This is a genomic window from Streptomyces tyrfis (assembly GCF_037034285.1).
Classification (GTDB): domain Bacteria; phylum Actinomycetota; class Actinomycetes; order Streptomycetales; family Streptomycetaceae; genus Streptomyces.
The window spans coordinates 170752-227530 of sequence record NZ_JBAGJZ010000006.1; the positions used below are offsets into that span (position 1 = coordinate 170752).

Sequence of the window (56779 nt, forward strand, 5' to 3'; positions counted from 1 at the left end):
GGTGGGCGACCGGATCCTGCCGAAGGGCGAGGCGCTGATCGTCTCCTTCGGCGCGCTCGGCCGCGACGAGGGACAGCACGGCCCGACGGCCGGCGAGTTCGACGTCACCCGCACCCCCAACCGCCACATCGCGTTCGGCCACGGCCCGCACGTCTGCCCGGGCGCGGCGCTCTCCCGGCTGGAGGCGGGGGTGGCGCTGCCCGCCCTGTACGAGCGGTTCCCGGACCTGGAACTGGCCGTCCCGGCGTCCGAGCTGCGCAACAAGCCGGTCGTCACCCAGAACGACCTGTACGAGCTCCCGGTGCGACTGGGCTGACGCCCGCACGGGCAGGCCCGGAGTGACACAGATCCCGCGCCCCCCTCCCCGTACCCGCCGCCCCGGGCCGCGCCGCGCGCGGCCCCCGCACACGGCAGCCGTACCCGGCGGCCCGTACCCGCGGAATCCGCGCGCCCGGGGCCCGCGCGGCGATGGTCCACTCACCGGAGCGGATGTCTCATCCGACGGACACGGCCCTCGGCGCCGTCCCCGAGGCACTACGCTCCGGTTCGTGGCCGATATCCAGATTCCCGCTGACATCAAGCCCGCCGACGGACGCTTCGGCGCCGGTCCCTCCAAGGTGCGGACGGAGGCGCTCGACGCCCTGGCCGCCACCGGCACGTCCCTGCTCGGCACGTCCCACCGCCAGGCCCCGGTCAAGAACCTGGTCGGCTCGGTCCGGCAGGGCGTGCGCGACCTCTTCTCGCTCCCCGAGGGCTACGAGGTGATCCTGGGCAACGGCGGCTCCACCGCCTTCTGGGACATCGCGACGCACGGGCTGATCGAGAACAAGTCCCAGCACCTGACCTTCGGCGAGTTCTCCTCGAAGTTCGCGAAGGCCGCCGAGCTCGCCCCGTGGCTGGCCGAGCCGTCCGTGATCTCCTCCGACCCGGGCACCCACCCGGAGCCGCGGGCCGAGGAGGGCGTGGACGTGTACGCGTTCACCCACAACGAGACGTCGACCGGTGTCGCCGCGCCGGTCCGGCGGGTCGCGGGCGCCGACGAGGGCTCCCTGGTCCTGGTGGACGCCACCTCCGGCGCGGGCGGCCTGCCCGTCGACATCACCCAGTCGGACGTCTACTACTTCGCCCCGCAGAAGTCCTTCGCCTCCGACGGCGGCCTCTGGATCGGCGTCTTCTCCCCGGCCGCCCTGGAGCGCGCCGCGCGCGTCCACGCCTCGGGCCGCCACATCCCGGAGTTCTTCTCGCTCCCCACGGCGATCGACAACTCCCTCAAGAACCAGACGTACAACACCCCCGCCCTGGCGACCCTCTTCCTCCTGAACGAGCAGCTGGAGTGGCTGAACGGCCAGGGCGGCCTGGACTTCGCGACCGGCCGCACCGCCGCCTCGTCCCAGCACCTGTACGGCTGGGCCGAGGAGTCCAAGCACGCCACCCCGTTCGTCTCCGACCCGGCGAAGCGCTCCCAGGTCATCGGCACGATCGACTTCTCGGACGAGATCGACGCGCCGGCCGTCGCCAAGGCCCTGCGCGCCAACGGGATCGTCGACACCGAGCCGTACCGCAAGCTGGGCCGCAACCAGCTGCGCGTGGCGATGTTCCCGGCGATCGACCCGGCGGACGTCCAGGCCCTGACGGCCTGCGTCGACTACGTGATCGAGAAGCTCTGACGAACCCCGGCCCGCGCCCGTAGCCCCGACGCCCGCGAAGGTCCCCGCGCACCCGACGCGCGCGGGGACCTTCGCCGTTCACCCGACCGGGTGGCACGCCGCCTTCCGGGCCCGGGCGGCAGGATCGTCCTACGATGATGACCTCGACATCATCCCTTCAGGAGGCCCGCAATGTCTGCAGCAGCAGTCGAGCACCCCTGTGACGGTGAACCCGAATCCCTGCTGGACACGGCCAACAGCCTCACGGAGCAGCTTCCGGGGTACCGAGTCGAGATCATCGGAGGCGTCATCACCGTGGCCCCACCCCCGGACGGACCGCACGCGAACGCACTGACCACGCTGATGGTTCCCTTCCTGGCCGCAGGTCTCCACGGCGAGGAAAGCAGAGTGCTCCAGGGCATCGGCCTGTGGCTCCCCAGCGGTCCCATGGACTACGCCATCCCCGACCTGGCCCTCGTCGACGCCGATTTCGACGAGCACCTGGTCGAGAACAACTGCTACGACCCGGCCGTCTTCCGCCTGGTGCTGGAGGTCACCTCCGGCAATTACAACAACGACCTGCGCAACAAGGTCGCCGCGTACGCCGAGGCCAAGATCCCGGTGTACGTGATCGTCGACCGCAAGCACGGGCGGGTGCACGTCCTGACGGACCCCATGGGGGGCGGTTACGACAGCCACCAGGTGTACGCCCCCGGGCAGTCCGCGTCGCTGCCCGACTCCATCGGCGCCCCGGTGGCCCTCGACGTGGACGATCTCATCCGGGCCGGCCGGACCCGCGCCTGACGGCCGGGGCGGGCCCCGGGGGCGCTCAGGACGCGGCTGCGAGCAGCACGTCGCGGAGCCGGGTGATGCCCGTCGTCCACTTCTCGTTGTCCTCCCACAGCTCGCGCAGCTCCGAGTTGTCGCCGAGCACCGCGTCGAGGGCCTTCGCCGCGAGCGGGCGCAGGTCCGCCGGGAGGGCGGGCAGTTGCTCGTCCGGGCCGTAGGCGGTGGTCACCGGCTCCCCGCCCGGGCACTGAGCGCCGATCAGCGCCGCCGCCGCGACCGCCTCCGACCCCTCGTCGCTGTCCAGGTAGTCCGCCGCGATCGCGATCTCAAGGGCCGTGCGGATCAGCGCGGGCCGCTCGGCTTCGGGCGCGTCGTCCAGACGCCCCGAGAAGTCCGCGGCGGAGTCGTTGTCGAAGTGGCCGAAGTCCCAGGTGCCCATGGGTGTCCCCTCAGTGTGAAACAGCGTCGGCCGGCGAGTTCCACCGGCGTGCGCCATCCTCACACCCGCCACTGACAACGCCCGACGACGGCCCCTCGGCGCGCGTGCCGGTTCCGTTCCCAGCGACGCTCGCCGTCGTGCCACCTCTCCGTGGGCGTCAGCCCGGCCGCCGCGGCCACGGCGGCGGACGCGGCGTGGTCGGGGTGGACGTGGGCGACGACGGCGCGCACCGCCGTCTCCCGTACCAGGCGGTCCACCAGACCCGCCGCGGCCTCCTTGGCGTATCCCCGGCCCTGCCACCGCGTCCCGACCACCCAGGCGATCTCCGCCTCCGCCGTCCGGGTGTCCACCGTCGCCTGGACGTATCCGGCCAGCCGGTCCTCGTCCCGTGCCCGCAGCACCCAGTTCCACCACCGCACCCCGGGGTCGGGCGAACCGGCGGTCTGACGTTCGTAGCGGGCCCGCAGCCCGTCGGCGGACTCCGGGACGCCCCCGGTGAAGGCGTACAGGGCCGGGTCGGCCAGCACCGCCGCCATCTCGTCCGCGTGCGCGACCCGCAGCGGCAGGGCGTCGAGCCGGAGGGTGGAGAAGGGGTCGGGCTCCTGGTTCGTCACGGCGCCCGAGCCTACGCGCGTGACGCGCCCGCCGGTCCGGGCGCCCCGGACCGGGACGCCCGGAGAACCGGACGCCCGGTCGCCCCCGCCCGACGGCGGCGGCGCTCAGCGGCTCAGCCGCTGGAAGCGTCGTACGGCCAGGGGCAGGAACACCGCGGTCAGCGCCAGCGGCCACACCACCGCCATCAGCAAGGCGTGTTCCTCGACCCAGGTGCCGCCGCTCGCCACCGGGTTGCCGAAGAGCGCGCGCGTCGCCGTGACCGTGGACGAGATCGGGTTCCAGGCGGCGACGGCGCCCAGCCAGCCCGGCATCAGGGACGGCGCGACCAGGGCGCTGGAGATCATCGTGGCCGGGAACGCGATCGCGTACAGCCCGCCGGCCGACTCCGGGCCCGGGACCAGCAGCCCGAGCCAGACACCGACCCATATCAGGCTGAACCTGAGCAGCAGGAGCAGTCCGAACGCCCCGACGGCGGCGGCCGGTCCGTCGCCCGCGCGCCAGCCGATCGCCAGCGCGGTCGCCCCCAGGATCGTCAGTTCGGCGGCGGCGACCAGCAGATCGGCGAGACCGCGTCCGGCGCAGACCGCGACCGGCGCCATCGGCATGGAGCGGAACCGGTCCACCACTCCCTTCCCGACGTCCGTCACCATGGCCACGGCGGTGTTCATGAAGCCGAGGGCCATGGTGGTGGCGAACATGCCCGGCATCAGGAACTCCCGGTAGTCGCCCCCGCCGGGAACCTTCATGGCGCTGCCGAAGACGTACCCGTACAGCAGCACGGAGAGGATCGGGAAGCCCAGCTGCCAGACGATGGCGAGCGGCTGTCGCCGGTAGTGGGTGAGGGTGCGGCGGGCCACGTTCCAGCTGTCGGCCAGCGCCCAGTGGAGCCGGCCGCGTGCGGGCCCCCACGCCCGCGGTTCGACGACGGTCACGCCGTCACCTCCGCTTCCCCGGTCGCGCCGTCCGTGCGGTTCCCGGCCGGGCCGCCCGTCGGCGGGCTTCCGGTCAGAGCGAGGAAGACGTCGTCGAGGGTCGGCCGGCGCAGCCCGATGTCCTCGACGGCGATCCCCCGGTCCTGAAGGGTCCTGACGACCTCGGTGAGCGCGGCGACCCGGTCCGGGACCCGGGTGTGCACACGGCGGGCCGCGTCGTCGAGGGCGACGGGGCCGGTACCGGCGACCCGTTCCACGATCCCGGCGACCGCGGGCAGGTCCGCCGCGTCACCCGCGACGACCTCGATCCGGTCGCCGCCCACCCGGTTCTTCAGCCCGTCCGGGGTGTCGTCGGCGACGGCCCGGCCCCGGTCGACGACGGTGACGCGCGAGGCGAGCCGGTCGGCCTCCTCCAGATACTGGGTGGTGAGCAGCACCGTCGTGCCACCCGCCACCAGAGCCCTTACGCTGTCCCACACCTCGCCCCTGCCGCGCGGATCGAGCCCCGTCGTCGGCTCGTCCAGAAACAGCACCTGGGGGGCGAGGATCATCGACGCCGCGAGATCGAGGCGGCGTCGCATGCCGCCACTGTACTCCCCGGCCCCCAGGTCCGCGGCCCCGACCAGACCGAACTGGTCCAGCAGTTCCGCGGCGCGCCGCCGGGCCCGGTCACCCCCCAGGTGGAAGAGGCGTCCGAACATCTCCAGGTTCTGCCGGCCGGTCAGGACCTCGTCGACGGCGGCGTACTGCCCGGCGAGACCGATCCTCGCGCGGACGCGACGGGGTTCGCGCGCCACGTCCAGCCCGGCGACCTCGGCGCGCCCGCCGTCGAACCGCAGCAGCGTCGACAGGACGCGCACGGCGGTGGTCTTGCCCGCCCCGTTCGGTCCGAGCAGCCCGTGCACGACGCCGCGCCCCACCGTCAGGTCGAACCCGTCGAGCGCCCTCGTCTCTCCCTCGCCGCGTCCGTCCCCGCGCTGCCGCCGGTACCGCTTGACGACTCCCTCGGCACGTACGGCACATCCGTTCGCACCCATCGCATGACCCCCTTCGTCCACCGAATCGCGCGACCGCGCCGAGGGCTCGTCCTCACGTCGCCTCCGGCCGAACACCGCGAGTGCGAGGAGGAAGCCCGAGCGGCCGCCGAACCGGCGCCCCGGAGGGACGCCGACCCTTTGCGTACACCGTACCCACATGAGAGTACATCGTACGCAGTTTTGGTCCGGCGACTCGCCCCCGGCGGCTTACGCTGAAGCCATGGCTCAGAGGGACGCAGCGGGTGCGACGGACGGAACGACGGCCGGCAGCGGCGATGTCGCGCGCAGCCTGGAGCTTCTCTGGGGCGTCGGCAACCGGCCCGCCCGCGGCCCCCGGCCGGCCCTCACCCTCGACCGGATCATCGCCGCCGCCGTGGGGATCGCCGACGCGGAGGGCCTGACCGCCTTGTCGATGCGACGGCTCGCCACCGACCTGGGCACCGGCACGATGTCGCTCTACCGCTACGTCCCCGGCAAGGCCGAGCTGCTCGACCTGATGCTCGACCACGTCCTGGGCGAGCCGTCGGCCGTCCACGACGGCACGACGGACGGCGGGCCCGAGGACTGGCGCGCCGCCCTGAGCGCCATGGCCCACGCCCACCTGGAGCAACTGCACCGCCACCCCTGGCTGCTCAAGGTCAATCAGGCGCGCACGGTCCTCGGCCCCAACGCCCTGCGCGGCCTGGAGAGATCCCTGGCCGGCATCAGGGGGATGGGCCTGCCCGACACCGAGCTGATCTCCACGATCATCACGGTCAACAGCTTCGTGGAGGGCATCGCCCGCGCCCGGTTCCACACCTCGGAGGCCGCGCGGGAGACCGGGGTGAGCGACGGCGACTTCTGGGAGCACCAGCGCCCCTACCTGGAACGGGCCATGCTGAGCGGCGACTATCCGCTGATGGCGGCCCTCTCCGAGGACGCGTTCGGCCAGGGGACCGACCACTTCGCGTTCGGTCTGCAACGGCTGATCGACGGTTTCGAGGCGCTCGTCCGCCGGCGGGCCGGGGGATGAGCCGCACCGCCCGCCCCGCGGGGACGGGTCTCGCCGGGACGCCGGCCGCGGCGGCAGGCGGCAGGCGGCCGCCGGTCAGCTCCGGCGCCGTCGCATGAGGAGGACGGCGCCCGCGGCGACGAGCACCAGCACCCCGGTCAGGCTCATGCCCTTGGCGCCGACCCCGTCCCCGGCGTCCCCGGCGGACGAGGGCGAGCCCCCGGCGGACGCGTTCCCGCCCCGCCCGGCGTCCTTCTCCAGGTCGACCCGGACCACGTCGCTGCGCGTCCCCTCGGAGCCGAACATCAGCGCCGAGCCGTCCGCCGTGTACGTCACGGACTCGGCCTGCCGCTGGAGCGGCGCCCGGACGGCGTGGTCGGCGCCGAGCCGGCCGTCGGCGAAGGCGTAGGCCCGGGCGCTGAAGTACGAGCGCAGCACCAGCTCCTTGCCGTCCGGTGAGAACGCCCCGTCCGTCACCCACGGCACCTCCCCGACCCGCCGGAACACGTTCACGGAGCCGGTGGTGAGCCGGGCCGGGCCCTCGTACAGCCCGCCGCCGCCCTCCTTCTTCGACGCGATGTAGACCCGGCCGGTCACCGGATGCACCATCAGCGCCTCGGCGTTGCGCGGGCCGTCCGCGTACTTCACGTCGAACTGGGTGGCGCGGACCGTGGCGTCCTTCAGCTCCTTCGGCTCCGGGAAGCGGTAGATCCAGACGTGGTCCCAGCTGCCGTCGAGGTTGTCGCCGATGTCCCCCACGTACAGGTCGCCGTCGGGGCCCAGCGAGATGGCCTCCACGTCGCGCGGCCGCCCCACCCCGGTCATGGTGATCGTCGCGACGGTCTTCCCGGTGCGGGAGTCGACGGCGTAGACGTACGGGCCGTCGTCGCTGTCGTTGTGCGTCCAGTAGACGCCCGGGTGGGCCCGGCTGGCGGCGAGGCCGCTGGACTCGGTGATCCGGGGGTCCTCGATGGTGAAGCTCCGGTCGGCCCCGTCGCCGGACTCGGCGGCGGCAGCCCCGGCGGAGAGCGCCCCGGCGAGCAGGAGCAGGGCGGCGGTTCCGGACGCAGTCAGGTACGAACGCATGCCGCAAGTGTCCATCGTCACGCCGGCGCCGGGGGATCATTCCCGGGTGATCCGCGATGATGGCGTCCATGCGTTTCACGTTTGTCGGCGACAGCATGACGATCGGCCGCGCCGGCGACGTCACCTGGCGGTACCGGATGTGGCGGCATCTCTCGGCCGTCCTCGACGCCCCGTTCGCGATCGTCGGCCCGCGCAGCGCGCTGTACGACGCGGAGGCGGACGCCGCCGTCAGTCACGCGTACGGCGCGCCGGACTTCCCCGTCGAGGCGCGCGCCCATCTGGCCGGCTGGGGCGAGGGCTGGCTGCACATGGCCCCGGTGATCGCCGACGTCGTCGCCGGGCACCGCACCGATGTGCTGCTCGTCTCGCTGGGCCTGATCGACCTGGGGTTCTACACCGACAGCGACCGGACCGCCCGGAACGCACGGGCGTTCGTCGCCGCCGCCCGCACCGCCAACCCGCGCGTGCGGATGGTGCTGCTGCCCGTGATACCGAACATACGGGCCGAGTCCGACGCCCCGTTCGCCGCCGAGTGCGACCGCTTCAACGAACTCCTGGCGAAGGCCGTGGCCGACCTCGACGACCCGATGTCCCCGCTCCTGCTGGCCTCCCGCCCGCCCGGGTACGACATCCACCGGGACACCTACGACGGCACGCATCCCGGCCCCACCGGCGAGCATCTGCTGGCCGGCGCGTTCGCCGACGCGATGCACCAGGCGTGGGGCCTGGGCGGCCCGTACGCGGCCCGCCCGTAGGACCCCGCCCCCGCGCGCCCCCGCTCGTAGGCACGTACGGGGCCGTCCAGGACGGCCGGACCCGCCGCGTCCCCGCCGGTCGGGAAGCCCCGCCGGTCAGGCGTCCCGCCGGGTCGCGGGCCGGGCCTTGATGTGCATCCGCTCGCCCTGCGGGCCGAACAGGCTGAGGAATTCGACCGGTTCGGGCCCGGCGCTGGCCCACGCGTGCGGGGTGCGCGTGTCGAACTCGGCGGCCTCGCCCGCCGTCAGCACCAGATCGTGCTCGCCCAGCACCAGCCGCAGCCGCCCCGCCAGCACGTACACCCACTCGTACCCCTCGTGGACCCGCTGCTCCAGCGGCCCCGTCGCGCCCCGGCCGCCGGGCAGGATCTGCTTGTACGCGTGCAGCCCGCCGAAGTGCCGGGTCAGCGGCACGAAGGTCATCCCGTCCCGAGTGAGGGGCCGGAAGTGCACGCGGGGGTCACCGGTGGGCGGGGCGCCGACGAGTTCGTCGAGCGCGACCCCGTACGCCTTGGCCAGCGGCAGCAGCAGTTCGAGGGTGGGCCTGCGCCCGCCGGACTCCAGCCGCGAGAGCGTGCTGAGGGAGATGCCGGTGGTCTCGCTGAGCCGGGCGAGGGTCGTACCCCGCTCCCGGCGCAGGGCGCGCAACCGGGGGCCGACGCCCGTCAGCACGGCCGAGATCTCGTCGTCCGCGCGCGGACCGTGATCCGCCCGCCGGTCGCCGCCCTCCCGGGGGACGCCGGGGCCCTCCCGGTGATCGCCGGGCCTGTGCCGCGCACCGCGCGTCCGGTGCTCCGAGCCTTCCGCCATGCGCCCATTATCGGCCGGGGTCAGGACGGCAGGATCATCGCCAGCGAAAGCCGGGTGAGTTCGTCGGTCAGCCATTCGGCGTCGACCTGGCGGGGACGCCGGCCGTGATGCGCCATGAGCTCGTCCACGGCGTGGTTCAGCACCGTGACGGTCACGGTGTGGTCGCTCGGCACCGCCTCGCCCCGGCGCACGGCGCGTTCCGCCTCGGAGGTCAGGAACTCGATCCACATGGTCCGCCAGGTGGCGAGGTGGTTGTCCACCTCCCGGCTCACCCCGAGCGCCTCGACGAACGCCACCCTGGCCGCGCACGGGTCCTCGGTGACCGCCTTCACATAGGCCTCGAAGAGCAGCCGGACGCGTTCCCGGGTCGGACAGTCCTCCATCCCCTCGGCCATCAACGCGTTCTCGGCGGCGCGCAGTCCGTAGGTGGCGACCTCGTCGTAGATCGCCATCAGCAGCACCTCGCGCGAGACGAACTCCTGCTGGAAGACGTGGACGGGCACCCTCGCCTGCTCGCACAGGTCCTCGACGCTCGTGTTCGCGTACCCGTACGCGGCGAACAACTGACGTCCGGCACGCAGGAGCCGGTCCCGTGCCTCCTGGCTCTCCGCCGTCTGCCCGGCCGCCCCGTTCCGCTGGTTCGCCACGGCACCCACCATCGGTCCTCCTTCGTCGTCCGTACCGCCGGTCCCCACTCTTCCTGCTCGGCCCGGTCGGTGGGGTCTCCGCCACGCAGTGGGACACGCGGGGCGGCACCTTCTTCACGTCCGTTCGTCCGGCTAAACGGTGCCGCCGCGCATCGGTTCCGGGTCACGGGGAGTTCGCTCACCGGCGCCGCCGCCCGAGCCGGGCGCGACGGGGCCGGCGGCGCCCGACGGGCCGGGCCGGCCGTCTCCGGACCGTCCCGCGGCGGGAGGGGGAGAGCCGCCGGAGAAACACCGCCCGGCGTCCCCGGAAAACCCCCCGCCACGCTCGTCCGCGCACGCGCCGACGCCCGAACGGGCCGTTCCCGACCGGCACTTCCGCCCCGTACACCGGGGCCCGGCACACGTCCCGGGGCGGCCTCCACCGCCGCTCCCGACGCTGGGTTCCGGCGCCGCGCGGACCTACGATTCCCCCTTCCGTGCAACGAGAAAAGGGAACGGGATCGCGTGGAACGGAACATTCGCACGACGGACGACGTGCTCAGGCTTCTGGACGACCTGGTCTCGCCGGAGGCCGACCGGTGGACGGCCGGCGCGGCGGGATGGTGGGACGGCTTCTACGCGGACCGGTCGCGGCCCGTGCCGTTCTTCGCGGCGAAGCCCGACGAGAGCCTCGTCTCGTACGTCGACCGGGGGCTCGTCGCCCCGGGCCGCGCCCTGGACCTGGGGTGCGGGCCGGGCCGCAACGCCCTGCACCTGGCCTCGCGGGGCTTCCGGGTCGACGCGGTGGACCTGTCGCCGGAGGCGCTCGCCTGGGCCGGGGAGCGCGCCCGGGAGGCCGGGGCGGCGGACGACATCCGCTTCCTCCGGGGCGACGCCTTCGCCCTCGCGGAGACCGAACTGGCCGGGCCGTACGACCTGGTCCACGACTCCGGCTGCTTCCACCATCTGCCGCCGCACCGCCGGGTCAGCTATCTCGCGCTGCTGGACCGCGTCCTGGCCCCCGGCGGCCATCTCGCCCTCACCTGCTTCGCGGCCGGCGAGGCGGGCATGGGGAGCGAACTCCCCGACGCCGCCTTCTACGACGGGGCGGGGCTGCGCGGCGGGCTGGCCTACACACCGGAGTCGCTGCGCCGGATCTTCTCCGGCCTGACAGAGGTCGAACTCCGGCGCATGAACGACGAACCGCCCGCGTCCGCCCGCTTCGGCGAACCGTTCCTCTGGACGGCCCTGTTCCGCCGCCCGCCGACGGCCTGAGCGCCTGGGCCGCCTGGGCCGCCTGGGCCGCCTGGGCCGCCTGGGCCGCCTGGGCCGCCTGGGCCGCCTGGGCCGCCTGGGCCGCCTGGGCCGCCTGGGCCGCCTGGGCCGCCTGGGCCGCCTGGCGGAACCTACCGGCCGGGCCGTGCGGGCGGGGCCGTGAAGGCGACGTCCGCGGCGCGCGGGACGACCTCCAGGTCGCTGCCGAGGGACCACTCCGCCACCCGCGAGACCGCCGCGGCCGGGACCCCGTCGCCGATCCCGGGGGCCGCCGGGATGTCGTGCGTCGCGTGGGCGTCGTGCGGCATGACGACCCGGTGGCCCAGCGCCAGGGCCGTCCGCGCGGTCGCCCGGACGCACATCTCGGACATCACCCCGCAGACGGCGAGCGACCGCACCCCCGCGCCGGTCAGCAGGTCCCCCAGCGGGGTCTCGTGGAAACCGTCGTCCTCGGTCTTGCGGACCACCGCCTCGGCGGGCCCGGGCGCCACGGCGTGGTGGAGTTCCCAGCCGGGCGTGCCGGGCTCGTCGCCCGCCCCGGGCTCCCCGTCGTTCTGGATGTGCACCACGAGCGCCCCGCCGGCGCGCGCCCGGGCGATCAGGTCCGCCGTGCGGTCCACGAGCCGGGCCGCGTCCGGCACCGCCCGGTCGCCCCGGACGGCGTCCAGCTGGACGTCCACCACGAGCAGGGCCTCAACAGGGTCCGGGGAAAAGGTCATTCGGCCATCATGACTCCCGGCGCCGCGCCGCTCCACCGATTTCGGCCGCCGCGCGGTCGAGTCCTGGCGGGGCGGCGGGCAGGGGGCGGGGGCGGGCAGGGGCATGGACCGGCGAGGAGGGCGGGGACCGCCGGGAGGCGGGGACCGTTCCCCCGCGTTCCCCGCCGCCTCCGCTCACGCCGCCGGGCCCGTCATCCGTTCCGGCATTCGTCCGGCGTCGGTTTGTTCGGCGGCGCCTCGCCCATCAGCGGGTAGAGGTGTCGTCGGTAGAGCCGCTCCCAGGTCCCGTCCGTCAGGACCTTCCCCAGGGCGGAGCACACCTCTTTCTTCAGCCGCTTCTCCCCGGGCTTCATCGCGACGCCGTAGCCCTCCAGGCCCTTCCCGGCGTCGAGCCGCTTCAGCCGGGTCGGGTCCTCCTTGACGAATCCGGCGACGATGATGTCGTCGGTGCTGACCGCGTAGACGCCCGACGCGGGATCCAGCAGGCGCCGCACGCACTCCTCGTATCCGTTCGGGCGGGTGGCCGTCAGGTTGTACTTCTCCTTCGCGAGCCAGTCCACATACGTCGAGTCCCGCGCGGTGCAGACCTCCAGATGTTTGTCGAGCAGGAGGCTGGTGTCCTCGACCTTGTACAGCTTCGCCTTCCGGTTCACCAGGAAGCTGCGGTTCGCCACGTAGTACGGCCCGGCGAAGGCGACGCTGTAGTCCGGCGGCTTCGCGTGCTTCCGCTTCTCGGTGATGCTGTACGTGGCGATGACCAGGTCCACCGACCCGCCCTGCAACAGGCTGCTCCGGTTCTCGGTGCTCACGGTCTTGAACTCGACCTCGTCGCGGGCGTAGCCCATGTCCCGCGCGATCGCGTAGGCCAGGTCGACCTCGTAGCCCTGGTACGTGTCCTTCCCGGTCTTCACGCCCAGGCCCGGCTGGTCGGCCTTGACGCCGACCTTCAGGGGCTGGCCCGGGTGCGCCGCCCGGTATGTCTGCTCCGGCGGGGCCTTGCCCTCCCCGGCGGGCGCGTCGGCCCGTTCGTCCTGCCGCGAGCGGTCCACCGCGTACCAGCCGACTCCGGCCAGCAGCGCGACGCACAGGGCGACGACCGCGGCCCGCCGCCCGTACCGGGCCCGCCCCTCCGGGGACCGGGCGGCGGGCGGGGACGGCGCGGCCCGCGGCGACGGCCCCGGGGGCGGGGGCGGCCCGGGGTCCGGGGGCGGGGGCGCCACGGGCCCGGGGGCCGGGTCGGGGAACGTCGGCGGCACCGGCCCGGGTTCGGGTGACGACGGCGGTACGGGGGCGGGGGCCGACGGGGGCGTCTCCCGCGTCGGGTGCTCGTGGAGGACCGCGCGGAGCAGCTGTTCCGCCTCCGCCGCGGACAGGCGTTCGCGGGGGTCCTTGCGCAGCAGTTCCTCGACGACCGGGGTCAGCGGACCGCCGTACGTCATGCGCGGCACCGGCGACTCGTGCACGGAGATCAGGAACTCGACCAGCGACAGCCCGTCGAAGGGCGTCCGGCCCTCGACCATCTCGTACAGCGTGATGCCGAGGGCCCACAGGTCGGACGCCGGCGTCGCCGCCTGCGGCCGGCCCGACGCCTGGTCGAACAGTTCGGGCGCCAGGTACTTCACCGTCCCGACCAGTTCCCCCGACCGGGTGACCGGTACGGCCCCGTCGAAGGTCGCGATCCCGAAATCGGCCAGGATCGCGAACTCCCCCGGCCGGAACAGGACGTTGTGCGGCTTCACGTCCCGGTGGACGACACCGGCGTCGTGCACGGCCCGCAGCCCGCGCAGGATCTGCAGGCCGATCCTGGCCGCCCGCCGGACCGTGAGCTGCTGCTCCGCGCGCAGCAGATCGGCGAGCGAGTGGGCGTTCAGCAGTTCCATCACGATCCAGACCTGGCTGTCGGTCTCGACCCGGTCGTGGACCGCCACCACGTTCTGGTGCTTGATCCTCGCGATGGCCTCCGCCTCGCGCCGCGCCCGCTTCATGAGCTTGGCCTGGGCGTCCGTGCCCACCGCGCCGCGGTCGAGCAGGCCCTTCACGGCGACCTTGCGGTTCAGGCGGGTGTCCAGGGCCTCCCAGACCTCGCCCATCCCGCCGTGCCCGAGCCGGCGCAGCAGCTGGTAGCGCGCGTCGATCATCTCGAACGGCGCGGTGACCGTCTCCGGCGGCGGCTGGGCCTCGGGGCCGTCCTCGCCGGGGCGGCGGCCCGACCGGCCGCCGGTTCCCTCGCCGTGCCGTTCGTCGCCGTGCCGCTCGTCGCCGCGGCGCCCGTCGTCGTGCCGCTCGTCGCCGCGGCGCCCGTCGTCGTGCCGCTCGTCGCCGCGGCGCCCGTCGCCGGTACCGCGATCCGCCATGTCGTCGCCGTGCACCACGCGACCCCCTGTGCGCTCCCTGGACCAACCGCGCTCAGACTAGAGGCACCGTCATCCGCCCGTCCCCTGACCGGACTTGTGATTCGGCCATGTTGTCCCGGGCGTCAGCGCACGGCCCAGATCCACCCCAGCGGAGTGAGCCCCAGGCGGCGGGCGACCGACTGCGACGCGTGGTTGTCGGCCGAGGTGCTGTAGAACAGCACCTCCTTGGCACGGGCCTCGCGTCCCGCCCAGGCCGCCACGGCGGCGGGGGCGAGGCGGCGGCCCCGGTGGTCGGCGCGCGTCCAGACGCCGGCCTCCGCCGCGTCGGCGTTCGTCGCGGGCGAGTGGCAGATCGACACGGGTTCGCGGCCGTCGACGGCCATCGCCCACTCCCCCGCGCGGCCGCCGATCAGCTCCTCCCACTCGCCCGGCTGCCAGTTGTCGGGCCGGATCCAGCTCCGCGCGGCCTCCCGCCCCTCGCCGTCGGACACCACGACGGGCAGCGGGGAGTGATCCGGGGCCCGGACCCGGACGCCCGCCGGGAAGACGAAGCTCGGACCGCCGGTGATCGCGGGGGTCGTCGCGCCCGCGCCGGTCGCCTCCGGACCGTCCGTCCCCGGGGCCGTCGCCGCCCGGTCGCCCAGGGACGCGGCCAGGCGGACGAGCGCGGCGGGCGGCTCACCGGGCCGGTACGCCTCGTCCGCGCCCTCGGCCAGCGCCGCCTCGCGGAGCCCGGCGCCGACCTCCGGCGCGACGGCCAGCAGCCGGGCCCGGGGAGACCACGCCCACACCGCTCGCGGTGTGGACTTCCGCAGCAGGAACGGCGGTTCGTCGGCGGCGGGGTCGAGCCCGTGGATGACGTCCACTTCCGTGGTCAGCAGTCGTTCCTCGTCCCAGATCATGCCGTCCACTCTTCCCCCGCCCCGCCCGCCGGGACAAGCGAGTTCGGCGGAACGCGGGACGTCAGCGCTCCGCGAAGCGCTCGCCGCATCGGCTGCAGAACACCGGTTCCGGGTCCGCCGAGAGCCGGCCGCAGGCCGGGCAGACCCGGTCCAGCAGACAGGCCGCCTCGCCGCCCTCGGGCTCGGGCGGGCGCTGGGGCTGAGGCTGGGGCCGGGGCGTGGCCCGGGGCTTGATGGCCAGACCGGGGCGTCGGCGGTGGACGGTCACATAGGCCAGGCCGTCCGGCCCGGCGACCAGCGCCCGGCGGGAGGCACGGGGCAGCCAGAGGACGGTGGTCGGCGTCAGCTCCAGTCCGGCGCCCCCGGCGACGGCCCGGCCGCCGCCCGCGACGACGACCAGGAGGACGTCCAGCGCGTCCTCCTGGTGCTCCCCGACCTCGGCGCCCGGCGGGAGGCGCACCAGGTTCGCATCCAACTCACGGCCGGACTCGGCCAGTTGCCACAGCGCGCCGCGCGCTTCGGGGCCGGCGTCGGTCAACAGGCCGTCCAGCACGGCCAGTACCCGGGGTGTGGAATTCACGGCGCCCAGGCTACGCCCCGCCCCGAGGACCGGCCCGTCGTCCGTGGTGCCGCAGCTGCCGTCGTGCGCCCGCCAGCGATGTCGGGCAGACCCTCAAGGCCGTCCCCCTCGCCCGCCGAGCCGAGGAGGCACCGCGCCGTGGACCGCCGACCGGACGAGAAGTACCCGCCCATCGAGCCGTACGCGCACGGCATCCCCGACGTCGGGGAGGGCGACCACATGTACTGGGAGGTGTGCGGCAGCCGTGAACGGCGGTGTGACGGGCGTGAACGGCGGTGCGGCGGGCGGTGGATCCGGCGCCCGGAACAGCCCGGCGCGGGCGGCCTCCGCGGCGGCCTGACACGCGTCACCCCTGACATCCGCGGATATTCAGGCGCATCCGAGGCGTCATGGGGCGGGGCGGACGCCGGGCCTGGAAGTGGGCATGGCAAGCTGGGGGGCCGCTGCATGTGCGACAGCACGCGTACCCCCCACCGTCCTCCGTCAGGACCGGTGCTGTCGCCGGACACAGCGCCCGACGCGACCTTGTCCGAGACCGATTGTGGGGTACCACTTGAGACCGAAGAAGAGAGTCTGGATCACCGCCGCCGTGGCCGTCTCCGCCGTGGCGGGCGTCCTGGCCTTCGAGGGGGCGACCGCCGGCTCGCCCGCGGCCGACGACGCCAAGTCCGGCCCGGCCGGGACCGGCCCGGCGCGGGCCGATGTGCGGGCGACCGCCCTGAAGGTGGCCGGTGACGGCACCACCGCCGCCCTCGGCCGACGGGACACCGCCCCGTTCAGCATGCTGGGCGTCACCTGGACCGACCCGGCGGCGAAGGTCACCGGGACCGTGGAGGTGCGGACCCGGTCCGCCGCCGACGGGCGGTGGACGCCGTGGCTGCCGCTGGACACCGATGTCACCGGGCGCGCCGAGAGCGGCCGGTCCGGCGTGCGCGGCAGCACCGAGCCGCGCTGGGTCGGCCCGTCCGACGGCGTCGAGGTACGGGTCGGCGCGGGCGGCGGGGTCTCCGCGAAGCTGCCCGCCGGGCTGCGGCTGGACACCGTGGACCCGGGCCGCACCGGCGCCTCGAACGCCGCCTTCGCCACCGACGCGGAACCCGCCGCGTTCGCCGCCGCCGACCCGGCCGCCGCGGACGACCCCTCGGCCGGCCCCGGCGCCGACCCGTCCGGCCCCGCCGGCTCCGAGCCGCCCGCGCCCGGCACCGGTGCCGACCCGGCCGACGCGGCGACCCCCTCCGCACCCTCCGCGCCCGGCGCCTCCGAGCCGGCCGGCCAGACGCCCACCCCGCCGGCCACCGCCCCCACGGCGTCCGCGAGCCCGTCGCCCACACCGTCGCAGACGCAGACGCAGACGCCCGGCCCGCCGTCGACCGCGCCGAGGCCGCCGATCGTCTCGCGCGCCGGCTGGGGCGCCGACGAGTCGATCAGCCCGGAGGCCCCGGAGTACCTGAACACCGTCAAGGCCGTCTTCGTCCACCACACCGCCGAGACCAACAACTACTCGTGCGCCGACTCCGCGGCGATCGTGCGCGGCCTGTACGCGTATCACGTCAAGGCCAACGGCTGGAAGGACCTCGGCTACAACTTCGTGGTCGACAAGTGCGGGACGATCTTCGAGGGCCGCAAGGGCGGCGTCGACCGCCCGGTCTTCGGCGCGCACACCTACGGCTTCAACCGGGACACGGCCGGCATCGCCGTCATCGGCACCTACACGGACACCGCCGCCCCGAGCGCGGCCACCACCGCCGTGGCCCGGGTCGCCGCGTGGAAGCTCGGCCAGTACAAGGTCGACCCGGCGGGCACCACCAGGCTGACGGCCGGGGCGACCCAGAAGAACTTCGCGGGCACCGCGTTCACCACCGGCACGGCCTACACCTTCAACACCGTCTCCGGCCACCGCGACGGCTTCAACACCCAGTGCCCCGGCACCAAGCTGTACGGGCAGCTGCCCGCGATCCGCGCCCTCGCCGGGGGCTCTGTCACCGGGCTGGCCGTCAAGTCCGTGACCGGCGCCGGGCTCTCGGGCTCGACGTACTACGCCCAGTCCGCCGTGACCGTCGGCTGGTCGGCGTCGACCCCGAGCGCGTTCGTCTCGAAGTACGAGCTGCTGGTCGACGGGCAGGCCGTGGCCACCACCGCGGGCACCGCGACCTCCGCCAAGGCGACGCTCGCCGTCGGCAGGCACACGGTCCAGGTCCGCGCCACCCACCAGTCCGGCAAGGTCAGCACGTCCCCGGCGGTCACCGTGGTCGCCGACCGGACGGCGCCCTCCTTCACCGCCAAGCCGAACCTGGCCCTGCGCACCGGCACCGTCAACACCGCCGGCGTCCCGCTCACCCTCCAGTGGAAGGCCACCGACGCCGCCGCGCTCAAGGAGGTCCGGCTCACCGCCCCGGTCGCCAGGACGTACGGTCCGACCGTGACCAGCGCCTCGCACACCGCGAAGTCGGGCACCGCGACCAAATGGGCCATGACCGCGTACGACCAGGCGGGCAACACCGCCGCCGCGTCCGTCTCCGGCACCCCGGTCATCCTCCAGGAGACCTCGGCGGCGAAGACGGGGAAGTGGACGACGAAGTCCTCGTCCAGCTACCTCGGCGGCAAGTCGTACTCCAGCTCGGCCAAGGGCGCGTCCCTGACCTGGACGTTCACCGGCCGCTCGGCCGCCCTGGTCGTCTCCCGGGCCTCGACCTCCGGCCAGGCGTACGTCTATGTGGACGGCAAGAAGGTGTCCACGGTGGACCTGAAGTCCAGCGCCACCAAGTACCGCGACGCGCTGTGGACGAAGACCTGGTCCGGCAGCGCCAAGCACACTGTCAAGATCGTCGTCGTGGGCACCTCGGGCCGCCCGGCGATCACCGCCGACGGGCTGGTCTACCTGAAGTGACCGCGGGCCCGGCCCCGTGCGGGCCGAGCCGCGGGCCGCCCCGCTCCCGTACCGCGCCGCCGGACGGGGGCGGGGCGGCGGCGTTCACCGCCCGCCGCCGGGCGTCCTGCGTACGGGTCGCCGCCGTACGCGTCACCGCCGTACGGCGCGCCGGCGCGGGGAGTGCCTCGGTATACGGTCACGCCGTACGGGTCACTGTCCGACGGCGGACGCCACGGCGACGACGACGAACATCAGCACGAGCACGGCCGCCATCACGCGGTTTCTGGTCTTCGGATCCACCCTCCGAGCGTAACCGCCGCGCTCAGCGGCCCAGCGGCCAGGATGCGTGCACCTCGTACCGGGGCCGCTCGCCCGGCGTCCCGCCGCCCGGCAGGTTGCTGCGGACCAGGGCGACCTCGCCGACCTCCCACGGGGCGCCCTCGAAGCCCGCCAGGGCCTCGACGTACGGGCGCAGGTCGGCGTCGGCGCCGCGGCTGCGGGCGAGGGTCAGATGCGGGCTGTAGCGGCGGTGCTCGTCCATCGGGACGCCGGACCGGCGGGCGGCGGCGTCGGCGCGTTCGGCGAGCAGCCGCAGGGTGTCGATCGCGCCCGCCGCCCCCACCCACAGCGCCCGCCCGCCGAACCGCCCGGCGCCGTGGAGGCGCAGCGGGAAGGGCCCGGTGCGGTGGGCGGCGCGGGCCAGGCGGGTGTGGAGCTCGGGCAGCAGGGTCTCGTCCACGTTCCCGAGGAAGGCGAGCGTGAAGTGCCAGTTCTCGGTGCCGGTCCAGCGCAGCCGCCCGGCGCCCGGCAGGGCGTGCAGCGGGGCGACGGCGCGGCGCAGCTCCCGTACGGCGGCGTCGGGCGGCAGAACGGCGACGAAGAGTCTGAGGCTGTTCGTGCTCATGCGCCGAGTGTCGCACCGCACCGGGCGCCGCAACCGGCGTGTCCTGGCCTTCGTACGCATCGTTGCACTACGCGGCTGCCCGCGCCCGTGTGGCAGCGGGGAGGAGCGGCACGATGACCGTCGTAGCGAGCGACAGGATCGAGATGGCCGAGACGAGGGACGAGCGGGCTCTGGACTCCATGTTCGAGTGGCTCGACAAGATGCCCGTCCCCGAAGGATTCAAGGCCGAGATCGTCGGGGGAAACGTCTTCATGTCGCCGCGGCGGGACACCCGCTGGGACATCATCGCCGACCTGTTCGAGCAGCTGCGGGGCACGTATCCGCGCCGACGCCTGAAGTCCGACGTGCGCGTCGACTTTCCCGGGCATCTCAACGGCTTCGCAGCGGACGTACTGGCGCTGAGGGAGGACGCCCCGAAGGACGGCAAGGGGCACTGGCTGTTCGAAGGGGTCGAGTTCGTGGCCGAGGTGATCTCGAAGAACACCGCGCTGAACGACTACGGGCCCAAGAAGGACGCCTACGCCGCAGCCGGCGTTCCCGTCTACCTGATCGTCGATCCGTACAGCGGCGAGTGCCATGTCTTCCGGAACCCCGCGAACGGTGTGTACGGCCCCAAGCTGACCGTTCTGTTCGGTACGGACATCGACCTCACCGGCACCCCGGTGGGGCTCGTGCTCCGGACCGGGGACTTCCCCCGCGACTGACCCGCCCCCTCGCACACGTCGGCCCCGGCCGGTCCGCACCGGTCGGGGCCGTCCCGCGTGCGGGCCGCGGCCGGGGTCAGGCCGCCGCGGCCAGCTTCTCGCGGGGGACGAAGCGGATGTGCGGGCGGCCGGGGCGCAGGTCGACCCGGATGCGGAAGCCGCCGACCCGGGTCAGCATGACGCCGACGCCGATCGCCGCCGCCAGGGAGAGCACGCCGCCGACCGCCATGCCCGTGCGGACCCCGTAGGCGTCGCTGACCCAGCCGACGATCGGGGCGCCCACCGGCGTGCCGCCGGCGAAGACCATCATGTACAGGCTCATGACCCGGCCGCGCATCTCCGGGTCGGCGGCCATCTGCACGCTCGTGTTGGCGCTGATGTTGGTCGTCAGGCCCATCATGCCGATGGGGACCAGCAGCAGCGAGAAGAGCCAGACGTACGGCGACATGGAGGCGAGGATCTCCAGCACGCCGAACACGGTGCCCGCGGCCACCAGCATCCGCAGCCGGGTGGAGCGGCGGCGGGCGGCGAGCAGGGCGCCCGCGAGGGAGCCGGCCGCCATGAGGATGTTGAAGAACGAGTACATCCCGGCGCCGCCGTGGAAGATCTCGTCGGCGAAGGCGGTGAGCCAGATCGGGAAGTTGAACCCGAACGTGCCGACGAAGCCGACCAGCACGATCGGCCAGATCAGCTCGGGGCGGTGGGAGACGTAGCGCAGGCCCTCGCGCAGCTGGCCCTTGGCGCGGGGGACGACGGTGACCTTGTGCAGTTCGCTCGGCCGCATGAGCAGCAGGCCGATGAGCGGGGCGGCGAAGGACAGGCCGTTGAACATGAAGGCCCAGCCGCTGCCGACGGTGGTGATCAGGACACCGGCGACGGCGGGGCCGATGAGGCGGGCGGACTGGAAGTTCGCCGAGTTCAGGCTGACCGCGTTGCGCAGCTGGGCGGGGCCGACCATCTCGGAGACGAACGACTGGCGGGCCGGGTTGTCGACGACCGTCACCAGGCCCAGCAGGAAGGCGATCAGATAGACGTGCCACACCTGGACGACACCGGAGAGCGTGAGCACCGCGAGGGCGACTCCGCACAGGCCCAGCGCCGACTGGCTGATGAGGAGGAGCTTCCGCTTCGGCACGCGGTCGGCTATGACGCCGCCGTACAGGCCGAAGAGGAGCAACGGGAGGAACTGGAGGGCCGTGGTGATGCCGACGGCGGCGGCGGACCCGGTGAGGCTCAGGACGAGCCAGTCCTGCGTGATGCGGGACATCCAGGTACCGGTGTTGGAGATCACCGCGCCTGTGGCGAACAGGCGGTAGTTGCGGATTCTCAGCGACGAGAAGGTCCCGCCGCGCGTGCTCTCGTGGGTGGAAGTCGGTGCGGGGGCGGAGTCTGCTCCGGGTCCCGTACTCAAAGGGGTTCGCCTCCTCGAGCGTATGCGGTCGGCTGACTGACGGGGCGCGGCGGTGCGGGCGGCAGGCGGGCCGTGGTCCGCCGCGCCGTCCGCATCGCTACAGGTGGGCGAGCTTCTCCAGCACGGGCGCCGCCTTGCGCAGCGTCTCCCACTCGTCCTCGTCCAGGCCCTCGGCCAGGGACGTCAGCCAGGCGTTCCGCTTGGCGCGGCTCTCCTCGAGCATGGCTTCCGCCCGCTCGGTCTGGCTGACCATCTTCTGGCGACGGTCATCGGGGTGCGGTTCCAGTCTGACCAGCCCCTTCGACTCCAGCAGCGCGACGATGCGAGTCATCGACGGGGGCTGCACGTGCTCCTTGCGGGCCAGCTCACCGGGGGTGGCCGAACCGCAGCGGGCCAGTGTGCCCAGTACCGACATCTCGGTGGGGCTCAGGGACTCGTCGACGCGCTGGTGCTTGAGGCGCCGGCCGAGCAGCATCACGGCGGAGCGGAGAGAGCTCACGGCGGCCGCACTGTCGCCGTCGTGGATCAGGTCAGGCATGTTTATTAGCGTAACTCATTACCTACCCTAAAGACCATTCGTGTGACGCGGGCGAGGCCGGATCGCCCAATCGCTCACCCGAACGAGTGAGTCGGATCCGGAAAGTAACGCGAATCGGCCTGCCGGGCCGTAACCCTGCTTGCCATGGGATCGACTGTGCTGAGCCTGCGGATAGACGGTGAGCTGCTCGACCGGCTCCGGCAGCACGCCGCCAGACGCGGGATGAGCGTCCAGGACTACGTCGTCCAGACGCTCGTCCGTGACGACTTCGACCAGCGCTTCAAGGCGGCCGTCGACGAGACGGAGAAGTTCTACGGGGCGGAGGGGGCCGCGGGGATCGGCGCCGAGGGGTTCCCCGGGGGCCCGGAGGGCGCGTGACGCCCGGGGACGCGGAACGGGTCGGGGACGCGGAAGAGGCCGGGAAGCGGAAGAAGCCGAGGACGCGGAACGGGCCCGGGGCCTAGGCCCCGGGCCCGTTCGTCACGGTTCCGCCGCTCAGGTGAGGCCGAGGGCCGGCATCGCGTAGTAGAAGACGAAGACCGCCGAGACCAGGTACATCGCCACCGGCACCTCGCGCCAGCGTCCGGCCGCCACCCGCATCGCGGTGAAGGAGATGAAGCCGATGCCGATGCCGTTGGTGATCGAGTACGTGAACGGCATCATCACCATGGCCAGGAAGGCCGGGATGGAGAGCGTGTAGTCGCTCCAGTCGATGTCCCGGACCGCGCCCGAGATGATCAGGAAGCCGACCGCCACCAGCGCCGGGGTGGCCGCCTGGGACGGGACCATGGTCGCCAGCGGGGTCACGAAGAGCGCCCCCGTGAACAGCAGACCCGTCACGACGCTGGCCAGGCCGGTGCGGGCGCCCTCGCCGACGCCCGCCGTGGACTCCACGAAACAGGTCGAGGCGGAGGAGGAGGTCCCGCCGCCCGCGGCGACCGCGATGCCGTCGATGAACAGCACCTTGTTGATGCCCGGGAAGTTGCCCTTCTCGTCGGTCAGCTTCGCCTCGTCGCCGACGCCGAGGATGGTGCCCATCGCGTCGAAGAAGCAGGAGAGCAGCACGGTGAAGACGAACAGGATGCCGGTGAGGATGCCCACTCGGTGGAAGCCGCCGAACAGATTGGCCTCGCCGAGCAGCCCGAAGTCCGGAGCCGCGACGGGATTGCCCGGCCACTCCGGAGCGGTCAGCCCCCACGCCTCGCTCGGCAGGCCCGCGACCGCGTTGACGATCAGCGCCACGACCGTCATCACGACGATGGAGATCAGGATCGCGCCCGGCACCTTGCGGACGAGCAGCGCCAGGGTCAGCAGCACGCCGACGACGAAGATCAGTACGGGCCAGCCGTTGAGGTGGCCGTCGCCGCCCAGCTGGAGCGGGACGGTGGTCTCCGCCTTGTCGGGGATGCGGGAGACGAAGCCCGAGTCGACCAGGCCGATCAGCAGGATGAACAGGCCGATGCCGATCGCGATGCCCTTGCGGAGCGATCCCGGCACCGCGTGCATCACGCGTTCCCGCAGCCCGGTCGCGACCAGCAGCATGACCACGATGCCCGCGATCACCACCATGCCCATCGCCTCGGGCCAGGTCATCCTGGGGGCCAGCTGGAGCGCGACGACGGTGTTGACGCCGAGGCCGGCCGCCAGCGCGATCGGCACGTTGCCGATGACGCCCATGAGGAGCGTGGAGAACGCCGCCGTCAGCACGGTCGCGGTGACCAGCTGCCCATGGCTGAGGTAGTTCTCGTTGATGTCCTTCGCGCTGCCGAGAATGATCGGATTCAGCACGATGATGTACGCCATCGCAAAGAACGTGGCGAATCCGCCGCGGATCTCACGTGCGACCGACGACCCCCGCTCGGAGATCTTGAAGTAGCGGTTCAGTCGGCCCGGCGGCTGGGGAGCCGGTGACTGCGCGGAATCGACCGGAGCGGTGGCCGAGGGGGACATGTATGACCTCAGTCGTACGTAGAGGGGGATTAAAAGTGGTCAGCCTTGGACTTTCACACGAATAATTCGAGTCAGCCGTAAGCAGATTCAGTATGAATACATAAACCGAAGATCGCTATCTCCGCGCGTAGACCCATGGGGCGCCTGCCCCGTCGGCCATGCGCCCTCCGCCGATCGCCTGGATTCGTGAGGGCGGGGCCGGGCTCCGCGACGGCGGGCCGGGGTCCCCCGATGGTGTGACAGGGTCCCCATACACTGAGGCCATGGCGAAGTGGACACCGAAGCACGAGGCGCCCGAGCCCCTGGAGGGGCCCGTCGTCGCGACCATCACCGGCGGCACGATCCTCTGGTTCGTCCTCTTCGTGGTCCAGCTCCCGTTCTACGGCTGGTTCGACGACCACGGGCACCTGTGGTGGCTGTGGACCTGCCTGGCCGGTGCGGGTCTAGGCCTGATCGGCATCTGGTACGTGCGCAAGCGGGACGCGGCGATCAAGCGCGCGGAGGCCGCCCGGGCGACCGGCGCCTCCGGCGCGCGGGTGTGACGCTCCGGCCGCGAACGCGAGCCCGGGAAGCGCAAGACCGGGAAACGCGAGAGGCAGGGGCGGGGGTCACGGGCGCGGACCAGGGGCCGGGCCCGAGGACCCGGTGGTCACAGACGTCCCTCCGGTCTCTCCCGTACCACCACAGGACCATTCCCCCTCCTCCCCCGGTCTGATCTTCGGACCCCCGATGGGTGATTCGGGCTATACACCCGTACCGTCGGAACCATGACGCAGCGGGCACCCCATTCCTCCGGCGAGCAGATCCCCGGCACCTCCGGCTCCGACGGCGGCACCGGGCCGGCCATGATCGACGCCGGCGCCGAGCTCGACCCGGTCCATCCGGTGGATCTGCCGGCCCCGCCCGCGAACACCCGCGGGCTGACGGCGGCCGAGGTCGCCGAGCGGATCGCGCGCGGCGAGGTCAACGACGTGCCGGTCCGTTCGTCCCGGTCGGTCCGTGAGATCGTCCGCGCCAACGTCTTCACCCGGTTCAACCTGATCATCGGCGTGCTCTGGCTGATCATGCTGTTCGTGGCGCCGATCCAGGACAGCCTCTTCGGCTTCGTGATCATCGCCAACACCGGCATCGGCATCATCCAGGAGTGGCGGGCCAAGAAGACCCTGGACAGCCTCGCGGTCATCGGGGAGGCCAAGCCCACGGTGCGCCGCGACGGGGTGTCGGCCGAGATCTCCACCTCGGAGATCGTCCTGGGCGACCTCGTCGAGCTGAGTCCCGGCGACAAGGTGGTGGTGGACGGCGCGGTCGTCGAGGCCGACGGCCTGGAGATCGACGAGTCGCTGCTGACCGGCGAGGCCGACCCGGTCCTGAAGCGGCCCGGCGACACCGTGATGTCCGGCAGCTTCGTCGTGGCGGGCGGCGGCTCCTTCGCCGCGACCAAGGTCGGGCGGGAGGCCTACGCCGCGCAGCTCGCGGAGGAGGCGTCCCGCTTCACCCTCGTCCAGTCCGAGCTGCGCACCGGCATCTCCACCATCCTCAAGTACGTCACCTGGATGATGGTGCCGACCGCGATCGGGCTGGTCGTCAGCCAGCTGGTCGCCCAGGACAACAACATCAAGGACTCCATCGCCCGGACCGTCGGCGGCATCGTCCCGATGATCCCGGAGGGCCTGGTGCTGCTCACCTCGGTCGCGTTCGCGATCGGCGTCGTGCGGCTCGGCCGCAAGCAGTGCCTGGTGCAGGAGCTGCCCGCCATCGAGGGCCTGGCCCGGGTCGACGTGGTCTGCCTGGACAAGACCGGCACCCTCACCGAGGGCGGCATGGACGTCACCGAGGTGCGGATGCTGGGCGACGCCCAGGACGCGTACGTCCGCCGCGTGCTCGGGGCCCTCGGCGCGTCCGACCCGCGGCCCAACGCCAGCCTCCAGGCCATCGTCGACGCGTACCCGGACGGGGAGGAGTGGCGGTGCACGCAGACGCTGCCGTTCTCCTCCGCGCGCAAGTACAGCGGCGCCGCGTTCGACGAGGGCGGCGGCCGGACCTCCACCTGGCTGCTCGGCGCCCCCGACGTGCTGCTGCCCGAGCGGGACCCGGCGCTGGACGAGATCGAGCAGCTCAACCAGCAGGGGCTGCGGGTGCTGCTGCTCGCGAAGGCCCGGGGCGAGCTCCAGGGCCCGGACGCCGCCACCGGCGCAGTGCCGAGCGCGCTGGTGGTGCTGGAGCAGCGGCTGCGGCCGGACGCCGAGGAGACGCTGGCCTACTTCGCGGACCAGAACGTCGCCGCGAAGGTCATCTCCGGCGACAACGCGGTCTCCGTCGGCGCGGTCGCCGGGAAGCTGGGCCTGCCGGGCGCCGAGAACACCCTGGACGCGCGCCGGATGCCCACCGACCCGGACGACATGGCCACGGCCATGGAGCAGAACGCGGTCTTCGGCCGGGTCACCCCGCAGCAGAAGCGGGACATGGTCGCCGCCCTCCAGTCCCGCGGCCACACCGTCGCGATGACCGGCGACGGCGTCAACGACGTGCTGGCGCTGAAGGACGCCGACATCGGCGTGTCCATGGGCTCGGGCTCCGAGGCGACCCGGGCCGTCGCCCAGATCGTGCTGCTGAACAACAGCTTCGCGACGCTGCCGTCCGTCGTCGCGGAGGGCCGCCGGGTGATCGGCAACATCACCCGGGTCGCCACCCTGTTCCTGACCAAGACCGTCTACTCGGTGCTGCTGGCGATCCTGGTGGTCTGCTCCCAGGTCGACTACCCGTTCCTGCCGCGTCACCTGACCCTGCTGTCGACGCTGACGATCGGCGTGCCGGCGTTCTTCCTGGCCCTGGCCCCCAACAAGGAACGCGCCCATCCGCACTTCGTGCGCCGGGTCATGCGGTACGCGATCCCCTCGGGCGTCATCGCGGGCGTCGCGACCTTCGTGACGTACCTGATCGCCCGGCACCACTACACCGGCGCGGACGCGCTGGACGCGGAGACCAGCGCCGCGACGCTGACCCTGTTCCTGGTCTCGATGTGGGTCCTGGCGATCATCGCCCGCCCGTACACCTGGTGGCGGATCTGCCTGGTGGCGGCGATGGGGCTGGCGTTCCTGGTGGTGCTGGTGGTGCCGTGGCTCCAGGAGTTCTTCGCGCTGAAGCTGGTGGGGACGATGATGCCGTGGACGGCGGTGGGCATCGCGGTGGTGGCTGCGGCCGTCCTGGAGCTCGTCTGGCGGCTGATCGGCCGCCGCTTCCCGGCCTAGGGGGCCCCTAGAGCCCGCTCCTCGCGCTGCCGTTCCCTCAGCCGCCTGCCGTGCGCCACGCGCGTACGGCAGGCGGCGGCGTATACGGGCACGGCGGCCTGTACGGGCACGTACGGGAACGCGCACGGGCCGTGCCCGGGAGGACGGAGACCGTCCCCCGGGCACGGCCCGAAGTGTGTCGCGGCAGTGGGACGGGCCCTGGGGCCTGTCCTAGCGCACGGCGACGTAGTCGCCCGCGGCGTTGATCGCCGGGGTGGTGGAGGTGCCGGCGAAGCTGTAGCGCCAGTAGCCGGAGGCCGACGCCTTGACCGTGGTCTTCAGGTTGCCGGTGCTGTTGGTCTTGATGGTCTTGACCGTGGTGTAGGTCTTGCTGTTCTTCTTGCGGAACTGGAGCTTCACCGGCTGGCCGGCGTAGCCCTGGTACTTGAAGGTCTCCCAGTTGGCCCGCGAGAGCTTGCCCTTGACCGTGAGGGTCTTGCCCTTCTTGACCGGCTCGGGCGCGGCGTCGACCGTCAGCTTGGACGCCCGCTGCACGCGCACGGTGCTGTAGGAGGTGTTGAAGGCCTCGTCGGTCAGGTTGCCCGCGAGCGCGGCGGGGGCGACGCGCCAGGCACCGGCCAGGGCGTTCTTCCAGAGGTCTTCGCCGGGACGGATCTTGAAGGTCAGCTTGCACGTCGAGGTCGTCGCGTTGACCTTGGTGCACTTGGCCGTGTCCTCGACCGGCAGGACAGCGCCGTCCGCCTTCTCCAGGGTCTTGCCGTGCCACAGGAAGGCATAGGCGTCGACGACACCGGAGGGGTGCGAGGCGGTGATCGAGATGGAGACGGTCTTGGCCGCGGTGCCCAGGACGATGCTCTTGCCGCCGTTGACGACGACCTTGGAGATGACGGGCTCCGGCGACTCGGCCTTGAGGGCGAAGGCCGCAGCCCTCGGCGCGTCCTTCGGGGCGGCGTCGAAGATCTCGGCGGCCGACGTCGGGAGATGCGGCAGGTTCGCGGAGTCCTCCGCGTGGGCGGCCGGGACGGCCAGAGCGGACAGGGCCAGGGCGCCGGAGACGGCGGCCACGGTGGCACGAATACGCATGTGTTTCCCCAGTGGAGAAAGGCCCCGCGGGCACGTGGTGCGGCCCGGGCGGGGCTCGTTCGTCTGTGAGCCTGATGACTCGACAGAACAGACCTGTGAAGGTTGTGAAGGGTTGTATGACGAACGGAGAATTTCTCACGAAACGCGTTTGCCCACCGCCGCCGCCCGCCCCGGCCGGACACCCGGCCGGAGGTCTCTCACGCCAGGTCTCCGCGACCACCGCTCCGGGCCCGGGCCCGGGACCGGGACCGGGACCGGGACCGGGACCGGCCCCACTCCGAACGGTCCGGCCCCACTCCGAACGGTCCGGCCCTACTCCGAACGGTCCGGCCCCGCGCCCGGGGCCGCGCCCCACGCACGCCCCTCCGCGCCTCAGTCGAACCAGCGGTCCCGGGCCAGTTCCCCGGTCCGGGTCGGGTCCTCCAGCAGCGCCGCGACCTCGAAGCGGCGCGGCCACTGCCCCGCCGCCCAGGCCAGGCCCGCCGCGACGCCTTCGAGCGTGGCTGCGTGCACGGCGCCGTCGGGGGTGCGGCGCCAGTCCAGCTCGACGCCGCCCGCGCGCAGTTCGGCGTGCTCCAGGTAGGTGTCCGGTGTGCCGGGGCCCAGCAGGGTCCGTACCGCCTCCGGTACGCGGTGCTCCTCGCCGTCCGTGGTCACCTCCGCCTCGACGCTCTCGCCGAGCCGCCGCACCTGGAGGAGCTCGGCCAGATCGGCGGCGCGCGCCGGGGCGACCGGGAGCAGCGGCAGTCCGGCGGCCAGCGGCAGCAGGTCCGGGGCGTCCGCGATCACGGCGTCCGCCGCGTCGACGACCCGCGTCCCGCCGTCGACGACGGCCCGCAGCGCGTCGGGCAGCGTGACCTGTTCGGGGTCGAGGCCGGCCAGTGCCGTGTACAGCGCGTGCAGTTGGACGGGGTCGACCGCGCGGTCCTCGTCCGCGAGCCGGGCGAGGAGTTCGGCGGCGCCGCCGGGCTCGTCGAGGAGCGCGGCCACGGACGTGCGTACGCCGAGGGCGCGCAGCACCTGCGCGTCGTCGAAGCCGGTCGCGTCGACGGAGTCGTACAGCCCGGCGAGCCGCGGGTCGCCGGAGGCGGCGCGCAGACCGGCCGGGCGGCGGCCGTCGAGCACCGGGTGGTCGCGCAGCCACCAGGCGGTGTAGGGGCGGACGGACCGCGTGGTGCCGTCGGGCAGCAGCACCCGCACCGGCTGGGTCAGCGCGTCCCGCAGCGGCGGCCGGGCGAGCATCGCGAGCGCCTGCGGCCAGGCGTCGTCGTCGACCAGGTCCAGGTCGCGGACGGCGACGAGCTCGGTGGCGACCGGCGGCACCGGCATCCGCCCGTCACCCGACCACCACCCCTCGTCGTCACCGCCGCGCGGCGGCAGATTCAGTTCCAGCCGGTCGAGCACGTCCTCGCACCACACGTCCACGGCGTCCAGCAGCCCGGCGTCGTCGGGTTCCGCGAAGTCGCCCTCGCGGGGCTCCAGTTCGTCCGGGTCCAGCACCACGTCGGTGGCCCGCACCAGGGCGAAGGTCGCGAGCACCCCGCAGGCGGTGAGCGGCTGTTCGCCCCAGCGGTCGGCCAGCTCCTGGTCGCAGAGGGCGAGTTCGCCCTCGCGCATGATCGCGGCGAACGGGCTGCCGGGCAGCACGAGTTCACCGGCGGGGGCGATCTCGCCGTCCTCGTCGGGCAGCGCGAGCGCGCCGAGCCAGGGCTCGTCGCCGGGGGCGAGTTCGGCGTCGCGCACCAGGGTGAGGACGATCTCGGTGATCTCGTCGGCGGTCAGGGCGTCCTCGTCCCAGATCTCGCCCTCGTCCAGCGATCCGGCGACGGCGGCCCGCACCTGAGGGGTCGTCAGCACCGCGCGCGGACCGGCGGGCAGGGCGCCGAGCTTCTCCAGCAGCGGGTGGACGGCGTCCGGGTGCGCGACCTTCAGCCCGAGCCGGGCGAGCCGCTCCAGGACCGGCCCGGTGAGCCCGTCGGGGAGCGGCAGCAGGACCTGGCGGGGGCCGATGGCGGTGCGGGGCGCGGCCGGGACCTCCTCGTCCCGGGCCCGCTCCGTGCCGGCGAGCGGCACGGGCAGGCCGGAGAGGCGGTCCGGGTCGACGCCGGAGAGGCTGTCGTACAGCCGCCGCCACCAGCCGGGGTCGCGTTCCAGACCGGCGAGCCGGTCGATGGCCTCGGTCAGCGGCACGCGGGCGACGCCCAGGGTGCGCAGCTCGCTGCGGCGTTCCACCCCGGCGGGCAGCAGGCACGGCAGGACCTCGGCGAGCACGCGCACGGTCTCGGCGCCGGCGCCCTCCAGGACCTCGGCCTCGATGGGGCGCAGCGCGGCGGCGGACGCCTCGCGGATGCCGTCGCCCCCGGCGTTCCAGGCGTCCCACCGCTCCCCGTCGGCGGCCGTGTCCGCGGCGCCGGTCGCGTCCGCGCCGCCGCCCCCGGCTGTTGCGGCCGGGTCCGTGCCGGTCGCGGACCGGCGCGGGGTGGCGGGTTCCAGGAACGCGACGCGGGGCAGCCGCTGGAGGATCGCGCCGCGCAGGGCTCCGTCCAGTTCGCCCTTGCCGAGCGGTCCGGGCACGAGGTCGATGGTGTCGATGGACACCGGCCGCCAGTCGGCGAGCAGTTCGGCGTAGGCGTCGGCCGCGCGCTGCACCAGGAAGTCGGTGAGCGGTCCCGGGGCGGGGTGGCGGCGGGTGGTGTCGAGCGGCAGCGACGCGATGAGCAGCGCGGGGATGCCGAGCGGTTCGTCGGTGGGGGTCGGGGCGTGGACGACGGGGGCGGTGCGGGGGCGCACCGGGGCGCCCTCGGCGTCGACCGGGACGGCCCAGGTGACCGCCCAGTGCGGGCGCAGCCGCTCCTCGCGGGGGCGGTCGGCGAGCAGGGCCGCCTCGACGGGGCCGTGGTGGGTGACGGTGCGCCAGCGGTGCGTGCCGTGCGCGGAGTCCTCGATGTGGGTGTACGGGCCGCGCCGGGCGCGCCGCAGGGTCCGCACGGTGTCCGGGGTCTCGATGACGATCTCGTCGAGGCCGCGCAGGGTGAGCAGCAGCGCGTCGTCGACCGCGGCGAGCAGCCGGACGACGAGGTCCTCGGCGCCGCCGTCGCGCAGCGGGAGGACGACGACGGTGTCGTAGCCGTCGGGCGCGGCGCCCTCGGCGGGCAGCGGCAGCCGCAGCAGGGGTACGTGGCCGTCGCGGCGGCGCAGCTCGTCGCCGAGGCCGGGGCTGGCGGTGGCGGCGTCGGCGGCCAGGTCGCGGGCCTCGGCGAGGGACCAGCGGACGCCGCCGTACCGGCCGATCACGGCGGGCTCGTCGCTCACCGCGAGCACCGCGGCGAACCCGACGCCGAACCGGCCGACGGCGCCTTCGTGGCCCTCGCGCTTGGCGGAGGCGCGCAGGGTGGAGAGCGATTCCACGCCGGTCGCGTCGAGCGGGGCGCCGGTGTTGGCGGCGGCGAGCACGGCGGGGGCGTCCGCGGTCGCGGGGTGCAGGGTGAGGCGGAGCCGGCCGGGGACGTCCGCGCGGGCGGCGGCGTCGGCGGCGTTCTGGGCGAGTTCGACGACGAGCCGGTCGCGGTAGCCGCCGAGCGCGAGTTCCTCCTCGGCGTTGGCGTCCTCGCGGAACCGGGCGGGGCCGGCGCCCCAGGCGTCGAGCACGCCGCGTCGCAGCCGCGCGGTGCCGAACGGGTCGGCCCCCTCCGTCGCATTGATGCTCACGCTCTGACTCCGCTCTTTCCGGTTAAGCGTCCCGTGCCGCCAAGTGTGCGCCCGAAGGTACCGGGTCCACTCGCCGGGCGGGCACGCCCGGCCGCGCGGTGAGCGGTACGTGACCTTCGGCACACGGCGAGGAACGCGCGGTGTCGTGCCGCGCGCACCGCGCGCACTGCCTACGGGAAGGAATGCGGAGCTCCACGCCGCCCCCGGCAGAGGCGTTCGGCGCCCCGGCCCGGGGACTGCCACGCACCGGTGAATCATCCGGCGCCACTGCACCACGCACAGTGAGACATCCGACGCTCCTGTCACACACCGTGAGGCATCCGGCATCCGCCGCCCCGCGCAGTGAGGTGTCCGGCATCCGCCGCCCCGCGCGACGAGGCGTCCGGGGCGCGTCCGAGGCGTCGCGGGGCCCGGCCCGCCGCCCCTCCCACGGGCGACCGGGGGCATCGACGCAGGGCGGCCGGGGGATTCGGCGCGGGCCCGTCAGGAGTGGCCGAGATCCTCCGTGGGCTCGTCCGGTTCCGCCGGGACCGACCCGGAGTCGCGGGCCGGACGCAGCGGGTACTCGTCCACCCGCATCGTGTCCAGGGCGTGCGGCGCGGGCTTCGGCGGCTTCGGCATGACCGCCGCCTCGGAGTGCCCGCCGCATCCGTACGACAGGGACACCACATGCCCGTCCGCCGGCCCGAACTCGTTGGCGCACACCCCGAAGGCCTGCCGCAGCGAGCCCGCCAGCGGCACCAGGAACGCGCAGGTGACGCAGGTCGCCGGGGCGGCCTGGGCCATGGGCGTCCGCGCGCCGAACGCCTCGTCCCAGCGGTCGGCCGCCGTGTGCAGCCCGTAGCGGGACAGCACCCGCGCCCGCCGCATGCCGAGCTCCTCCGCGAGGGCCGCGACCGCGCCCCGGCTGGTCGTGGCGGGACGCGTCGTCAGCTCCGCGTCCTCCGTGTCGACCAGGTCGGCCATCTCCCGCGAGACCTCGGAGACCGCCGAGTTCGGCGGCGGCTCGTCCTCGCCGGTGTAGCCGGGCTCCAGGCGCAGGTCGTCCGACTCGGTGGGCAGCAGGTCGCCCGGGCCCATGTCGCCGGGGCGCAGGCGCTCGCTCCACGGCACCCACTCCGGGGCGAGAAGGGCGTCGCCGCCGGGCAGCAGAACCGTCTCGTCAAGGGTGACCTTCTTCGCCCGGGACGCCCGGGCGACGGTCACCGCCCAGCGCCAGCCCCGGTAGCCGGGCTCCCGGCACTCGAAGAAGTGTGTGACGACCCGGTCCCCCTCGGAGACCACGCCCGTGTGCTCGCCGACGACCCCCGGAGCGGCCGCCTCCTCGGCCGCCGCGCGGGCGAGGTCCACCGCCTCGGCGCACAGGCGGTCGGGAGCAGGGGTACGGGCCGTACGGCTTCGCGTCGTCGCAGCACTCACAGGTCTCGCTTCTCTCCTACGCCAGTCTCACGGGCGCGCCTGCTCATCCATCGATTTCGGCCATGACGGGTGGAGGCGGAGCGGACCTGGGGGCCGCGTCGACGTCCACACCCGCCGTGCCTGCCTCGGGCGTGCCTTCTGCTATCCATTCTGCGGGATCGCCGAGAGGCGCGCGGCCGAGAACAACCGCCGGTGGCGCGCTACGCACGCTACCCCCTTCGTCGTCCCCCGCCCACCTGCCCGTCCCGAACCGCGGACGTGCGGCCCGGCGCCGGGCCGGAGCACGGTACGGAACCGGCCACTGGCCCGACAGGGCGGAGTGCGCCCGCGCCCCGGACCGGTCCCGGTTCGCGATCCCTCCCACTGGGGCACTATGACGGCGTGACGTCCGCCCGGTCGCACCAGGATCCCGGCCCCCTCCGCAGGGCGGGCCGGGCGGCCGGCCGTGCCCTGCGCGCCCCTTTCACCGGCGCCGCCCGGGGCATCCGGCGCGCGACGCACGCGCACGGCGCCGGGGAGTCCGGCCTCGGCAAGCTGATCGAGCTGCACGCGGTGAACGGCGCGGGCGACGTGATGATCACGGTGGCGCTGGCCTCGACCGTGTTCTTCTCCGTGCCGACGGACGAGGCCCGCGGCCGGGTCGCGCTCTACCTCGCCGTCACCCTGGCCCCCTTCGCCCTGCTCGCGCCCGTGGTCGGGCCGCTGCTGGACCGGCTGCCGCACGGCCGCCGCGCCGCGATGGCGGGGGCGATGCTGGCCCGGGCGGTGCTGGCGCTCGCCATGTCGGGCGCGGTCGCCACCGGCGGCCTGGAGCTGTATCCGGCGGCGCTGGGCGTGCTGGTCTGCTCGAAGGCGTACGGGGTGGTGCGCAGCGCGGTCGTGCCCCGGCTGCTGCCGCCCCGTATCTCGCTGGTGAAGGCGAACGCCCGGGTCACCCTCGCCGGGCTGCTGGCGACCGGGGTCGCCGCCCCGGTCGGGGCCGGGCTCCAGTTCCTCGGGCCCGCCTGGCCGCTGTACGGGGCGTGTCTGGTCTTCCTCGGGGGCACGGTGCTCGCCTTCACGCTGCCCGGGGCGGTCGACTCCGCGAAGGGCGAGCGGAAGGCCCGGCTGGCGCCGCCGTACGGAGTGCTGCCGCCGCGCCCCCTGGCGCAGCGGGCCGCCGGGCGCTGGGGCCGGGGGCGGCGGGGCCGGGAGCGGAACGGCGAGCGGCGGCCCGGGCTGCGGTCCGTCGGCCCATCCGTGCTGAACGGCCTCCAGGCCAACGCCACGCACCGCGCGCTCTCCGGCTTCCTCATCTTCTTCCTCGCGTTCCTGCTGCGCGATCAGCCGCTCGCCGGGCAGAACGCCGCCGTCTCGCTCGGCGTCGTCGGGGTGGCGGCCGGGATCGGCAACGCGCTGGGCACGGCGGCCGGGTCCTGGCTGCGGGCCCGCGGCCCGGAGCTGATCGTCGCCTCGATGCTGGCCCTGGCCCTGGGGGGCGCGGTGCTCGCCGCGCTGTTCTTCAGCACCGTCACGGTCGCCGTGCTGAGCGCCGCGGCGGGCTTCACCCAGGCCCTGTCGAAGCTGTCGCTGGACGCGATGATCCAGCGGGACGTGCCCGAGGAGGTGCGGACCTCCGCGTTCGCCCGGTCCGAGACGGCGCTCCAGATGGCGTGGGTGGTGGGCGGCGGCATCGGCATCGCCCTGCCCCTCAACGGCGTACTGGGAATGTCGGTCGCCGCGGGGGTCCTCGCCCTCGGCGCGGCCACGTCCGTACGGGGGCTGCTGAGCGCCGCGCGACGCGGCTCGCCGCACCCCCGCGTGGCGTGAACGGGAGCGACCGATAGCCTTCGGCTCATGACCGTTGCGTTCTTCTCCGGTAAGGGCCGTCGAATCGGCGTCGCTCTTGGTGCCGTCTCCGCGGGACTCCTCGTCCTCTCCGCCTGCGACAAGCCGACGCCGCTCGCGACCGTAACGGTCGGCGGCAACTCGGTGAGCTCCGAGGCGGCCTGCTACAACGACGGCAAGCCCCTCAAGACGTCCGAGATCAAGAGCTGCCTCAACAAGAAGGCGGAGAAGACCGTCGAGGTCGCGATGGACGACAAGGTCCGTTTCGGCGTCGACCCGGAGATCGCCGACCACGGCTGGACGCTGTTCATCAACGGCCAGCAGGCCGAGCAGGAGCCGTACAAGAAGACCTACCGCTCCATCCCGGGCAGCGCCTTCTTCTCCAGCCAGACCGGCGAGACCGCGAACAGCACGCAGGTCAGCATCGTGGAGACGCAGGGCAAGAACCTCACGGGCATCTGGCACTTCGAGCTCAAGAAGTCCTCCTGACCTCCTGACCCTCCGGTGACCGCGGGGCCGGCCGCCCCGCGCGCCGGCGCCCGCCCGCTCACCCGCTCGCCCCTGATGACCTCTGCCCCCTGACCCCTGCCCCCTGACCCCTGACCCCGAAAAGGTCCCTTCCCGTGCGTGTGCTCGTCGTGACCGCCGTCCCGGCAGAACGGGACGCGGTCACGCGTGCGTTCGGGGACGGGCCGGGGGCGGTGCGCACGGTGCCCGGCGCCGAGGTGCACCGGGTGGACGTCCCCGGGCCCGGCGGCCCGGGCGGCTCCTTCGTCGACGTGCTGGCGGGCGGGGCGGGACCGGCCGCGGCGGCCGCCGCGACGGCCTTCGGCCTCGCCGCCGGCTCCGGCTCGGGACCGGCCTCCACGCCGTACGACCTGGTGGTCTCGGCCGGGATCGGCGGCGGCTTCGCGCCCGTCGCCCCGGTCGGCTCGCTCGTCGTCGCGAGCGGGATCGTCGCCGCGGACCTGGGCGCGCAGACCCCGGACGGCTTCCTGCCGGTCACCGCGCTGGGCTTCGGCCGCGACCGGCATGTGCCGCCCGCGTCGCTGGTCCGGGAGACGGCCGCCGCGACCGGCGCGCACCGCGGCGAGATCCTCACCGTCTCCACCGTGACGGGCGACGCGGAACGCGCCGCCGCCCTGCGCGCCGCGCACCCGCGGGCCGCCGCCGAGGCCATGGAGGGCTTCGGCGTCGCCGAGGCCGCCGACCGGGCCGGCGTGCCGGTGCTGGAAATCCGGGCGGTGTCGAACGCCGTCGGCCCGCGCGACCGCGACGCCTGGCGCATCGGGGACGCGCTGGCCGCGCTCACCGGGGCGTTCGGGAAGCTCGTCCCCGTACTGGAAGGTTGGACCCGCCATGACCGAGACCACGTCTGAACCGCGCCGCTCCCCTCGTTCCCCGCTGAGCATCGCCTACTCGCCGTGCCCGAACGACACCTTCGTCTTCGACGCCTGGGCGCACGGAAGGGTCCCCGGCGCGCCCGCCCTCGACGTCGCCTTCGCGGACATCGACATCACCAACGGCATGGCCGAGCGCGGCGAGGGCGATGTCCTGAAGGTCTCGTACGCGGTGCTGCCCTATGTGCTGGACACGTACGCGCTGCTGCCGTGCGGCGGGGCGCTGGGGCGGGGCTGCGGGCCGCTGGTGCTCACCAGGGAGCCGGGCACGGATCTGACCGGGCGCACGGTCGCGGTGCCGAGCGAGCGCTCCACCGCGTATCTGCTGTTCCGGCTCTGGGCGGCGGACGTGGTGCCGGGCGGGGTCGGCGAGATCGTCGTCATGCCGTTCGACGAGATCATGCCCGCGGTGCGCGACGGCAAGGTCGACGCGGGTCTGGTCATCCACGAGGCCCGGTTCACGTACCGGAACTACGGGCTGCACAACCTCGCGGACATGGGCCGGCACTGGGAGGAGACCACCGGGCTGCCGATCCCGCTCGGCGCGATCATCGCGAAGCGGTCGCTGGGCGCGGACACGCTGAAGCTGCTGGCCGAGTCGGCGCGCGCCTCGGTGCGGATGGCCTGGGACGACCCGGAGGCGTCCCGGCCGTATGTGCTGGAGCACGCCCAGGAGATGGACCCGGCCGTGGCGGACCAGCACATCGGGCTGTACGTCAACGAGTTCACGGCCGACCTCGGCGAGGACGGCTACGCGGCGGTCCGCGGGCTGCTGACCCGCGCGGCGGCCGAGGGACTCGTGCCGCCGCTCGGCCCGGACGCGCTGTCCTTCGTCTGAGGCCCGCGACCCGGAACCGGCCGCTGGCGCGTCACGCGGGCGGCCCCGCCGGCGGACTCTCCGGCGGCGGTTCTCCGGCGGCGGGCCCCGGCCGTCAGACGTCGAGCTGGTCGGCGACCGCGCGCAGCAGGCCGGCGATCTTCTTGCCGGCCGCCTTGTCCGGGTAGCGGCCCCGCTCCAGCATCGGCGTGATGTTCTCCAGCAGCGTGGTCAGGTCCTGCACGATGGACGCCAGCTCGTCCGGCTTGCGGCGCTGCGCGGCCGCGACGGACGGGGTGGGGTCCAGCACCGTCACCGACAGCGCCTGGTCGCCCCGCTGGCCCGCCACGACGCCGAACTCGACCCGCTGACCGGGCTTGAGCGCGTCGACGCCGTCGGGGAGCACGGAGGAGTGCACGAAGACGTCGCCGCCGTCGTCGCGGGAGAGGAAGCCGAAGCCCTTCTCGCTGTTGAACCACTTGACCTTGCCAGTCGGCAAAGCACGCACCCCATCTCAACCCGTGTGCCGGAACGAAGCCTCAGCAGGTCAGGCTATCCAGTGGCGGTGCTCCCCTGCTGGCAGCAGCCTCCCCAGGCGGGACACCCTAGTCAAGCCTGACCACTCGACCGCTGTCCGGAAACGATGCCTGCGCCGCCCGCCGCTGTCCGCGGTGCGGTCCCGCCGCCGTCGGGATCTACCCTGGCGGGGTGAGTACTACACCTCCCGGCGCGGGTGACCGGCTGGTCCGGATCGGCGCCATCGTCTTCTTCGTCGGCGCGCTGGCCACTCTGGTCACCATGGCTCCCCTGTTCCTCGGCACCCGCCCGCTGCCGTCCATCGCCTGGTCGCTCTGCATGCTGATGGGCGTCGGCTTCCTGATCGCCGCGGCGGGCGTGGTCCGCTCGGCGCGCGCGGGCGCGCGCGAGCGATAGCGCCGGCGCGCGGCGCGCGAACCGCCGCGGGGCGCCGCGCGGGTTCAGCGCGCGGTGTACGCCTCCAGCCAGGACGGGAACTCCGTCAGGGAGGAGAGGACGACGTCCGCGCCCGCCGCCCGGAGTTCGGCGGCGTCGCAGGGGCCCGTGGTGACCGCCACCGACAGGGCGCCGGCCGTGCGGGCGCCCCGTACGTCGCCGGTGTGGTCGCCCACGTATACGGACGCGCCGTGCGCGCGCAGCGCCTCCGCCTTGCCCTCCGCCCACAGGCCGCCGATCAGCGCGTCGGGCTCGATGCCGAGGTGGGTGAGGTGGAGGGCGGCGCTGGGCGCGTGCTTGGCGGTGACGACGATCGCCCGGCCGCCGCGTTCGCGGATCGCCGCGAGCGATTCCCGCACGCCCGGGAGCAGCGGGGTCGGGGCGATGGCGTGGGCGGGGTAGATCTCCCGGTACCGCGCGGCGGTGGCGGCCACGGTGTCGGCCGGGAACCAGTTCCGCAGCTCCTCGTCGACCGGCGGGCCCAGCCTGCTCACCACCAGATCGGCGTCGATCGGCGTCCCCGTCTCGGCGGAGAGCGCCAGATAGGCGGCCTTGATGCCGGGGCGGGAGTCGATGAGCGTCATGTCGAGGTCGAAGCCGACCGTCAGGGCCGTTCGCGGGGGCGTGGGCTGGTGTGCGGGCATGCCCCCCATTGTCGCGGCCCGGTCACTCGGGCCGGAGGCCGCGTCCGCCGGGGGGCGTCGGGCCCGGCGTGCGCCGGTGCGGCGCCGCCGGGCCCGGTGGCTCCCGGAGCTGTCGGGGCGGGCGGCGCCTCCGGTGCTCCGGGCGTTCCCCGGTAGGCCCCTCGGGCCCCGGAACGGCGATGCTTAGACTTAGCCAAGCCTAACTTTGCTTCGCCGTCCGATTGGGTCCGATGTCAGCCGCCGCACCACGCCGCACCAGACGCGTACTCGTGACGGCGGCGGCCGTCGCGGCGCTGCTGGTGGCGGTTCTTCTCAGCCTGGCCGTGGGGGCCCGCTCCATACCCCCGTCCGAGGTGTTCGACGCCCTGTTGCACGGCGGGCACTCCAACGCCGCCGAAGTCGTCCGGAACATGCGGGTGCCGCGCACCCTGATCGGGCTGATGGTCGGCGCCGCCCTGGCCCTGGCCGGCACGGCGCTCCAGGGCATCACCCGCAACCCCATCGCCGACCCCGGCATCCTCGGGATCAGCCAGGGCGCCTCGGTGGGCGTGGTGCTGGCGATCGCGTACGCCGGGGTCCACACCCTGACCGGGTACGTCTGGTTCGCGTTCGCCGGGGCCGCGCTCGCCTCGGTCGCCGTGTACGCGGTCGCCTCCAGCGGGCGCGGCGGCGCCACGCCGGTGAAGCTCGCCCTGGGCGGGGCCGCGATCAACGCGCTGCTGGTGTCCGTGACGACCGGGGTGCTGACGACCAAGGCGTCCGCGCTGGACGAGTTCCGCTTCTGGCAGGTCGGTTCGCTCGCCGGGCGCGAGGCCGAGGTGGCCGGGCAGGTATGGCCGTTCCTGCTGGTGGGGACCGTGCTCGTGCTGTCGGTCGCGCGCGGCCTGGACGCGCTGGCGCTGGGCGAGGACGTCGCGAAGGGGCTGGGGCAGAAGGTCGCCACGGTACGGATCGTCGGCGGCGTCGGCGCGACCGTGCTGACCGGCGTCGGGGTCGCGGCGGCCGGGCCGATCGCGTTCATCGGGCTCGCCGTCCCGCACATCGCCCGCGCGGTCGTCGGCGCCGACCACCGCTGGGTGCTGCCGACGGCGGCGCTGATCGGGCCCGTGATGCTGCTGGTGTCCGACGTGGTCGGCCGGGTCCTGTTCCCGCCGAGCGAGGTCCCGGCCGGGGTGATGACCGCGCTGCTCGGGGTGCCGTTCCTGGTCACGCTGGTACGCCGGAAGGCGGTGCCCGCATGAGCGCGCGGACGACCGCCCCGGTGCGGGCCGCCGGATCCCGGACGGCGCCCACCGGATACCACGTGGTGCGGATCGGGGCCCGGGGCCGGTTCCTGCTGCACCGGCGGGCCGCCGTGACGGCCGCCGCCCTGCTCGTCCTGCTGGCCGCCCTCTGCGTCGCGTATCTCTGCGTCGGGGAGAACTTCGTCGCCCCCGGCGAGGTGCTGAACGTGGTCCTGGGCCGGCCGTCCCCCGACGAGCTGGTCGTCGGCACGCTGCGGCTGCCGCGCATGACAGTGGGGCTGCTGGTCGGGGCGGCGTTCGGGATCGCCGGGGCGCTGATCCAGACCGTCGCCCGCAATCCGCTGGCCAGCCCCGACATCATCGGCATCAGCCAGGGCGCGAGCGCGCTCACGGTCGGCGCGATGACGTTCGGCGTCACCTCGTACACCGTGCTGCCGTATCTGTCCGTCGCCGGCGGGGTGGCCGCGGCGGTCCTGGTGTACCTCTTCGCCTGGCGCGGCGGGCTGCACGCCACCCGTTTCGTGCTGATCGGCATCGGCTTCGCCATCGCGCTCCGGTCGGTCACCACCCTGTTCATGACGAAGGGCGACTACCTGGTCGCCCAGCAGGCCAAGATCTGGATGACCGGATCGCTCAACGGCCGGGGCTGGGCCGAGGCCGCGCCGATCGGCTGGACACTGCTGGTCCTGCTGCCGGCCGTGCTGTGGGCGGCGCGGGCGCAGCGCACCGTCTCGCTGGACGACGACACCGCGACCGCCCTCGGGGTGCGCCTCGGGCGGGTGCGCCTGGGGCTGGTCGCCCTCGGCGTGGTCCTGGCGTCCGTGGCGACCGGGACGGCCGGGCCGGTCGACTTCGTGGCGCTGCTGGCCCCGCAGATCGCCCGCCGGCTGACCCGTACCGCGCAGATCCCGCTGCTGTGCTCGGCGCTGCTGGGCGCGGTGATCGTGGTCTTCGCGGACCTGCTGGCCCGCAGGCTCTTCTCCCCCACCGAGCTGCCGGTGGGGGTGCTGACGGCGGCGGTCGGCGCCCCGTATCTGATCTGGCTGATCATCCGTGGTCACGGCGGCGGTCGCGGCCGTACTGGAGGTACCGCATGAGCTCGACCCGTACGTCCGACGCGTCCGACGTGCCCGGTGCGACCGGCACGCCCGGCACGACCCGCGCACCCGGCGCGTCCGGTCCGTCCGGTCCGTCTGGCGCTTCCGGTGCGTCCGGCGCGGACCGGGCCGCCGGCGCCGCCGGGCCCGCGGCGGGGCGGGCCGCGACCGGCCGGCTCGCCGCGCGGGGGCTGACCCTCGCGTACGAGGACCGCACCGTCGTGCACGGTCTGGACCTGACCGTGCCGGACGGGCAGGTCACCGTGATCGTCGGCCCGAACGCCTGCGGCAAGTCGACCACGCTGCGGGCGCTGGGCCGGCTGCTGCGGCCCAGCGGCGGGTCGGTGCTGCTCGACGGGACCGAGCTGTCGAAGATCCCCACCCGCCGGATCGCCCAGTCCATCGGGCTGCTGCCGCAGACCCCGGTGGCGCCCGAGGCGATCACGGTCTCCGATCTCGTCGCCCGTGGCCGACAGCCCCACCAGCACTGGTGGCAGCAGTGGTCGGAGGAGGACGAGCGGGCGGTGACGGAGGCCATGGCCCGCACCGACGTCACCGCGCTGGGCGACCGGTCGGTGGACGAGCTGTCGGGCGGCCAGCGCCAGCGGGTCTGGATCGCGATGGCGCTGGCCCAGGAGACGGACCTGCTGCTGCTCGACGAGCCGACCACGTACCTCGACATCGCGCACCAGGTGGAGGTCCTGGACCTGGTGCGGCGGCTCACCGCCCCGGCGGCGGACGGCGCCCGGGGCCGGACCGTCGTCACCGTGCTCCACGACCTCAACCAGGCCGCCCGGTACGCCGACCACCTGGTCGCGATGAAGGCGGGCCGGATCGTGGCCGAGGGCCGCCCGGAGGACGTCGTCACCGCGGACCTCGTGCACGAGGTGTTCGGCCTGGACGCGGTGATCGTCCCGTGCCCGGTGACCGGTTCGCCGCTGGTGGTGCCGGGCGCGCCCTGGCGGCCCGGCCCGACGCCGTGAACGCGCGTGACATGACGTGCCGCGACATGACCTGACACCACATGACGTGACGTGACGTACGTGACCTGACATGACGCGCGTGCCCCTGAGACGACATGACGTGCCGCGCGCAGACACGACCGTGACCGAGACCCTGACCGTACGTGAACGTGGTCGCGCCCGTCGCGACACCGCGTGACCTGCGTGAACGCAGCCGTACGGGCAGCCGCCGCCCCGCCCTCGCCCCCTCGACGAAAGGCCGCCCATGACCACCCTCATCCGTCGCCGCGCCCTCTCCCTCGGCGCCCTCGCCCTGACCGGGTCGCTGGCGCTCTCCGCCTGCGGCTTCTCGAAATCCGGCAGCTCCTCCGCTTCCGGCGGCGACGCCGCCTCCGCCGAGACCCACACGGTGAAGACGGTCATGGGCGACGTCGAGGCGCCCGTGGACCCCCGGCGTGTCGTGGTCCTCGACACCGGCGAGCTGGACTCCGCGCTCAGCCTCGGCGTACGGCCCGTCGGCGCGACGCACTCGGCGACGGACAAGGGCTTCCCCGCCTATCTGCCCGCCGCGAAGACGAAGGGCATCGAGGTGGTCGGGGAGATCTCCAACCCCAACCTGGAGACCGTCGCCTCGCTGAAGCCCGACCTGATCCTGACCAGCAAGGTCCGCGACGGCGACCGTTACGAGCAGCTCAGCGCGATCGCCCCGACGGTGATGACGGAGTCCACCGGGTCCGCCTGGAAGCAGAACTTCCAGCTGCACGCGCAGGCCCTCGGCAAGGAGGACGAGGCGAAGAAGGTCGTCGCCGCGTACGACGCCCATGTCGCGAAGGTCACCGAGGCGCTGGGCGGCAAGGAGAAGGCGGCCGCGACCGAGGTCAACTTCGTCCGGTTCGTCGAGGGCGCGGACATCCGCATCTACGGCAAGCAGAACTACATCGGCTCGATCCTCGGCGACCTCGGCCTCGGCCGCCCCGCGATCACCGACAAGGCCAAGGACGGCTTCTCGTACGACGTGTCCCCCGAGAAGATCGACCTGGCGGACGCGGACGTCGTCTTCACGTCGACGTACGGAAGCCCGGAGAAGGCCGGGACGACGAAGACGATGAACAGCAGCCTGTGGAAGGGCCTGAAGGCGTCGAAGGCCGGAAAGGTCTTCCAGGTCGACGACCGCCTGTGGATCGCGGGCATCGGCTACACGGCCGCCGACAAGATCCTCGACGAGCTCCAGGCGGACATGACGAAGTGACGGCGTGCCGGGGCACCGCACGTCTCGCGCCCCCGGCCTCTCGCCGTCGCCGCGGCCCGCCCCGGCGCGTCCCGGCCCCGCCCGGGTACGTCCCGGCGCGTCCCAGAGCGTCCCGGCACACCCCGGCCCGCCCCGGTCCATTCCGCGGCGTGCCGCCGGGCGGTCCGTCGGCTGTCGCGGCGCTGCCGCCCGCGCCCCCGCGCACGGCCTCGGGCAGGGCACGGCCCGCCGCGCCGTGCGACGCTGCTCGCGAGGGGGCGGCGACGCGCGAGCCGGAGGCACGGGAGGCGACGTGGGCCCCGACAGGCAGGAGACACCGCGGCACGGGACGGGATCCGGGTCGGCGCTGCGCCGCAGGACCTTCTTGAAGGCGGGCGTCGGACTCGGCTCGGCGACGGCCGGCGCCGGTGCCTGCGGCCCGTCTCCTGCCCCGTCCCCTCCCGCCCGCGACCGCCGGACGGCGGCTTCGCACCGGCCCGAGACGGAACGGGACCGTCCGGGAACACCCGACTGGCGTATCCGTTCGCGGGGTCCGGCGGCGGCCGTGCTCGGGTACACGGACCGGGTGAGCGTGACACCGGGCGAGGAATGCGGTCTGTACGTCTCGACGACCGCCTCGTCCTTCCGCGTCTCGGCGTTCCGCATCGGCTGGTACGGCGGGGCCCAGGCCCGGCTCGTCTGGTCGTCCGGGCGCATACCGGGCCGCGTCCAGGCGGAGCCGGGCTTTCTGCCCGAGACCCGCACGGTCCGCGCGGCCTGGCGGCGCACGCTGGGCTTCGCCACCGAGGGCTGGCCGGAGGGCGCGTATCTGCTGCGGCTGGACACGGAGGACGGCCACCAGCGCTACGTCCCGCTGATCGTGCGCTCCGCGCGGGGCACGGGCCGGACGGTGCTGATGCACGCGCCCGCCACCTGGCAGGCCTACAACCGGTGGGGCGGCTACAGCCTCTACGAGGGCCCCTCCGGGGCGTACGCCGCGCGGTCCCTCGCCGTCAGCTTCGACCGGCCCTACGACTCGAACGGCGCGGAGAAGTTCATGGTGTACGAGCGGGCGGCGGTGGTCCTCGCCGAACGGCTCGGCCTTCCGCTCGCGTACACCACCGGGATCGACGTGCACCGCGACCCGGAGGTGCTGCGCGGGGCGGTCGCCGTCGTCTGCCTCGGCCACGACGAGTACTGGACCCCGCAGCAGCGCCGGCACGTCGCCCGGGCCCGCGACACCGGCACCAACGTGGCCTTCCTGGGCGCCAACACCTGCTTCCGCCGGGTCCGCCTGGAACGGGACGGGGCACGGCCCGAGCGCACGGTGGTCTGCTACAAGTCCTCCTACCCGGCCGACCCCTGCTACCCCTCCCACCCCGCCCTGGTGACGACGGACTTCCGCCGGTCCCCGGCGGCCGACCCGGAGTCCTCGCTGACGGGCGTGCTCTACGAGGGCTATCCGACGGACGCGCCCTATGTCGTCCACGCGGCGGACCACTGGCTGTACGAGGGGACGGGGGTGCGGCCCGGCGACGGCTTCGACCATCTGGTCGGCGTGGAGTACGACCGGGTCACCCCGGGCTCGCCCGTCCCCGAGCCCCTGGAGATCACGGCCCACTCCCCTCTGGTGTGCAAGGGACGCCGCAGCCACAGCGACTCGGCGTACTACACCGCGCGAAGCGGCGCGGGCGTCTTCGCGACCGGCACCATGCGGTGGGTGGAGGGCCTGATGGCCGGAACCCCCGACGGGGGTCGCGACCACGGCATGGACGCCCGCACCCGCACGTTCGTCACCCGCGCGACGGAGAACCTGCTGCGCGCCTTCGCCCAGGGCCCCGCAGCCCACCACCGGCCCGCACCGCGTCCGAACGTGACGGAGGTGTACGGGGGCCGGGCATGACGGCCCGCCGCCCGCGCTCACCCCGCCCGTCGCCGCGCCCGCCACACCAGGAACGCCGCCGAGGCGATCGCGGCCGTCCGGACCAGCACCGGCCACATCCCGCTCATCGCCTCCCCCAGGCCGTCCCGCGCGATCGGCTCGCCCCAGCGGCCGTCCATGCGGCCCCAGAGCCAGACGATCCCGCCCGCCACCACCACGCCCGGCAGCCCCATCGCCGCCCACTTCGCCTCGGCTCGGGACAGCGTCCGCGAGCTGTACGCGAGCAGCCAGCCGGCCCCCAGCGCCAGCCAGGAGCCCAGTACCGCCCCCGCGACCAGCAGCACGGCGGCGAACAGCAGCAACGGGTGGGAGAACCCGCGCCGCGCCGCGCCGCCGTCCTCCGCCTCGCGCGGGGCGCGGCGGGGCAGCCCCAGGAGCCGTCGGCGGCGCGGTGCCGGTTCCCCGGATTCGGGCGTCTCCTCGGCGGCGGGCTCCTCCTCGTCCCCCTCGTCATGTCCGTCCGCCGCCGCGCGCGGGCGCGGGACGGCGTCCCCGGCCGACGGCTTCCGCATCATGGCCGGGATCTCGATGCCCCCGGTGAACCCCGGCACGTCGACCCCGGCGCCGAACGGCCCGGGCTCGACCTCCCACCAGTCGGGTTCGCCGCCGGACGGTCCCAGCTCGTCCGTACCGGCCATGTGCGGCGGCGAGGGGACCCGTCCGGGCATCGGCGGCGGGGGCGCGTCGCCCGCCGCACGTTCCTCCCACTCCTCCGAATCCCCCGAACTCTCCGGCTCCCCCGAACCCTCGGGGAAGTCCGGCGGGCCCGGGAGCTCCGCGCCCCTCTGGCCGGCCCGGTCGTCCGGGCCCGGCCCGCCGGCCCCGCGGCCCGCCGGGCTCCCGGCCGACCTCTCGGCGCTCGTACCCGTGCCCGTACTCGTACTCGTGCCCGTACTGGTACCCGCCCGGGGCGCGCTCCCGGCGGAACCGGCCTTCCGCAACAACCCCCGGCGCGCCTCGCGCGGACCGGGGACGTCCCGGCCCTGCGCCGCGCCGCGTTCCGGCCGCTGCTGCGGCGGCTGCGGCTGCGACTGCGCGGGGCCGTCGCCGGACGTGGCCGCGGCGGCGACCAGTTCGTCCGGCGTACCGAGCCTGCCGATGATCCGGCGGACCGCCGCCGGGCTGTCCGCGGACTGCTCCCGGCGCTGCCGGTCGATCTCGCCCCGGAGCGTCGACACCAGCCTCATCCGGTCGCCCGAGGACAGCTGTTGCTGCTGGGCCAGGTCCCCGACCCGGCTCAGGTAGTCGTAGACGAGCTGATCGCTCTCGATCCCCACGCGCTGGTTCCCCTCCTGCCGCCCCTGCTCCGCCGACGGTAGCGTCCGGGCCCGCCCGGGGCGACCACCACGACGAGGCCGACGAGGACCGCGAGGCGGCGGCGACCACGGCCAGACCGGCGAGAACGGCGAGGCGGCGGCGACCACGGCCAGGCCGGCGAGAACGGCGGGGCGGCGGCGACCACGGCCAGACCGGCGAGAACGGCGAGGCGGCGGCGACCACGGCGAAAACCGGACGGCGGCCCGACGGCGAACTGCCCGACCCGCCGGAACGCGCCCCGTCGGCGAGCCGCCCCGACGCCGGACGGCGACCGGCCCCCGACGCGCCGGGCCGCACCCCGCCACGGACCGGATGGGGGCGGCCCGGGACGGACAGCGACTAACGTGGGGCGGATGGGGACGACCACACGACCGCGGACGCTCGCCGAAGCCCTCCGCGCCCGGGACGACGAGTCGCTGGCGGCGCTGTTGCGGGCCCGCCCCGACCTCCTCACCCCCGTGCCCAACGACATCACCCAGCTCGCGACGAGGGCCGGCACCCGTGCCTCCGTTATACGGGCGCTGGAACGGCTGGACCGGTTCGCCCTGCAGACCGCCGAGGCGCTCGCCGTGGCCCCCGACCCCGCCGCCTACGAAACGCTGCTCGGCCTGCTCACCGGCGACGGCCGGGACGGCCGTGACGGCCGTGACGGCCGTGACACCGGCGATCGGCTGGTCGGCGCACCCGGCACCCACGCCCACACCGACACCGACACCGACACCGACACCGACAGCACCCTCGCCGGGGCGATCACGGACGCGCTGCCCGCCGCCCTGGGCACCCTGCGCGAACAGGCCCTCGTCTGGGGGGAGGACGACCAGCTGCGCCTGGTGCGCACCGCGCGCGAGCTCCTCTCCCCCTCCCCGCGCCGCCCTTCCCCCACCGGCCTGGGCCCGACCGTCGCGGAGGCCACCGCCGGGATGTCGCCGGGCCGCCTCCAGGAGATCCTGACGGCGGCCGGACTGCCCGCCACCCATGACCCGGTCTCCGCGGTGGCGGCCCTGACCGGGCTCTTCACCGACCGGGCCGCCATGGCCGGGCTGCTGGACACCGCCCCCGCCGAGGCCCTGTCCGTCCTGGACCGGCTGGTGTGGGGACCCCCGTACGGAGAGGTGACCCCGGACCCCGCCCCACCGGTGCGGTGGCTGCGCGACCGGGGGCTGCTGCTGCCCGTGTCCGCCCGTACCGTGGTGCTGCCCCGCGAGGCCGCCCTGCATCTGCGGGCCGGCCGCGCCCACCGCGTACCGGAACCGCGGCCGCCGGCCGTCGAGCCGCTCGCGCACCGCGATCCCCAGGCTGTGGACAGCGCGGCGGCCGGGCAGGCGTTCCTCGCGGTGACGACCGTCGAGGAGCTGCTGAAGGGCTGGAACGGCGGCGGCCCCGCGATGCTGCGGGCCGGCGGGATCGGCGTACGCGACCTGAAGCGGACCGCCACCGCGCTCGACGTCCCCGAACCGGTCGCCGCGTTCTGGATCGAGCTCGCCCACGCGGCCGGGCTGGTGGCGTCCGACGGCGCGGCCGACGAACGGTACGCGCCGACGCCCGCGTATGACGACTGGGCCGACCTCCCCGCCGAGGAACGCTGGGTGCACCTCGCCGCCGCGTGGCTCGCCGCCACCCGCACCGCGGGCCTGGTCGGCGGCCAGGACGCCAAGGGCCGGGCGCTGTCCGCCCTCGGCCCCGGACTCGACCGCTCGGCCGCCCCCGAGGTCCGCCACCGCGTCCTCGCCCTCCTCGCCGCCCTGGAACCGGGCACCGCCCCCGACCCGGAGACCGTGCTCGCCCGGCTCCGCTGGGAACGCCCCCTGCGCGGGGCCGCCGGGTCCGCCGCCCCCACGGCGTCCGCGCCCGGTCCGGGTTCTCATCCCGGCTCCGGCTCCGACGGGGAGACGGTGGAGCTGCGGTCCCGCCTCGCCCTGTGGACGCTGAACGAGTCCGAGCTCCTCGGCATCACCGGGCGCGGCGCGCTGGCCTCCGCCGCCCGGGCCCTGCTCGGCCCCGGACCCGCCGAGGCCGCCGCGGGGCGCGAAGCGACGCCCGACTCCGCGCTCGCCGAGGCCGCCGCGCTGCTCGCCCCGCTGCTCCCCGAGCCCCTGGACCACGTCCTGCTCCAGGCCGACCTGACGGCCGTCGCGCCCGGTCCGCTGGTACGCCCCCTGGCCGAGGCGCTCTCCGTGCTCGCGGACATCGAGTCGAAGGGCGGCGCCACCGTCTACCGCTTCACCCCGGGGTCGGTGCGCCGCGCCCTGGACGCCGGGCAGTCGGCGGCCGACCTGCACGCCTTCCTCGCCGCGCACAGCCGCACCCCGGTGCCGCAGCCGCTCAGCTACCTCATCGACGACGTGGCCCGCCGCCACGGCCATCTGCGGATCGGCGCGGCCTCCTCGTACGTGCGCTGCGACGACGAGTCCACGCTGAACGAGATCCTCGCCGACCGGCGCGCGTCCACCCTGCGCCTGCGCCGGCTCGCCCCGACGGTCCTGGCCGCCCTGGCCGACCCGGCGTCCCTGCTCGAAGGGCTGCGCGAGATGGGGTACGCGCCGGCCGCCGAGTCCGCCGAGGGCGACGTCCTCATCACCCGCGCGGGCGCCCACCGCACCCCGCCGCGCACGCCTCCCGCCCCCGTGCCCGAGGGCCCGCCGGTCCCCGACGCCGTCCTGCTCGGCGCGGCGGTCCGGGCGATCCGCGCCGGGGACGCCGCCGCCACGGTGGCCCGCAAGGATCCGGCCCAGCCCGCCGACGCCCCGCCCGCCCCGCCCGGCTCCCTGCCCCGCACGTCCGCCGCCGAGACCCTCGCCACCGTCCAGGCCGCCGCGCTGACCGGCTCGGCGCTCTGGATCGGCTACGTCAGCGCGGAGGGCGCCGCCAGCCAGCACGTCATCGCCCCGGTGAAGGTCGAGGGCGGCTACGTCACGGCCTACGACCACACGGCGGACGGCGTCCGCACCTACCCCCTGCACCGCATCACGGGCGTGGCCGAACTCGCCGACGACGCGACGCCGTGACCGCGCGTCCGGTCCGGGGCCGGTCCGGGTCCGGACCGTGTGGCGCACGACCCACGCACCGGGCCCGCGCATGCGGCAGACTGGACGTTTGGCCGTTCCCGGCCGCTCCCCGCAGCAGAAAGGGCCGACGCGCGTGACCGGACCCCTCATCGTCCAGAGCGACAAGACACTGCTCCTCGAGGTCGATCACGACCTGGCCGACGCCTGCCGCCGTGCCATCGCGCCGTTCGCGGAGCTGGAGCGGGCGCCCGAGCACATCCACACCTACCGGCTGACCCCGCTCGGGCTGTGGAACGCGCGGGCCGCCGGGCACGACGCCGAGCAGGTCGTGGACGCGCTCGTGCAGTACTCGCGCTACCCCGTCCCGCACGCGCTGCTCGTCGACATCGCCGAGACGATGGCCAGGTACGGCCGCCTCACGCTCTCCAAGCACCCGGTGCACGGTCTGGTGCTGACCTCCACCGACCGGCCGGTGCTGGAGGAGGTGCTCCGGTCGAAGAAGATCCAGCCGCTGGTCGGGGCGCGGATCGACCCGGACACGGTGGCCGTGCACCCGTCGGAGCGCGGGCAGATCAAGCAGACGCTGCTGAAGCTGGGCTGGCCGGCCGAGGACCTGGCCGGCTACGTCGACGGCGAGGCGCACCCGATCGAGCTCGCCGAGGACGGCTGGGCGCTGCGCCCGTACCAGCAGCAGGCCGTCGAGGGGTTCTGGCACGGCGGCTCCGGGGTCGTGGTGCTGCCCTGCGGCGCGGGGAAGACGCTGGTCGGGGCCGGTGCGATGGCGCGGGCCAAGGCGACCACGCTGATCCTGGTGACGAACACCGTGTCGGCCCGGCAGTGGAAGCACGAGCTGGTGAGGCGGACCTCGCTGACCGAGGACGAGATCGGCGAGTACAGCGGCACGCGCAAGGAGATCCGGCCGGTCACCATCGCGACGTACCAGGTGCTGACGACCCGCCGCAAGGGCGTCTACCCGCACCTGGAGCTGTTCGACTCCCGGGACTGGGGTCTGGTGGTCTACGACGAGGTGCATCTGCTGCCCGCGCCGGTCTTCAAGTTCACCGCCGACCTCCAGGCGCGTCGGCGTCTCGGCCTCACCGCGACGCTGGTGCGCGAGGACGGCCGCGAGTCGGACGTGTTCTCGCTGATCGGTCCGAAGCGGTTCGACGCCCCGTGGAAGGAGATCGAGGCCCAGGGGTACATCGCGCCCGCCGACTGCGTCGAGGTGCGGGTCGATCTGACGGACTCGGAACGGCTGGCGTACGCGACGGCGGAGTCCGAGGAGAAATACCGGTTCTGCGCCACGACCGCGACGAAGCGGAGGGTGACCGAGGCGCTGGTGCGCAAGCACAAGGGCGAGCAGACGCTGGTCATCGGGCAGTACATCGACCAGCTCGACGAGCTGGGGGCGCATCTGGACGCGCCGGTGATCAAGGGCGAGACGAGCAACGCGCAGCGGGAGAAGCTGTTCGACGCGTTCCGCGAGGGCGAGATCAGCGTCCTGGTGGTGTCGAAGGTCGCGAACTTCTCGATCGACCTCCCGGAGGCGACCGTCGCCATCCAGGTGTCGGGGACGTTCGGCTCGCGGCAGGAGGAGGCGCAGCGGCTGGGCCGGGTGCTGCGGCCGAAGGCGGACGGGCACGAGGCGCGGTTCTACTCGGTGGTGGCCCGCGACACGATCGACCAGGACTTCGCGGCGCACCGCCAGCGTTTCCTGGCCGAACAGGGCTACGCGTACCGGATCGTGGACGCCGACGAGCTGCTGAGCGGCGGCTGATCCCGTTCCGGGGCGGCGTCCGGGCCGGCTGCTCGGACGCCGCTCAGCGCGTGCGGCCGCGGACGCCGGCCTCCTCGGCGTACTCGCCCATGACGATCACGCCGAACGCGGCGCGGGCGTAGACCTTGACGGCGCGCAGGGCGTCGCCGAAGCGGTGGGTGTGCGGGTGACCTGTGGCCGCGGTCGCGCCGTGGGCGGGGCCGGTCGTGCGGGGGTTCAGGGTGACGGTGCTCATGTGTTCCATGGTGCTGCGCCGGACCCCGCGCGGGCATCGGTCCCCGGGCGGAACCGGGGGGCAGGGCGCGTAGCCCTCCCGGCCCGTGCCCGCTCCTCTCCGCGGGGGACCCGTCCCCTACGGGTCGCGGCCCGACGACTCGGGGACGGCCGGACAGGACCGCCGCCCGGCAGGACGGCCGGGGCCGTGTCCCGTCCGGGCCCCGCTTCCCCGTCCCCGCCCCGCGCCGCCCCGGGCGGAAAACCGTTGGACCCGGGTCGGGGCGGTCGATACAATCCCCGGTCTGCCCGCCTCCCGCACCGTGGTACCGGCTCTCGCCGGCAGCCGGGGGAGCGCCGCCGACCGGACGGAAACCGGCCGACACCGTACGCGCCACCCGCGTACGCATCCCGTGATCGATTCCCGAGCGGACCGCATCGCCCGGCCGTGCCATGCCCTGCCATGCCGGGGGCCGGGGCGCGGTCCGCCGTCCTGTGTTGAAGAGCCGGAGGCAACACCGTGCCCGCGCACGAACACGAAAGCGCCACCACCGCCGATCCGTTGGTCCGGGAGCGCGCCCATCTCGCCGCGTCCCGCGCCGCGTTGCGCGCCATGCGCGAGGACGTCGAGTCCCTCGACATCCGCGACGTCACCGCGAACTGGGTCAACGCGGCCGTGCTCCAGTCCCAGATCGACGAACGCATCAAGTCCCTCGCCGACCTCGCCCACACGCCGTTGTTCTTCGGGCGCCTGGACTATCTGCACGCGGTCGGCGCCGAGGAGGCCGAGGGAGGCGGAGGCGAGCGGTTCTACATCGGGCGCCGCCATGTCCACGACGCCGACGGCGATCCGATGGTCGTCGACTGGCGCGCGCCCGTCTCGCAGGCGTTCTACCGGGCGTCCCGGAAGGACCCGCAGGACGTCGGCCGACGCCGCCGTTTCGGGTACACGGGCGGCGAACTGACCGCGTACGAGGACGAGAACCTCACCGACCCGGCGGAGGCGGAGCGGACCAGCAGACTGCTCCAGGCGGAGATCGAGCGGCCCCGTGTCGGCCCGATGCGGGACATCGTGGCGACGATCCAGCCGGAGCAGGACGAGATCGTCCGCAGCGGCCTGGGCGGGACGGTGTGCGTCCAGGGAGGCCCGGGGACCGGGAAGACCGCCGTCGGCCTGCACCGGGTGGCGTATCTGCTGTACGCGCACCGCGAGCGGCTGGCCCGCACCGGGACGCTGGTCATCGGGCCGAACCGGTCCTTCCTCCAGTACATCGAGCAGGTGCTCCCGGCCCTCGGCGAGCTGGAGGTGCGGCAGGCGACCGTCGACGACCTGGTGGCGGCGGGCGCGGGCGTCGAGGTGCGCGGCACGGACCCGGCGGCCGCCGCCGTCGTCAAGGGCGACGCCAGGATGGCCGAGGTGCTGCGGCGGGCGGTCCGTTCCCATGTGACGCCGCCGGCGGAGCCGGTCGTGGTGGTGCGCGGTTCGCGCCGCTGGCGGGTGCCCGCGTACGAACTGGAGGAGATCGTCGCCGAACTGCTGGCCCGTGACATGCGGTACGGCGCGGCGCGCGAGGCCCTTCCCCAGCGCATCGCGCACGCCGTCCTGGTCCGGATGGAGGAGGCGGGCGAGGCGCCCGACGACCGGGTGCAGAACGCGGTGGCCCGCAATCCGGCGGTGAAGGCGGCGGTGAAGGCGATCTGGCCGCCGGTCGACCCGGCGAAGCTGGTGCTGCGGCTGCTGTCGGACGCGGAGTTCCTGGCCGCGCACGGGGACGGGCTGCTCACCGCGGACGAGCAGAAGGCGGTGCTGTGGACGAAGCCCGCCCGGAGCGTGCGGTCGGCGAAGTGGTCGGCGGCGGACGCGGTGCTGATCGACGAGGCGGGCGACCTGATGTCGCGCACGCACTCGCTCGGTCATGTGGTGCTCGACGAGGCGCAGGACCTGTCCCCGATGCAGTACCGGGCGGTGGGCCGCCGCTGTTCGACGGGGTCGGCGACGGTGCTGGGCGACCTGGCGCAGGGCACGACGCCGTGGTCGACGGAGAGCTGGGAGCGGGCGCTGCGTCATCTGGGCAAGCCGGAGGCGGTGGTGGAGGAGCTGACGGCGGGCTTCCGTGTGCCGCGCGAGGTGATCGCGTACGCGTCACGGCTGCTGCCGGCGATCTCGCCGGGGCTCGCGGCGGTGGAGTCGGTGCGGGAGGCGCCGGGTTCGCTGGAGGTACGGGCGGTGGCCGATCCGGCGGGGCTGGACGCGGCGGTGCTGGCGGCGTGCGAGGAGGCGTTGACCCGGGAGGGGTCGATCGGGCTGATCGCGGCCGACGCGCGGGTGCCGGAGCTGGCCGCGGCACTGGACGCGGCGGGCCGCGCGTATCTCTCGCCCGGTGAGGAGACCTCGGCGGAGAGCCGGCTGACCCTCGTCCCGGCGTCGCTGGCGAAGGGCCTGGAGTACGACTACGTGGTGCTGGACGAACCGGCCGCCGTGGTGGACGGCGAGCCCGACGAACGCACCGGGCTGCGCCGGCTGTACGTGGCGCTGACCCGTGCGGTGTCGGGGCTGGCGGTGGTGCACGCGGCGGAGCTGCCGGAACTGCTGCGGTAGCCGCCCGGGGCGGGGTGGCGGGAGTGTTCCCCCCGCCTCCCCGGGAGCCGGGGCGGCGGGGGGGGCAGGCGGGGAGCGCGGGGGGAGAGGGACGGGGAGCGGGGGCAGACGGGGGCACCCCCGGCGGGCCGGGGTGCCCCCGTCACCAGCGCGCCGCCCGGGCCGGGCCCCCGTCTGCCCGGCGGGCCGGGCGCCCCGTCACAAGCGCCCCGCCCGGCACAGGCGCCCCGCCCACGAACGCCTCGTCACAGGCGCGGACGCCCCGCCCAGTGCGGACGCCCCCGGTACGGACCCCCCGCCCGGCGCGGACGCCCCGCCCAGTACGGACACCCCCTCCGGTACGGACGCCCGCCCGGTACGGACCCCCCGCCCGTGCGGACACCCCGTCCCGCCCGGCGCCGTCACGCGTCGAGGACCGTCCGCCACTCCCGTACCGCCGCCGCGTCCACCGGGCCCGACCAGCCATGCGGGCGGGCCGCGCCGCCGATGTGGACGGCGTCGATGCCGGCCGCCAGCAGTTCCGGCAGGTGGTCCAGGCGGAGGCCGCCGCCCACCAGGATCCGCGGCTCGTAGCCGGGGTCGTCCTTGCGCGCCGCCTCGGCGACCAGGGTCGGGATGCCGTCGTCGACGCCCTTCGGGGAGCCCGCCGTGAGGTAGGTGTCCAGACCGGGCAGGTCCGCCAGCTGCTTGCGCAGCGCGTCCCGGTCGGCGGCCCGGTCGATCGCCCGGTGGAAGGTCCAGGGGCAGCCGTCGAGCTCGGCGACGAGCCGTTCGACAGCGACCAGGTCGGCGCGGCCCTCGGTGTCGAGGAAGCCCAGGACGAACTCCTCGGCGCCGGCCGCCCGCAGCTCGTGCGCCCTGCCGACGAGGACGTCGAGGTCGCCCGCGGCGAAACCGTCCGCCAGCCTGATCATCACCCGCAGCGGGATGTCCACCGCCGCCCGGATCTCCGCGAAAGTCGCGCGGGACGGGGTCAGGCCGTCCGCCGCCATGTCGGTGACCAGCTCCAGCCGGTCCGCACCACCCGCCTGGGCGGCGACCGCGTCCTCCGCGTCGAGAGCGATCACCTCCAGGACTGCACGGTTGCTCATCGGATCCCAATCCTCCAGAAGCGGCAATAGGTCTAGTCCAATGACCAGCCTACGGGGCGATCACCCGCGGACACAGCCCGCATACGGCCCGAAGGGGCGTGAGGTCGGACGCATCCCGGCCGCCGGCCCGCACACACTCCCGGACGCCTTGAGCATTTCCACCTTGCGTTTAATAGGGGAGGGGGGTATACCTGAAGAGGTAGAGATACCCCCCTGGGGTATGAGGACTCCGTCAGGGAGGACACCCGTGTCCGCGCATACCGCCACCACCGGCACCACCGGCACCGGCTCCGGTGCGGCCGCCGGCGCCACCGCAGAGGTCGAGCTCGCGATCGGCGGGATGACCTGCGCCTCCTGCGCGGCCCGCATCGAGAAGAAGCTCAACCGGATGGACGGGGTCGAGGCCACCGTCAACTACGCCACCGAGAAGGCCAAGGTCAGCTTCCGGGACGCGGACGTCTCCGTGCGGGATCTGATCGCCACCGTCGAGAAGACCGGCTACACGGCGCACGAGCCCGCTCCCCCGGCCCCCGCCCAGGACGAGCGGGCCGCCGGCGCCGGAGCCGACGAGGCCCCCGACGAGCTGCTGACCCTGCGGCAGCGTCTGGTGACCGCCGTCTCGCTGGCCGTGCCGGTGATCGTCCTGTCGATGGTCCCGGCCTTCCAGTTCGACTACTGGCAGTGGCTCGCCCTGACCCTGACGGCTCCCGTGGTCGCCTATGCCGCCTGGCCGTTCCACCGGGCCGCCTGGACGAACGCCCGGCACGGCGCGGCGACCATGGACACGCTGATCTCGGTCGGCACCTCGGCGGCGTTCCTGTGGTCGCTGTGGGCGCTGTTCTTCGGCACCGCCGGGATGACGGGCATGACGCACCCGTTCGAGCTGACGATCGGCCGCAGCGACGGCGCCGGGAACATCTATCTGGAGGCCGCGGCCGGGGTCACCGCCTTCATCCTCGCCGGGCGCTACTTCGAGGCCCGTTCCAAGCGCAAGGCGGGCGCCGCGCTCAGGGCGCTGCTCGAACTCGGCGCCAAGGAGGTCACCGTGGTCCGCGGCGGCCGCGAGGTGACGGTTCCGACGGCCGAGCTCCAGGTCGGGGACCGGTTCCTGGTCCGGCCCGGGGAGAAGATCGCCACCGACGGGGTGGTCGTGGAGGGCGCCTCGGCCGTGGACGCGTCCATGCTGACCGGCGAGTCCGTGCCGGTGGAGGTCGGGGTCGGCGACCCGGTCACCGGGGCCACGCTCAACGCGGG

The 56779-nt window shown here is 74.3% G+C and carries 48 protein-coding genes (1 of these 48 cut by a window edge); 25 read left to right on the top strand and 23 right to left on the bottom strand.

What is annotated here, in order from left to right; all coding sequences use genetic code 11:
• The 3 genes from WA762_RS06985 to WA762_RS06995 all read left to right on the top strand — a co-directional run.
• Window positions 1-316, top strand: partial view of a cytochrome P450 family protein gene (locus WA762_RS06985; RefSeq protein ID WP_335933804.1) — the end only. It extends 896 nt beyond the left edge of the window; 316 of the gene's 1212 nt are visible here — the last part of the coding sequence; its start codon lies beyond the left edge, outside the window; the stop codon is at window positions 314-316.
• Window positions 317-548: 232 nt separating this feature from the next.
• Window positions 549-1667, top strand: coding sequence for a phosphoserine transaminase (gene serC, locus WA762_RS06990; RefSeq protein ID WP_335933805.1), 1119 nt, complete (start codon window positions 549-551; stop codon window positions 1665-1667).
• 171 nt (window positions 1668-1838) lie between these two features.
• Window positions 1839-2450, top strand: coding sequence for a Uma2 family endonuclease (locus tag WA762_RS06995; protein WP_335933806.1), 612 nt, complete (start codon window positions 1839-1841; stop codon window positions 2448-2450).
• 25 nt (window positions 2451-2475) lie between these two features.
• On the opposite strand, the gene WA762_RS07000 is transcribed toward WA762_RS06995, so the two are convergent.
• The 4 genes from WA762_RS07000 to WA762_RS07015 all read right to left on the bottom strand — a co-directional run bounded on the left by WA762_RS07000 (window position 2476) and on the right by WA762_RS07015 (window position 5458).
• A complete protein-coding gene (locus tag WA762_RS07000) occupies window positions 2476-2874 on the bottom strand; it encodes a DUF4259 domain-containing protein (RefSeq protein WP_335933807.1) in 399 nt (132 codons plus the stop codon).
• Window positions 2875-2933: 59 nt separating this feature from the next.
• On the bottom strand, window positions 2934-3488 hold the full coding sequence (locus tag WA762_RS07005; protein ID WP_335933808.1) for a GNAT family N-acetyltransferase: 555 nt from the start codon (window positions 3486-3488) through the stop codon (window positions 2934-2936).
• Between the two features lie 105 nt (window positions 3489-3593).
• A complete protein-coding gene (locus WA762_RS07010) occupies window positions 3594-4421 on the bottom strand; it encodes an ABC transporter permease (RefSeq protein WP_335933810.1) in 828 nt (275 codons plus the stop codon).
• A complete protein-coding gene (locus WA762_RS07015; RefSeq protein WP_335933811.1) occupies window positions 4418-5458 on the bottom strand; it encodes an ATP-binding cassette domain-containing protein in 1041 nt (346 codons plus the stop codon). The genes WA762_RS07010 and WA762_RS07015 overlap by 4 nt, the downstream gene beginning before the upstream one ends.
• A 220-nt stretch (window positions 5459-5678) precedes the next feature.
• Here WA762_RS07015 and WA762_RS07020 point away from each other — a divergent pair, with 220 nt between their 5' ends.
• Window positions 5679-6470 (top strand): TetR/AcrR family transcriptional regulator, encoded by a 792-nt coding sequence (locus WA762_RS07020; RefSeq protein ID WP_335933813.1) that lies wholly within the window; start codon window positions 5679-5681, stop codon window positions 6468-6470.
• Window positions 6471-6545: 75 nt separating this feature from the next.
• On the opposite strand, the gene WA762_RS07025 is transcribed toward WA762_RS07020, so the two are convergent.
• Window positions 6546-7535 (bottom strand): WD40 repeat domain-containing protein, encoded by a 990-nt coding sequence (locus WA762_RS07025; RefSeq protein ID WP_335933815.1) that lies wholly within the window; start codon window positions 7533-7535, stop codon window positions 6546-6548.
• A gap of 68 nt (window positions 7536-7603) precedes the next feature.
• On the opposite strand from WA762_RS07025, the gene WA762_RS07030 reads away from it, so the two are divergent.
• Window positions 7604-8290 (top strand): GDSL-type esterase/lipase family protein, encoded by a 687-nt coding sequence (locus tag WA762_RS07030; RefSeq protein WP_335933816.1) that lies wholly within the window; start codon window positions 7604-7606, stop codon window positions 8288-8290.
• A gap of 96 nt (window positions 8291-8386) precedes the next feature.
• Here WA762_RS07030 and WA762_RS07035 read toward each other — a convergent pair whose 3' ends face one another.
• Window positions 8387-9100 carry a helix-turn-helix domain-containing protein gene (locus WA762_RS07035; RefSeq protein ID WP_335933817.1) on the bottom strand — a complete coding sequence of 238 codons (714 nt, stop codon included), beginning with the start codon at window positions 9098-9100 and terminating at the stop codon, window positions 8387-8389.
• A 20-nt stretch (window positions 9101-9120) separates the two neighbouring features.
• Window positions 9121-9759 carry a TetR/AcrR family transcriptional regulator gene (locus WA762_RS07040; RefSeq protein WP_335933818.1) on the bottom strand — a complete coding sequence of 213 codons (639 nt, stop codon included), beginning with the start codon at window positions 9757-9759 and terminating at the stop codon, window positions 9121-9123.
• 492 nt (window positions 9760-10251) lie between these two features.
• Between WA762_RS07040 and WA762_RS07045 the strand changes: the two genes are divergently transcribed.
• Entirely contained in the window at window positions 10252-11001 is a 750-nt protein-coding gene (locus WA762_RS07045) for a class I SAM-dependent methyltransferase (RefSeq protein WP_335933820.1), read from the top strand.
• Between the two features lie 131 nt (window positions 11002-11132).
• Here the strand turns inward: WA762_RS07045 and WA762_RS07050 are convergent, their stop codons facing one another.
• From WA762_RS07050 to WA762_RS07065, 4 genes are all read right to left on the bottom strand, one after another.
• On the bottom strand, window positions 11133-11720 hold the full coding sequence (locus WA762_RS07050) for a cysteine hydrolase family protein (RefSeq protein WP_335933822.1): 588 nt from the start codon (window positions 11718-11720) through the stop codon (window positions 11133-11135).
• A gap of 191 nt (window positions 11721-11911) precedes the next feature.
• Window positions 11912-14074, bottom strand: a complete 2163-nt coding sequence (locus WA762_RS07055) for a serine/threonine-protein kinase (RefSeq protein ID WP_335933823.1) — start codon at window positions 14072-14074, stop codon at window positions 11912-11914.
• A 122-nt stretch (window positions 14075-14196) separates the two neighbouring features.
• Window positions 14197-14976: a GNAT family N-acetyltransferase gene (locus tag WA762_RS07060; protein WP_335933824.1), complete on the bottom strand. Its 780-nt coding sequence runs from the start codon at window positions 14974-14976 to the stop codon at window positions 14197-14199.
• A 61-nt stretch (window positions 14977-15037) separates the two neighbouring features.
• Window positions 15038-15556: a hypothetical protein gene (locus WA762_RS07065; RefSeq protein WP_335933825.1), complete on the bottom strand. Its 519-nt coding sequence runs from the start codon at window positions 15554-15556 to the stop codon at window positions 15038-15040.
• A gap of 553 nt (window positions 15557-16109) precedes the next feature.
• Here WA762_RS07065 and WA762_RS07070 point away from each other — a divergent pair.
• Window positions 16110-18443: a peptidoglycan recognition protein family protein gene (locus WA762_RS07070; protein WP_335933827.1), complete on the top strand. Its 2334-nt coding sequence runs from the start codon at window positions 16110-16112 to the stop codon at window positions 18441-18443.
• A gap of 304 nt (window positions 18444-18747) precedes the next feature.
• Here WA762_RS07070 and thpR read toward each other — a convergent pair whose 3' ends face one another.
• Window positions 18748-19329, bottom strand: coding sequence for an RNA 2',3'-cyclic phosphodiesterase (thpR, locus tag WA762_RS07075; protein WP_335933829.1), 582 nt, complete (start codon window positions 19327-19329; stop codon window positions 18748-18750).
• 113 nt (window positions 19330-19442) lie between these two features.
• On the opposite strand from thpR, the gene WA762_RS07080 reads away from it, so the two are divergent.
• A complete protein-coding gene (locus tag WA762_RS07080; RefSeq protein ID WP_335933831.1) occupies window positions 19443-20033 on the top strand; it encodes a Uma2 family endonuclease in 591 nt (196 codons plus the stop codon).
• Window positions 20034-20109: 76 nt separating this feature from the next.
• Here the strand turns inward: WA762_RS07080 and WA762_RS07085 are convergent, their stop codons facing one another.
• Together WA762_RS07085 and WA762_RS07090 are read right to left on the bottom strand one after the other, a co-directional pair.
• Window positions 20110-21444: an MFS transporter gene (locus WA762_RS07085; RefSeq protein ID WP_335933833.1), complete on the bottom strand. Its 1335-nt coding sequence runs from the start codon at window positions 21442-21444 to the stop codon at window positions 20110-20112.
• Between the two features lie 97 nt (window positions 21445-21541).
• Window positions 21542-21982 carry a MarR family winged helix-turn-helix transcriptional regulator gene (locus WA762_RS07090; RefSeq protein ID WP_335933835.1) on the bottom strand — a complete coding sequence of 147 codons (441 nt, stop codon included), beginning with the start codon at window positions 21980-21982 and terminating at the stop codon, window positions 21542-21544.
• A 144-nt stretch (window positions 21983-22126) separates the two neighbouring features.
• Here WA762_RS07090 and WA762_RS07095 point away from each other — a divergent pair, with 144 nt between their 5' ends.
• Entirely contained in the window at window positions 22127-22360 is a 234-nt protein-coding gene (locus WA762_RS07095) for a ribbon-helix-helix protein, CopG family (RefSeq protein ID WP_335933837.1), read from the top strand.
• 117 nt (window positions 22361-22477) lie between these two features.
• On the opposite strand, the gene WA762_RS07100 is transcribed toward WA762_RS07095, so the two are convergent.
• Window positions 22478-23932: an NCS2 family permease gene (locus WA762_RS07100; protein WP_335933839.1), complete on the bottom strand. Its 1455-nt coding sequence runs from the start codon at window positions 23930-23932 to the stop codon at window positions 22478-22480.
• A 263-nt stretch (window positions 23933-24195) separates the two neighbouring features.
• Between WA762_RS07100 and WA762_RS07105 the strand changes: the two genes are divergently transcribed.
• Entirely contained in the window at window positions 24196-24474 is a 279-nt protein-coding gene (locus tag WA762_RS07105) for a DUF2530 domain-containing protein (protein WP_335933841.1), read from the top strand.
• Between the two features lie 225 nt (window positions 24475-24699).
• Complete coding sequence (locus tag WA762_RS07110) at window positions 24700-27180, top strand: HAD-IC family P-type ATPase (RefSeq protein WP_335933843.1); 2481 nt, start codon at window positions 24700-24702, stop codon at window positions 27178-27180.
• A 210-nt stretch (window positions 27181-27390) separates the two neighbouring features.
• Here the strand turns inward: WA762_RS07110 and WA762_RS07115 are convergent, their stop codons facing one another.
• The 3 genes from WA762_RS07115 to WA762_RS07125 form a co-directional block, all read right to left on the bottom strand.
• Entirely contained in the window at window positions 27391-28263 is an 873-nt protein-coding gene (locus tag WA762_RS07115; protein WP_335933844.1) for a DUF5707 domain-containing protein, read from the bottom strand.
• Between the two features lie 372 nt (window positions 28264-28635).
• The gene (locus WA762_RS07120; protein WP_335933845.1) at window positions 28636-31971 is read right to left on the bottom strand and encodes a sacsin N-terminal ATP-binding-like domain-containing protein; all 3336 of its coding nucleotides are present in this window, start codon (window positions 31969-31971) and stop codon (window positions 28636-28638) included.
• A 483-nt stretch (window positions 31972-32454) separates the two neighbouring features.
• Window positions 32455-33390: a DUF3027 domain-containing protein gene (locus tag WA762_RS07125; protein ID WP_335933846.1), complete on the bottom strand. Its 936-nt coding sequence runs from the start codon at window positions 33388-33390 to the stop codon at window positions 32455-32457.
• A 381-nt stretch (window positions 33391-33771) separates the two neighbouring features.
• Between WA762_RS07125 and WA762_RS07130 the strand changes: the two genes are divergently transcribed.
• The 4 genes from WA762_RS07130 (at window position 33772) to WA762_RS07145 (ending at window position 37455) form a co-directional block, all read left to right on the top strand.
• Window positions 33772-35199, top strand: a complete 1428-nt coding sequence (locus WA762_RS07130) for an MFS transporter (RefSeq protein ID WP_335933847.1) — start codon at window positions 33772-33774, stop codon at window positions 35197-35199.
• A 27-nt stretch (window positions 35200-35226) separates the two neighbouring features.
• Window positions 35227-35706, top strand: coding sequence for a DUF2771 domain-containing protein (locus WA762_RS07135; protein WP_335933849.1), 480 nt, complete (start codon window positions 35227-35229; stop codon window positions 35704-35706).
• Window positions 35707-35840: 134 nt separating this feature from the next.
• On the top strand, window positions 35841-36596 hold the full coding sequence (locus WA762_RS07140) for a futalosine hydrolase (protein ID WP_335933851.1): 756 nt from the start codon (window positions 35841-35843) through the stop codon (window positions 36594-36596).
• Window positions 36577-37455, top strand: coding sequence for a 1,4-dihydroxy-6-naphthoate synthase (locus tag WA762_RS07145; RefSeq protein ID WP_335933852.1), 879 nt, complete (start codon window positions 36577-36579; stop codon window positions 37453-37455). The genes WA762_RS07140 and WA762_RS07145 overlap by 20 nt, the downstream gene beginning before the upstream one ends.
• Before the next feature lie 94 nt (window positions 37456-37549).
• Here the strand turns inward: WA762_RS07145 and WA762_RS07150 are convergent, their stop codons facing one another.
• Window positions 37550-37933, bottom strand: a complete 384-nt coding sequence (locus WA762_RS07150) for a cold-shock protein (protein WP_030749636.1) — start codon at window positions 37931-37933, stop codon at window positions 37550-37552.
• A gap of 209 nt (window positions 37934-38142) precedes the next feature.
• Here WA762_RS07150 and WA762_RS07155 point away from each other — a divergent pair, with 209 nt between their 5' ends.
• Window positions 38143-38367: a hypothetical protein gene (locus tag WA762_RS07155; protein ID WP_335933855.1), complete on the top strand. Its 225-nt coding sequence runs from the start codon at window positions 38143-38145 to the stop codon at window positions 38365-38367.
• A 44-nt stretch (window positions 38368-38411) separates the two neighbouring features.
• Here the strand turns inward: WA762_RS07155 and WA762_RS07160 are convergent, their stop codons facing one another.
• On the bottom strand, window positions 38412-39050 hold the full coding sequence (locus tag WA762_RS07160; RefSeq protein ID WP_335933856.1) for an HAD family hydrolase: 639 nt from the start codon (window positions 39048-39050) through the stop codon (window positions 38412-38414).
• Between the two features lie 230 nt (window positions 39051-39280).
• Between WA762_RS07160 and WA762_RS07165 the strand changes: the two genes are divergently transcribed.
• From WA762_RS07165 to WA762_RS07185, 5 genes are all read left to right on the top strand, one after another.
• On the top strand, window positions 39281-40291 hold the full coding sequence (locus tag WA762_RS07165; RefSeq protein WP_335933857.1) for a FecCD family ABC transporter permease: 1011 nt from the start codon (window positions 39281-39283) through the stop codon (window positions 40289-40291).
• Complete coding sequence (locus WA762_RS07170; protein ID WP_335933859.1) at window positions 40288-41391, top strand: FecCD family ABC transporter permease; 1104 nt, start codon at window positions 40288-40290, stop codon at window positions 41389-41391. The genes WA762_RS07165 and WA762_RS07170 overlap by 4 nt, the downstream gene beginning before the upstream one ends.
• Window positions 41388-42374 carry an ABC transporter ATP-binding protein gene (locus WA762_RS07175; protein ID WP_335933861.1) on the top strand — a complete coding sequence of 329 codons (987 nt, stop codon included), beginning with the start codon at window positions 41388-41390 and terminating at the stop codon, window positions 42372-42374. Before WA762_RS07170 ends, WA762_RS07175 begins: the two co-directional genes overlap by 4 nt.
• 244 nt (window positions 42375-42618) lie before the next feature.
• Window positions 42619-43602, top strand: a complete 984-nt coding sequence (locus WA762_RS07180) for an ABC transporter substrate-binding protein (RefSeq protein ID WP_335933863.1) — start codon at window positions 42619-42621, stop codon at window positions 43600-43602.
• 565 nt (window positions 43603-44167) lie between these two features.
• Window positions 44168-45484: a N,N-dimethylformamidase beta subunit family domain-containing protein gene (locus tag WA762_RS07185; RefSeq protein ID WP_443080538.1), complete on the top strand. Its 1317-nt coding sequence runs from the start codon at window positions 44168-44170 to the stop codon at window positions 45482-45484.
• Window positions 45485-45501: 17 nt separating this feature from the next.
• Here WA762_RS07185 and WA762_RS07190 read toward each other — a convergent pair whose 3' ends face one another.
• Window positions 45502-46800 carry a hypothetical protein gene (locus WA762_RS07190; protein ID WP_335933865.1) on the bottom strand — a complete coding sequence of 433 codons (1299 nt, stop codon included), beginning with the start codon at window positions 46798-46800 and terminating at the stop codon, window positions 45502-45504.
• Window positions 46801-47193: 393 nt separating this feature from the next.
• On the opposite strand from WA762_RS07190, the gene WA762_RS07195 reads away from it, so the two are divergent.
• Both WA762_RS07195 and WA762_RS07200 read left to right on the top strand, forming a co-directional pair.
• Entirely contained in the window at window positions 47194-49845 is a 2652-nt protein-coding gene (locus tag WA762_RS07195) for a helicase C-terminal domain-containing protein (RefSeq protein WP_335933867.1), read from the top strand.
• Between the two features lie 133 nt (window positions 49846-49978).
• Window positions 49979-51622: a DNA repair helicase XPB gene (locus WA762_RS07200; protein ID WP_335933868.1), complete on the top strand. Its 1644-nt coding sequence runs from the start codon at window positions 49979-49981 to the stop codon at window positions 51620-51622.
• Window positions 51623-51665: 43 nt separating this feature from the next.
• On the opposite strand, the gene WA762_RS07205 is transcribed toward WA762_RS07200, so the two are convergent.
• Window positions 51666-51857 (bottom strand): hypothetical protein, encoded by a 192-nt coding sequence (locus WA762_RS07205; protein ID WP_335933869.1) that lies wholly within the window; start codon window positions 51855-51857, stop codon window positions 51666-51668.
• Window positions 51858-52355: 498 nt separating this feature from the next.
• Here WA762_RS07205 and WA762_RS07210 point away from each other — a divergent pair, with 498 nt between their 5' ends.
• Entirely contained in the window at window positions 52356-54434 is a 2079-nt protein-coding gene (locus WA762_RS07210; RefSeq protein ID WP_335933870.1) for a HelD family protein, read from the top strand.
• Window positions 54435-54835: 401 nt separating this feature from the next.
• Here WA762_RS07210 and WA762_RS07215 read toward each other — a convergent pair whose 3' ends face one another.
• Window positions 54836-55525 carry a copper homeostasis protein CutC gene (locus tag WA762_RS07215; protein ID WP_335933872.1) on the bottom strand — a complete coding sequence of 230 codons (690 nt, stop codon included), beginning with the start codon at window positions 55523-55525 and terminating at the stop codon, window positions 54836-54838.
• Window positions 55526-55772: 247 nt separating this feature from the next.
• On the opposite strand from WA762_RS07215, the gene WA762_RS07220 reads away from it, so the two are divergent.
• A partial coding sequence (locus tag WA762_RS07220; RefSeq protein WP_335933874.1) for a heavy metal translocating P-type ATPase occupies window positions 55773-56779 on the top strand: 1007 nt, incomplete at its 3' end.

Coding starts and splice junctions, on each gene's coding strand:
- WA762_RS07165 (WP_335933857.1), top strand. CDS start 39,281: ATGTCAGCCGCCGCACCACGCCGCACCAGACGCGTACTCGTGACGGCG.
- WA762_RS07205 (WP_335933869.1), bottom strand. CDS start 51,857: ATGAGCACCGTCACCCTGAACCCCCGCACGACCGGCCCCGCCCACGGC.
- WA762_RS07095 (WP_335933837.1), top strand. CDS start 22,127: ATGGGATCGACTGTGCTGAGCCTGCGGATAGACGGTGAGCTGCTCGAC.
- WA762_RS07135 (WP_335933849.1), top strand. CDS start 35,227: ATGACCGTTGCGTTCTTCTCCGGTAAGGGCCGTCGAATCGGCGTCGCT.
- WA762_RS07080 (WP_335933831.1), top strand. CDS start 19,443: ATGACCGTCGTAGCGAGCGACAGGATCGAGATGGCCGAGACGAGGGAC.
- WA762_RS07015 (WP_335933811.1), bottom strand. CDS start 5,458: ATGGGTGCGAACGGATGTGCCGTACGTGCCGAGGGAGTCGTCAAGCGG.
- WA762_RS07145 (WP_335933852.1), top strand. CDS start 36,577: ATGACCGAGACCACGTCTGAACCGCGCCGCTCCCCTCGTTCCCCGCTG.
- WA762_RS07030 (WP_335933816.1), top strand. CDS start 7,604: ATGCGTTTCACGTTTGTCGGCGACAGCATGACGATCGGCCGCGCCGGC.
- WA762_RS07040 (WP_335933818.1), bottom strand. CDS start 9,759: ATGGTGGGTGCCGTGGCGAACCAGCGGAACGGGGCGGCCGGGCAGACG.
- WA762_RS07020 (WP_335933813.1), top strand. CDS start 5,679: ATGGCTCAGAGGGACGCAGCGGGTGCGACGGACGGAACGACGGCCGGC.
- WA762_RS07060 (WP_335933824.1), bottom strand. CDS start 14,976: ATGATCTGGGACGAGGAACGACTGCTGACCACGGAAGTGGACGTCATC.
- WA762_RS07115 (WP_335933844.1), bottom strand. CDS start 28,263: ATGCGTATTCGTGCCACCGTGGCCGCCGTCTCCGGCGCCCTGGCCCTG.
- WA762_RS07050 (WP_335933822.1), bottom strand. CDS start 11,720: ATGACCTTTTCCCCGGACCCTGTTGAGGCCCTGCTCGTGGTGGACGTC.
- WA762_RS07175 (WP_335933861.1), top strand. CDS start 41,388: ATGAGCTCGACCCGTACGTCCGACGCGTCCGACGTGCCCGGTGCGACC.
- WA762_RS07180 (WP_335933863.1), top strand. CDS start 42,619: ATGACCACCCTCATCCGTCGCCGCGCCCTCTCCCTCGGCGCCCTCGCC.
- WA762_RS07000 (WP_335933807.1), bottom strand. CDS start 2,874: ATGGGCACCTGGGACTTCGGCCACTTCGACAACGACTCCGCCGCGGAC.
- WA762_RS07215 (WP_335933872.1), bottom strand. CDS start 55,525: ATGAGCAACCGTGCAGTCCTGGAGGTGATCGCTCTCGACGCGGAGGAC.
- thpR (WP_335933829.1), bottom strand. CDS start 19,329: ATGAGCACGAACAGCCTCAGACTCTTCGTCGCCGTTCTGCCGCCCGAC.
- WA762_RS07100 (WP_335933839.1), bottom strand. CDS start 23,932: ATGTCCCCCTCGGCCACCGCTCCGGTCGATTCCGCGCAGTCACCGGCT.
- WA762_RS07195 (WP_335933867.1), top strand. CDS start 47,194: ATGGGGACGACCACACGACCGCGGACGCTCGCCGAAGCCCTCCGCGCC.
- WA762_RS07105 (WP_335933841.1), top strand. CDS start 24,196: ATGGCGAAGTGGACACCGAAGCACGAGGCGCCCGAGCCCCTGGAGGGG.
- WA762_RS06995 (WP_335933806.1), top strand. CDS start 1,839: ATGTCTGCAGCAGCAGTCGAGCACCCCTGTGACGGTGAACCCGAATCC.
- WA762_RS07170 (WP_335933859.1), top strand. CDS start 40,288: ATGAGCGCGCGGACGACCGCCCCGGTGCGGGCCGCCGGATCCCGGACG.
- WA762_RS07055 (WP_335933823.1), bottom strand. CDS start 14,074: ATGGCGGATCGCGGTACCGGCGACGGGCGCCGCGGCGACGAGCGGCAC.
- WA762_RS07160 (WP_335933856.1), bottom strand. CDS start 39,050: ATGCCCGCACACCAGCCCACGCCCCCGCGAACGGCCCTGACGGTCGGC.
- WA762_RS07090 (WP_335933835.1), bottom strand. CDS start 21,982: ATGCCTGACCTGATCCACGACGGCGACAGTGCGGCCGCCGTGAGCTCT.
- WA762_RS07035 (WP_335933817.1), bottom strand. CDS start 9,100: ATGGCGGAAGGCTCGGAGCACCGGACGCGCGGTGCGCGGCACAGGCCC.
- WA762_RS07110 (WP_335933843.1), top strand. CDS start 24,700: ATGACGCAGCGGGCACCCCATTCCTCCGGCGAGCAGATCCCCGGCACC.
- WA762_RS07025 (WP_335933815.1), bottom strand. CDS start 7,535: ATGCGTTCGTACCTGACTGCGTCCGGAACCGCCGCCCTGCTCCTGCTC.